55 protein-coding genes, 2 rRNA genes and 1 riboswitch (2 of these 58 cut by a window edge) are annotated in these 49,486 nt (G+C 39.7%); of the genes, 7 read left to right on the top strand and 50 right to left on the bottom strand.

Going from position 1 to position 49,486, the window contains the following annotated elements; all coding sequences use genetic code 11:
• The 14 genes from IGL80_RS01040 to pth all read right to left on the bottom strand — a co-directional run.
• Positions 1 to 938 (bottom strand): 23S ribosomal RNA (locus IGL80_RS01040); it reaches 1,975 nt to the left of the window's first position.
• Positions 939 to 1,164: 226 nt separating this feature from the next.
• Positions 1,165 to 2,725 (bottom strand): 16S ribosomal RNA (locus tag IGL80_RS01035).
• Together the 16S and 23S rRNA genes form the textbook arrangement of a ribosomal RNA operon.
• 652 nt (positions 2,726 to 3,377) lie before the next feature.
• The gene (gene lysS, locus IGL80_RS01030; protein WP_002359372.1) at positions 3,378 to 4,874 is read right to left on the bottom strand and encodes a lysine--tRNA ligase; all 1,497 of its coding nucleotides are present in this window, start codon (positions 4,872 to 4,874) and stop codon (positions 3,378 to 3,380) included.
• Positions 4,875 to 4,967: 93 nt separating this feature from the next.
• Positions 4,968 to 5,966, bottom strand: coding sequence for a tRNA dihydrouridine synthase DusB (dusB, locus tag IGL80_RS01025; protein WP_002356263.1), 999 nt, complete (start codon positions 5,964 to 5,966; stop codon positions 4,968 to 4,970).
• A gap of 11 nt (positions 5,967 to 5,977) precedes the next feature.
• A complete protein-coding gene (hslO, locus tag IGL80_RS01020) occupies positions 5,978 to 6,874 on the bottom strand; it encodes an Hsp33 family molecular chaperone HslO (protein ID WP_002359370.1) in 897 nt (298 codons plus the stop codon).
• Between the two features lie 161 nt (positions 6,875 to 7,035).
• A complete protein-coding gene (ftsH, locus tag IGL80_RS01015) occupies positions 7,036 to 9,192 on the bottom strand; it encodes an ATP-dependent zinc metalloprotease FtsH (RefSeq protein WP_002363441.1) in 2,157 nt (718 codons plus the stop codon).
• A gap of 93 nt (positions 9,193 to 9,285) precedes the next feature.
• Complete coding sequence (hpt, locus tag IGL80_RS01010; protein WP_002356260.1) at positions 9,286 to 9,831, bottom strand: hypoxanthine phosphoribosyltransferase; 546 nt, start codon at positions 9,829 to 9,831, stop codon at positions 9,286 to 9,288.
• An 18-nt stretch (positions 9,832 to 9,849) separates the two neighbouring features.
• On the bottom strand, positions 9,850 to 11,238 hold the full coding sequence (gene tilS / locus IGL80_RS01005; protein WP_002359368.1) for a tRNA lysidine(34) synthetase TilS: 1,389 nt from the start codon (positions 11,236 to 11,238) through the stop codon (positions 9,850 to 9,852).
• A gap of 85 nt (positions 11,239 to 11,323) precedes the next feature.
• The gene (locus IGL80_RS01000; RefSeq protein ID WP_002356258.1) at positions 11,324 to 11,803 is read right to left on the bottom strand and encodes a S1 domain-containing RNA-binding protein; all 480 of its coding nucleotides are present in this window, start codon (positions 11,801 to 11,803) and stop codon (positions 11,324 to 11,326) included.
• A gap of 44 nt (positions 11,804 to 11,847) precedes the next feature.
• The gene (locus IGL80_RS00995; protein ID WP_002356257.1) at positions 11,848 to 12,327 is read right to left on the bottom strand and encodes an FtsB family cell division protein; all 480 of its coding nucleotides are present in this window, start codon (positions 12,325 to 12,327) and stop codon (positions 11,848 to 11,850) included.
• A 254-nt stretch (positions 12,328 to 12,581) separates the two neighbouring features.
• Entirely contained in the window at positions 12,582 to 12,845 is a 264-nt protein-coding gene (locus tag IGL80_RS00990; protein ID WP_002356255.1) for an RNA-binding S4 domain-containing protein, read from the bottom strand.
• Between the two features lie 14 nt (positions 12,846 to 12,859).
• Positions 12,860 to 14,449: a putative polysaccharide biosynthesis protein gene (locus tag IGL80_RS00985; RefSeq protein WP_002359367.1), complete on the bottom strand. Its 1,590-nt coding sequence runs from the start codon at positions 14,447 to 14,449 to the stop codon at positions 12,860 to 12,862.
• Between the two features lie 15 nt (positions 14,450 to 14,464).
• Positions 14,465 to 18,004, bottom strand: coding sequence for a transcription-repair coupling factor (mfd, locus tag IGL80_RS00980; protein WP_002359366.1), 3,540 nt, complete (start codon positions 18,002 to 18,004; stop codon positions 14,465 to 14,467).
• A 19-nt stretch (positions 18,005 to 18,023) separates the two neighbouring features.
• Complete coding sequence (gene pth, locus IGL80_RS00975; RefSeq protein WP_002359364.1) at positions 18,024 to 18,590, bottom strand: aminoacyl-tRNA hydrolase; 567 nt, start codon at positions 18,588 to 18,590, stop codon at positions 18,024 to 18,026.
• 335 nt (positions 18,591 to 18,925) lie between these two features.
• On the opposite strand from pth, the gene IGL80_RS00970 reads away from it, so the two are divergent.
• Positions 18,926 to 19,909 carry an L-lactate dehydrogenase gene (locus tag IGL80_RS00970; RefSeq protein WP_002356251.1) on the top strand — a complete coding sequence of 328 codons (984 nt, stop codon included), beginning with the start codon at positions 18,926 to 18,928 and terminating at the stop codon, positions 19,907 to 19,909.
• 226 nt (positions 19,910 to 20,135) lie between these two features.
• Here the strand turns inward: IGL80_RS00970 and IGL80_RS00965 are convergent, their stop codons facing one another.
• The 5 genes from IGL80_RS00965 to IGL80_RS00945 form a co-directional block, all read right to left on the bottom strand.
• Complete coding sequence (locus IGL80_RS00965; RefSeq protein WP_002359363.1) at positions 20,136 to 21,626, bottom strand: aldehyde dehydrogenase family protein; 1,491 nt, start codon at positions 21,624 to 21,626, stop codon at positions 20,136 to 20,138.
• Between the two features lie 277 nt (positions 21,627 to 21,903).
• Positions 21,904 to 23,415, bottom strand: a complete 1,512-nt coding sequence (locus IGL80_RS00960; protein WP_002359362.1) for a glucosaminidase domain-containing protein — start codon at positions 23,413 to 23,415, stop codon at positions 21,904 to 21,906.
• 228 nt (positions 23,416 to 23,643) lie between these two features.
• The gene (locus IGL80_RS00955) at positions 23,644 to 24,156 is read right to left on the bottom strand and encodes a transcription repressor NadR (RefSeq protein ID WP_002356248.1); all 513 of its coding nucleotides are present in this window, start codon (positions 24,154 to 24,156) and stop codon (positions 23,644 to 23,646) included.
• Positions 24,157 to 24,166: 10 nt separating this feature from the next.
• Positions 24,167 to 25,012 (bottom strand): chorismate mutase, encoded by an 846-nt coding sequence (locus IGL80_RS00950; protein WP_002363448.1) that lies wholly within the window; start codon positions 25,010 to 25,012, stop codon positions 24,167 to 24,169.
• Between the two features lie 4 nt (positions 25,013 to 25,016).
• Positions 25,017 to 25,730 carry an NAD-dependent protein deacylase gene (locus tag IGL80_RS00945; RefSeq protein ID WP_002381369.1) on the bottom strand — a complete coding sequence of 238 codons (714 nt, stop codon included), beginning with the start codon at positions 25,728 to 25,730 and terminating at the stop codon, positions 25,017 to 25,019.
• A gap of 172 nt (positions 25,731 to 25,902) precedes the next feature.
• On the opposite strand from IGL80_RS00945, the gene IGL80_RS00940 reads away from it, so the two are divergent.
• From IGL80_RS00940 to IGL80_RS00930, 3 genes are all read left to right on the top strand, one after another.
• Positions 25,903 to 26,199, top strand: a complete 297-nt coding sequence (locus IGL80_RS00940) for a hypothetical protein (protein ID WP_002356244.1) — start codon at positions 25,903 to 25,905, stop codon at positions 26,197 to 26,199.
• 189 nt (positions 26,200 to 26,388) lie between these two features.
• Positions 26,389 to 26,563: riboswitch (Lysine riboswitch) on the top strand.
• Positions 26,564 to 26,757: 194 nt separating this feature from the next.
• A complete protein-coding gene (locus IGL80_RS00935; protein ID WP_002388748.1) occupies positions 26,758 to 28,341 on the top strand; it encodes an ABC transporter permease subunit in 1,584 nt (527 codons plus the stop codon).
• Between the two features lie 11 nt (positions 28,342 to 28,352).
• Positions 28,353 to 29,093, top strand: coding sequence for an amino acid ABC transporter ATP-binding protein (locus IGL80_RS00930; protein WP_002356242.1), 741 nt, complete (start codon positions 28,353 to 28,355; stop codon positions 29,091 to 29,093).
• Between the two features lie 44 nt (positions 29,094 to 29,137).
• On the opposite strand, the gene IGL80_RS00925 is transcribed toward IGL80_RS00930, so the two are convergent.
• On the bottom strand, positions 29,138 to 29,722 hold the full coding sequence (locus IGL80_RS00925) for a TIGR00730 family Rossman fold protein (RefSeq protein WP_002404411.1): 585 nt from the start codon (positions 29,720 to 29,722) through the stop codon (positions 29,138 to 29,140).
• A 173-nt stretch (positions 29,723 to 29,895) separates the two neighbouring features.
• Here IGL80_RS00925 and IGL80_RS00920 point away from each other — a divergent pair, with 173 nt between their 5' ends.
• From IGL80_RS00920 to IGL80_RS00910, 3 genes are all read left to right on the top strand, one after another.
• Positions 29,896 to 30,387: a GNAT family N-acetyltransferase gene (locus IGL80_RS00920; protein ID WP_002359358.1), complete on the top strand. Its 492-nt coding sequence runs from the start codon at positions 29,896 to 29,898 to the stop codon at positions 30,385 to 30,387.
• A gap of 90 nt (positions 30,388 to 30,477) precedes the next feature.
• On the top strand, positions 30,478 to 31,833 hold the full coding sequence (gene brnQ / locus IGL80_RS00915) for a branched-chain amino acid transport system II carrier protein (protein ID WP_002359357.1): 1,356 nt from the start codon (positions 30,478 to 30,480) through the stop codon (positions 31,831 to 31,833).
• A gap of 132 nt (positions 31,834 to 31,965) precedes the next feature.
• The gene (locus IGL80_RS00910) at positions 31,966 to 32,277 is read left to right on the top strand and encodes a heavy metal-binding domain-containing protein (RefSeq protein ID WP_002381365.1); all 312 of its coding nucleotides are present in this window, start codon (positions 31,966 to 31,968) and stop codon (positions 32,275 to 32,277) included.
• Between the two features lie 50 nt (positions 32,278 to 32,327).
• Here the strand turns inward: IGL80_RS00910 and truA are convergent, their stop codons facing one another.
• The 30 genes from truA to rplV all read right to left on the bottom strand — a co-directional run.
• Positions 32,328 to 33,077: a tRNA pseudouridine(38-40) synthase TruA gene (gene truA, locus IGL80_RS00905; RefSeq protein WP_002356237.1), complete on the bottom strand. Its 750-nt coding sequence runs from the start codon at positions 33,075 to 33,077 to the stop codon at positions 32,328 to 32,330.
• Between the two features lie 18 nt (positions 33,078 to 33,095).
• On the bottom strand, positions 33,096 to 33,893 hold the full coding sequence (locus IGL80_RS00900) for an energy-coupling factor transporter transmembrane component T family protein (protein ID WP_002373841.1): 798 nt from the start codon (positions 33,891 to 33,893) through the stop codon (positions 33,096 to 33,098).
• Positions 33,890 to 34,759, bottom strand: coding sequence for an energy-coupling factor ABC transporter ATP-binding protein (locus tag IGL80_RS00895; RefSeq protein ID WP_002381364.1), 870 nt, complete (start codon positions 34,757 to 34,759; stop codon positions 33,890 to 33,892). Before IGL80_RS00895 ends, IGL80_RS00900 begins: the two co-directional genes overlap by 4 nt.
• A complete protein-coding gene (locus IGL80_RS00890; RefSeq protein ID WP_002359354.1) occupies positions 34,735 to 35,574 on the bottom strand; it encodes an energy-coupling factor ABC transporter ATP-binding protein in 840 nt (279 codons plus the stop codon). The genes IGL80_RS00895 and IGL80_RS00890 overlap by 25 nt, the downstream gene beginning before the upstream one ends.
• 201 nt (positions 35,575 to 35,775) lie before the next feature.
• Entirely contained in the window at positions 35,776 to 36,951 is a 1,176-nt protein-coding gene (locus IGL80_RS00885) for a M20 family metallopeptidase (protein WP_002359353.1), read from the bottom strand.
• A gap of 15 nt (positions 36,952 to 36,966) precedes the next feature.
• Positions 36,967 to 38,166, bottom strand: coding sequence for a DUF819 family protein (locus tag IGL80_RS00880; RefSeq protein WP_002359351.1), 1,200 nt, complete (start codon positions 38,164 to 38,166; stop codon positions 36,967 to 36,969).
• A 16-nt stretch (positions 38,167 to 38,182) separates the two neighbouring features.
• A complete protein-coding gene (locus IGL80_RS00875; RefSeq protein ID WP_002387511.1) occupies positions 38,183 to 38,395 on the bottom strand; it encodes a hypothetical protein in 213 nt (70 codons plus the stop codon).
• A gap of 45 nt (positions 38,396 to 38,440) precedes the next feature.
• On the bottom strand, positions 38,441 to 38,824 hold the full coding sequence (gene rplQ / locus IGL80_RS00870; protein ID WP_002356228.1) for a 50S ribosomal protein L17: 384 nt from the start codon (positions 38,822 to 38,824) through the stop codon (positions 38,441 to 38,443).
• A 73-nt stretch (positions 38,825 to 38,897) separates the two neighbouring features.
• A complete protein-coding gene (locus IGL80_RS00865) occupies positions 38,898 to 39,836 on the bottom strand; it encodes a DNA-directed RNA polymerase subunit alpha (RefSeq protein WP_002356227.1) in 939 nt (312 codons plus the stop codon).
• Positions 39,837 to 39,916: 80 nt separating this feature from the next.
• Positions 39,917 to 40,306 (bottom strand): 30S ribosomal protein S11, encoded by a 390-nt coding sequence (rpsK, locus tag IGL80_RS00860; RefSeq protein WP_002356226.1) that lies wholly within the window; start codon positions 40,304 to 40,306, stop codon positions 39,917 to 39,919.
• A gap of 27 nt (positions 40,307 to 40,333) precedes the next feature.
• Positions 40,334 to 40,699 (bottom strand): 30S ribosomal protein S13, encoded by a 366-nt coding sequence (gene rpsM / locus IGL80_RS00855; protein WP_002356225.1) that lies wholly within the window; start codon positions 40,697 to 40,699, stop codon positions 40,334 to 40,336.
• 19 nt (positions 40,700 to 40,718) lie between these two features.
• The gene (gene rpmJ / locus IGL80_RS00850; protein ID WP_002288710.1) at positions 40,719 to 40,835 is read right to left on the bottom strand and encodes a 50S ribosomal protein L36; all 117 of its coding nucleotides are present in this window, start codon (positions 40,833 to 40,835) and stop codon (positions 40,719 to 40,721) included.
• Positions 40,836 to 40,867: 32 nt separating this feature from the next.
• Positions 40,868 to 41,086 (bottom strand): translation initiation factor IF-1, encoded by a 219-nt coding sequence (gene infA / locus IGL80_RS00845; protein WP_002356224.1) that lies wholly within the window; start codon positions 41,084 to 41,086, stop codon positions 40,868 to 40,870.
• A gap of 210 nt (positions 41,087 to 41,296) precedes the next feature.
• On the bottom strand, positions 41,297 to 41,947 hold the full coding sequence (locus tag IGL80_RS00840; RefSeq protein ID WP_002356223.1) for an adenylate kinase: 651 nt from the start codon (positions 41,945 to 41,947) through the stop codon (positions 41,297 to 41,299).
• Between the two features lie 86 nt (positions 41,948 to 42,033).
• A complete protein-coding gene (secY, locus tag IGL80_RS00835) occupies positions 42,034 to 43,332 on the bottom strand; it encodes a preprotein translocase subunit SecY (protein WP_002359350.1) in 1,299 nt (432 codons plus the stop codon).
• Positions 43,333 to 43,773: a 50S ribosomal protein L15 gene (gene rplO / locus IGL80_RS00830; RefSeq protein WP_002356221.1), complete on the bottom strand. Its 441-nt coding sequence runs from the start codon at positions 43,771 to 43,773 to the stop codon at positions 43,333 to 43,335.
• A 47-nt stretch (positions 43,774 to 43,820) separates the two neighbouring features.
• Positions 43,821 to 44,000, bottom strand: a complete 180-nt coding sequence (gene rpmD / locus IGL80_RS00825) for a 50S ribosomal protein L30 (protein ID WP_002356220.1) — start codon at positions 43,998 to 44,000, stop codon at positions 43,821 to 43,823.
• Between the two features lie 14 nt (positions 44,001 to 44,014).
• The gene (gene rpsE / locus IGL80_RS00820) at positions 44,015 to 44,515 is read right to left on the bottom strand and encodes a 30S ribosomal protein S5 (protein ID WP_002356219.1); all 501 of its coding nucleotides are present in this window, start codon (positions 44,513 to 44,515) and stop codon (positions 44,015 to 44,017) included.
• Positions 44,516 to 44,535: 20 nt separating this feature from the next.
• Positions 44,536 to 44,892 (bottom strand): 50S ribosomal protein L18, encoded by a 357-nt coding sequence (gene rplR, locus IGL80_RS00815; protein ID WP_002356218.1) that lies wholly within the window; start codon positions 44,890 to 44,892, stop codon positions 44,536 to 44,538.
• 160 nt (positions 44,893 to 45,052) lie between these two features.
• Positions 45,053 to 45,589: a 50S ribosomal protein L6 gene (rplF, locus tag IGL80_RS00810; RefSeq protein ID WP_002356217.1), complete on the bottom strand. Its 537-nt coding sequence runs from the start codon at positions 45,587 to 45,589 to the stop codon at positions 45,053 to 45,055.
• A 31-nt stretch (positions 45,590 to 45,620) separates the two neighbouring features.
• Complete coding sequence (gene rpsH / locus IGL80_RS00805; protein ID WP_002356215.1) at positions 45,621 to 46,019, bottom strand: 30S ribosomal protein S8; 399 nt, start codon at positions 46,017 to 46,019, stop codon at positions 45,621 to 45,623.
• Between the two features lie 35 nt (positions 46,020 to 46,054).
• The gene (locus IGL80_RS00800; protein WP_002356214.1) at positions 46,055 to 46,240 is read right to left on the bottom strand and encodes a type Z 30S ribosomal protein S14; all 186 of its coding nucleotides are present in this window, start codon (positions 46,238 to 46,240) and stop codon (positions 46,055 to 46,057) included.
• Between the two features lie 18 nt (positions 46,241 to 46,258).
• On the bottom strand, positions 46,259 to 46,798 hold the full coding sequence (gene rplE / locus IGL80_RS00795; RefSeq protein WP_002356213.1) for a 50S ribosomal protein L5: 540 nt from the start codon (positions 46,796 to 46,798) through the stop codon (positions 46,259 to 46,261).
• 25 nt (positions 46,799 to 46,823) lie between these two features.
• The gene (rplX, locus tag IGL80_RS00790) at positions 46,824 to 47,135 is read right to left on the bottom strand and encodes a 50S ribosomal protein L24 (protein WP_002356212.1); all 312 of its coding nucleotides are present in this window, start codon (positions 47,133 to 47,135) and stop codon (positions 46,824 to 46,826) included.
• A gap of 35 nt (positions 47,136 to 47,170) precedes the next feature.
• Positions 47,171 to 47,539, bottom strand: coding sequence for a 50S ribosomal protein L14 (gene rplN, locus IGL80_RS00785; protein WP_002356211.1), 369 nt, complete (start codon positions 47,537 to 47,539; stop codon positions 47,171 to 47,173).
• Between the two features lie 57 nt (positions 47,540 to 47,596).
• On the bottom strand, positions 47,597 to 47,863 hold the full coding sequence (gene rpsQ / locus IGL80_RS00780) for a 30S ribosomal protein S17 (protein ID WP_002359348.1): 267 nt from the start codon (positions 47,861 to 47,863) through the stop codon (positions 47,597 to 47,599).
• Positions 47,864 to 47,886: 23 nt separating this feature from the next.
• Positions 47,887 to 48,075 carry a 50S ribosomal protein L29 gene (gene rpmC / locus IGL80_RS00775; RefSeq protein ID WP_002383858.1) on the bottom strand — a complete coding sequence of 63 codons (189 nt, stop codon included), beginning with the start codon at positions 48,073 to 48,075 and terminating at the stop codon, positions 47,887 to 47,889.
• Entirely contained in the window at positions 48,065 to 48,499 is a 435-nt protein-coding gene (rplP, locus tag IGL80_RS00770) for a 50S ribosomal protein L16 (protein WP_002356208.1), read from the bottom strand. The genes rpmC and rplP overlap by 11 nt, the downstream gene beginning before the upstream one ends.
• A gap of 2 nt (positions 48,500 to 48,501) precedes the next feature.
• Positions 48,502 to 49,158, bottom strand: coding sequence for a 30S ribosomal protein S3 (rpsC, locus tag IGL80_RS00765; RefSeq protein WP_002356207.1), 657 nt, complete (start codon positions 49,156 to 49,158; stop codon positions 48,502 to 48,504).
• 66 nt (positions 49,159 to 49,224) lie between these two features.
• Positions 49,225 to 49,486, bottom strand: the 3' portion of a protein-coding gene (rplV, locus tag IGL80_RS00760) for a 50S ribosomal protein L22 (RefSeq protein WP_002356206.1). Its footprint extends 86 nt past the window's final position; 262 of the gene's 348 nt are visible here — the last part of the coding sequence; its start codon lies beyond the right edge, outside the window; it ends in the stop codon at positions 49,225 to 49,227.

Below are 49,486 nucleotides of genomic sequence, written 5' to 3'. Positions count from 1 at the left end.
GGTAACCCGAGATGGGCCCCTAGTCCAAACAGTGCTCTACCTCCATCATTCTCAATTCCGAGGCTAGCCCTAAAGCTATTTCGGAGAGAACCAGCTATCTCCAAGTTCGTTTGGAATTTCTCCGCTACCCACACCTCATCCCCGCACTTTTCAACGTACGTGGGTTCGGTCCTCCAGTGCGTTTTACCGCACCTTCAACCTGGACATGGGTAGATCACATGGTTTCGGGTCTACGACTACATACTCATTCGCCCTATTCAGACTCGCTTTCGCTGCGGCTCCGTCTCTTCGACTTAACCTCGCATGCAATCGTAACTCGCCGGTTCATTCTACAAAAGGCACGCCATCACTCATTAACGAGCTTTGACTTGTTGTAGGCACACGGTTTCAGGATCTATTTCACTCCCCTTCCGGGGTGCTTTTCACCTTTCCCTCACGGTACTGGTTCACTATCGGTCACTAGGGAGTATTTAGCCTTGCGGGATGGTCCCCGCGGATTCCGACGGAATTTCTCGTGTTCCGCCGTACTCAGGATCCTCCTAGGTGTTGTCAGCATTTCGTCTACGGGGCTTTCACCCTCTTTAGCGGAATTTTCCAAATCCTTCAACTATACTAACAGACTACCATATTGGAGTCCTACAACCCCAACAAGCAAGCTTGTTGGTTTGGGCTCTTCCCGTTTCGCTCGCCGCTACTCAGGGAATCGAATTTTCTTTCTCTTCCTGCAGGTACTAAGATGTTTCAGTTCTCTGCGTCTACCTCTAATCAGCTATGTATTCACTGAAAAGTAATATCCTATAAAAGATATTGGGTTCCCCCATTCGGAAATCTCTGGATCATAGCTTACTTACAGCTCCCCAAAGCATATCGGTGTTAGTCCCGTCCTTCATCGGCTCCTAGTGCCAAGGCATCCACCGTGCGCCCTTATTCACTTAACCTTATCAACCTTACGGTTGGGTCTTGATCACTTCTTCTAGCGATAGAAGGTTAATCAATAAATAAGCAATTGAACTTATTAAAAAACTCATTCAACGCGGTGTTCTCGGTTTGTTTTGATTCTTTTTACTTCAATATCCAGTTTTCAATGAACGAATGTTTTGAGAGTAGACCTCTCAAAACTGAACAAAGTAAAGACGAAATGTGTATTTCCGTAATATTCCTTAGAAAGGAGGTGATCCAGCCGCACCTTCCGATACGGCTACCTTGTTACGACTTCACCCCAATCATCTATCCCACCTTAGGCGGCTGGCTCCAAAAAGGTTACCTCACCGACTTCGGGTGTTACAAACTCTCGTGGTGTGACGGGCGGTGTGTACAAGGCCCGGGAACGTATTCACCGCGGCGTGCTGATCCGCGATTACTAGCGATTCCGGCTTCATGCAGGCGAGTTGCAGCCTGCAATCCGAACTGAGAGAAGCTTTAAGAGATTTGCATGACCTCGCGGTCTAGCGACTCGTTGTACTTCCCATTGTAGCACGTGTGTAGCCCAGGTCATAAGGGGCATGATGATTTGACGTCATCCCCACCTTCCTCCGGTTTGTCACCGGCAGTCTCGCTAGAGTGCCCAACTAAATGATGGCAACTAACAATAAGGGTTGCGCTCGTTGCGGGACTTAACCCAACATCTCACGACACGAGCTGACGACAACCATGCACCACCTGTCACTTTGTCCCCGAAGGGAAAGCTCTATCTCTAGAGTGGTCAAAGGATGTCAAGACCTGGTAAGGTTCTTCGCGTTGCTTCGAATTAAACCACATGCTCCACCGCTTGTGCGGGCCCCCGTCAATTCCTTTGAGTTTCAACCTTGCGGTCGTACTCCCCAGGCGGAGTGCTTAATGCGTTTGCTGCAGCACTGAAGGGCGGAAACCCTCCAACACTTAGCACTCATCGTTTACGGCGTGGACTACCAGGGTATCTAATCCTGTTTGCTCCCCACGCTTTCGAGCCTCAGCGTCAGTTACAGACCAGAGAGCCGCCTTCGCCACTGGTGTTCCTCCATATATCTACGCATTTCACCGCTACACATGGAATTCCACTCTCCTCTTCTGCACTCAAGTCTCCCAGTTTCCAATGACCCTCCCCGGTTGAGCCGGGGGCTTTCACATCAGACTTAAGAAACCGCCTGCGCTCGCTTTACGCCCAATAAATCCGGACAACGCTTGCCACCTACGTATTACCGCGGCTGCTGGCACGTAGTTAGCCGTGGCTTTCTGGTTAGATACCGTCAGGGGACGTTCAGTTACTAACGTCCTTGTTCTTCTCTAACAACAGAGTTTTACGATCCGAAAACCTTCTTCACTCACGCGGCGTTGCTCGGTCAGACTTTCGTCCATTGCCGAAGATTCCCTACTGCTGCCTCCCGTAGGAGTCTGGGCCGTGTCTCAGTCCCAGTGTGGCCGATCACCCTCTCAGGTCGGCTATGCATCGTGGCCTTGGTGAGCCGTTACCTCACCAACTAGCTAATGCACCGCGGGTCCATCCATCAGCGACACCCGAAAGCGCCTTTCACTCTTATGCCATGCGGCATAAACTGTTATGCGGTATTAGCACCTGTTTCCAAGTGTTATCCCCCTCTGATGGGTAGGTTACCCACGTGTTACTCACCCGTCCGCCACTCCTCTTTCCAATTGAGTGCAAGCACTCGGGAGGAAAGAAGCGTTCGACTTGCATGTATTAGGCACGCCGCCAGCGTTCGTCCTGAGCCAGGATCAAACTCTCATAATAAAAGTTAGAACAATCTTGCGATTGTTAAGCTCAATTTGTTTGCTAGCATATTGCTTGCTTGTTAAAAATGTTTGTTGTCTTGAATTGAATCAAGACGCCCTACACATTTGGTTCGTCTATTCTTTGTTCAGTTTTCAAAGGTCTACGTTACCTCGCAGCAACTTTTATATCATAACAAACTTTCGTTTGAATGTCAAGAACTTTTTTTAAAAAGTTTTTTAAGTTGTTTTGCTCGGTTGTTGTTGTCTGTTGTGACAACTTCTATATCTTATCATCTCGTTTGTTATTTGTCAACAACTTTTTTGTTGTTTTTTCAAACTTTTTTCGAGAGATTTGAAATCAAGAATTGTTATTTAATTATTGATTTCTGAATCGCTCAGCTGTGTGACTCGCCTTGCGACATGTAATAATATACCAAGATTTCAAGCATTGGTCAATCATTATTTTCACTTTTTTTAAACTTTTTTTCAATACCGATTATTCTTTCTTATCCGATTAGATAAAGTTCGTTTTTTTATCAGATTACCCATTCTTTTTATTACCCATCTTCGATTTTTTTAGAAAAAAAGAATTGGTTTCAATTGTTTTTCTATTCTTTTTTTATTTAATTTTTTGCGAATACAAAAAAAAGATGCCCTTAAGGCATCTTTTTTTATCTCATTGTTGGGAATAGCAAGACATCACGAATTGATTGTGCATCGGTTAATAACATAACTAGTCGATCAATCCCAATACCTAATCCTCCGGTTGGTGGCAAGCCATATTCTAAGGCTTCGATGAAATCTTCATCTACTCCGTGTGCTTCATCATTTCCTTGTTCCCGTTCTTTTTCTTGTTCTTCAAAACGTTCACGTTGGTCAATTGGATCATTTAATTCTGTAAATGCATTAGCAAACTCTTTTCCGATAATAAATAGTTCAAAGCGGTCAGTGAAACGACCATCTTCTGGATTTTTCTTCGCTAATGGTGAAACAGCGACTGGGTGACCATAAATAAATGTTGGTTGTTGCAACGTATCTTCTACAAATGTTTCGAAAAATTCATTAATGATATGACCGACTGTCATGGCATCTGTAATTTCAACATTATGTTCTTTAGCCAACGCACGGGCTTCTTCTATCGTCATCTCTTGCCAAAAATCTACGCCCGTTTGTTCTTTGACCGCATCTACCATGTGTAGACGTTTGAAAGGACTTCCTAAGTCAACCGCTTGACCATCGTACGTGATATCAGTAGTTCCTAAGACTTTTTCCGCAGCATTACGAATAATTCCCTCTGTTAAATCCATCACATCTTGATAATCAGTATAAGCGGTATAAGCTTCTAGCATTGTAAATTCTGGGTTATGAGTGGTATCGATTCCTTCATTACGGAAGACACGACCAATTTCATATACTTTTTCCATGCCACCGACAATTAAACGTTTTAAATGTAACTCTAGGGCAATGCGTAAGTATAAGTCCATATCTAATGCATTATGGTGTGTGATAAATGGACGAGCAGCAGCTCCTCCTGCTTCGTTATGCAAGACAGGCGTTTCTACTTCGACATAGCCATTGCCATCTAGATAACGACGGATTTCGCTAATAATTTGACTGCGTTTCATGAAACGATCAAAGCTTTCTTTGTTACTGATTAAATCCAAATAGCGTTGACGATAACGTTGTTCCACATTCGTTAATCCATGGTATTTATCTGGCAATGGACGCAAAGCTTTAGTTAATAACGTAATTGTTTGAGCTTTAACAGTAACTTCCCCCGTATTGGTTTTCATTACTTGACCTGTCACACCAAAGAAGTCGCCTAAGTCAGCATGTTTAAATAGTTCATAGGCTTCGTCTCCAACTTGGTCCTTCCGAACATAAATTTGAATTTGGCCTTCACGGTCTTGCAAATGGGCGAAACCAGCTTTTCCTTTACCACGTTTTGTCATCATACGTCCAGCAACGCTGACTTCTGTATTCATTTCACTAAGTTCTTCTTTTGTATGATTATCATATTGTTCATGAAGTTCTGCTGAATTATGAGTGCGATCGAAACGTTTACCGAAAGGATCAATCCCTTCTTCACGTAAAGCTTCCATTTTTTCGCGGCGCACGAGCATTTGATCATTTAAATCCTCTAAATGCGCTTGTTGTTCTTCTGCCACTGTTGTTCCTCCATTCTTGATTTTAACCTATCCTAATAATGCCACAGTAATTCGAAAAAAAGCAAGCCGAATTTTACTTTCGGCTTGAATTTTTTATTCTTCTATAGTAGTTACAGCAACTTTGGAAATCTTCTCTACAAAGGCATCAAGTAAATCGACAACTGCTTGTTGTGTTTCAACTTGGTTAATCGCAACTTTGACTTTGGCTGCTCGCGAGATTCCTTTTAGATAGTAAGAAGCATGTTGGCGAAACTCACGGACCGCAATTTTTTCGCCTTTTAAATCCACTAATCGTTGTAAATGAACTTTTGCAATATTGATTTTTTCAGCTGGTGAAGGCTCAGGCATCAATTCGCCCGTTTCCAAGTATTCTTTCGTCCGTTGAATCATCCAAGGATTGCCCAAAGCAGCTCGGCCAATCATCACACCATCCGCTCCAACATATTCTAACATGCGTTTAGCATCTTCAGGCGTTTTGACATCGCCATTTCCCATAAAAGGAATGGTTAAATGCTTTTTCACTTCCTTTAAAACGTCCCAGTTGGCTGTCCCTTCGTACATTTGGACACGTGTCCGACCATGCATAGCAATTGCCGAAGCGCCTGCTTGTTCGGCAGCCAAAGCGTTGTCTACAGCATATAGATGATCTTCATCCCAGCCTGTTCGCATTTTTACAGTGACAGGCAAAGAAACTGCCGAAGAGACTGCGTGAACCATCTCATGCACTTTATTCGGATCCAGCAACCATTTCGCACCAGCTTCAGCTTTAATTATTTTATTGACAGGGCAACCCATGTTAATATCAATAATCGCCGCTTGCGTATTTTCTTCCACAAACTTAGCAGCTTCCACTAATGTTTCTTTATCTCCACCAAAAATTTGTACACTTAAAGGATATTCCCGCTCATCAATATATAGCATTTCTAAGGTTTTTTTGTTTCTTAATTTAATTCCTTTGTCACTAATCATTTCACAAACGACTAATCCTGCGCCAAATTCTTTTACAGTCACACGAAAAGCGGCGTTACTAATACCCGCCATCGGAGCTACGACAACACGGTTGGGGATTTCAACGTCTCCAATTTTCCACATAGTCTTTCCTCCTACTTTTGTTTCGTATTGCGAATCGCTTCATCGCGAAGTTCAATTAATTCTTCTTCACTATAGTGATATTTATTGTTACAGAATTGACAAACTGCTTCTGCTCCATGATCTTCATCAATCATCGCATTTAATTCATCGATCCCAACAGCAATCAAAGCGGTCGCAAATTTTTCTTTGGAACAGTCACATTTAAATTGTACAGGCATTTTTTCTAAAATTTCTACTTCGTCTTCTCCCAATAAGCGATACAAGACTTGTTCAGGTGTTTCTCCATTTTCTAGTAATTGTGAAATTGGTGGCACTTCCGCTAGACGCTGTTCAATAAAATCAATGGTACTTTCATCGGCACCTGGCATTACTTGAATCATAAAACCACCGGCTGCTTTCACAGATTCATCCGTGTCCACCAATACACCTAAACCGATAGCTGAAGGAACTTGTTCAGAGACCGCCATAAAATATGTAAAGTCTTCACCGATTTCACCAGAAACAATAGGTGTTTGTCCAGAAAAGGTTTCTTTTAATCCTAAATCTTTAATGACTGTGAAAATTCCTTCGTTACCGACAGCACCACGTACATCAATTTTACCTGTTGCATTCAACTTTAAGCTGACATGTGGATTTTTAATGTAGCCTTTTGTTTCTCCACGGCCATTACTATCGACAATAATAGCGCCAGCTGGGCCATTTCCTTGTACTTTTACAGTTAATTTATCGTCACCTTTTAAAGTCGCTCCTAGTAAAAGGGCTCCAATCAATGTGCGCCCTAACGCTGCAGTAGAAGAACTCCATGTATCATGTCTTCTTTGCGCTTCGCTAACAGTTTCAGTGGCACTGATGGCATATGCTCGTATTGAACCTTTATAACAAAGGGCTTTTACTAAATAATCTTCCATTCTTTTTCCTCTTCTCTTGGTGCTTTTTTGTCCATTAGTCAGATAATACTAGGAATCAGGTGTTTTTTCAACCAAATAATCTTCCTTCTATAGAATATCTTAATATTATAGAAGGTGCAGTATTCGTCAACTCGACAAATACTGCACCTTCTACTAATTGGTTATTTATAACGATCTTCGTAGTTATTGCGATCATATTCAGAATTGGAATCTGAATCTTTTTTCTCTTCAGATTGGACTTCTTTTTCTGTTTGTTCGCTTTCTACTTTGACTTCTTCTGCTTCATCATGTAATTCTTTTTTCGCTTCTTCAAAGTCTTGTTTTTCTTCAACTTGTTTTTGCGCTTCTTTTTCTTCTAAAGCACGTTTTGCTTCTTCGAATGTTTGCGCTTCTTTTTCACTAGGATAGTCGCTGTCAGCACCTTCAGGCATTTTACCTGTTTCAAATAATGATTTGATTGCTTTTGCATCTAATGTTTCATATTCTAATAGTTTTTCAGCGATTAGTTTATGTTGTTCACGGTGCGCTTCGATAATTTCATGCGCTTTTGTATGAGCATCCATTAAGATACGGCGAACTTCCTGATCGATTTCAAACGCCACTTGTTCTGAGTAAGCTTTTGTTTGACCATAATCACGACCGACAAAGACTTGATGGTTTCCTTCATATTGAACAGGTCCTAATTTGTCACTCATTCCATATTCCGTTACCATGCTACGGGCAATCCCTGTTGCTTGTTCAAAGTCATTTGAAGCCCCTGTTGATTGAACGCCAAAGATAATTTCTTCTGCTGTACGTCCACCAAGTAAGCCAACGATTTGTTCAAACATATCTTCTTTAGTCATTAAGAATTGATCTTCTTTTGGTAAAGCAATCATATAACCGCCTGCGCGACCACGAGGGATAATTGTTACTTTGTGGACAACACGAGCACGGCTTAAGACTAAACCAACAATTGTGTGTCCTGCTTCATGGTAAGCCACCATTTCGCGTTCTTTTTTATTAATCACGCGATCTTTTTTAGCTGGACCAGCAATTACGCGGTCTTCGGCTTCATCCACATCAGAAGCATCAATTTTTTTCTTGTTACGACGAGCGGCAACTAAGGCTGCTTCGTTTAAGACATTTTCTAAATCAGCACCAGCAAAACCTGGTGTTTGTTGTGCAACAACTTTCAAATCAACGTCATCAGCTAACGGTTTGTTTTTCGCATGAACACGTAAAATCGCTTCACGACCTTTGACATCTGGACGTCCTACCAAGATTTGGCGGTCAAAACGACCTGGACGTAACAACGCTGGGTCTAACACGTCTGAACGGTTCGTTGCAGCAATTACGATAACTCCTTCATTGCCATCAAAACCATCCATCTCAACTAATAATTGGTTAAGGGTTTGTTCACGTTCGTCGTGTCCGCCACCCATACCAGCACCACGTTGACGACCAACTGCATCGATTTCATCGATAAAGATAATTGCAGGCGCGTTTTTCTTCGCTGTTTCAAATAAATCCCGGACACGGCTAGCACCGACCCCGACAAACATTTCAACGAAATCTGAACCTGAGATTGAGTAAAATGGCACACCTGCTTCACCTGCTACGGCTTTAGCAAGTAACGTTTTACCAGTCCCTGGAGGTCCCTCTAATAGTACGCCCGCAGGAATCCGTGCGCCTAATTCAGCGAAACGACGTGGATCTTTTAAGAATTCCACTACTTCAACTAATTCTTGTTTTTCTTCTTCCGCACCAGCTACATCTGAGAAGCGGACACGGTTAGCTTTTTTATCGGCTTCTTTGGCTTTTGATTTACCGAAGTTCATCACACGGCCACCGCCGCCACCGCCACCGCCTTGTTGGCTCATCATCATGTAGAAGAAGAAGAAAATAATCACTAATGGTAAGAAACTAAACAACAGTGACAACCAAGCTCCACTTGTTGATTGTTCTTTGACAACTAGCTTCACCTTGTTATTTTGTGCCGCATCTTGAATGCCAGCTAAGGTTGTATCACTAGGTAAAACGGTTGTTGTGAAGCCTTTTGACGACGCTTGCGTTGAGCCCCACAATGACAGACCACCTGTGTCTTTCACTTCTTGTTTTTCTTTATACTGACCTTCAATCCGGTAAACCCCATTGGTTGGTTGAATGGTCATGTCTTTGACTTTTCCGTCTTCCAATTGTTGTTGGAAGGTTGAGTAATCGATGTCTGGCGATTGTTGGTTGTTATTTCCAAAAATGAAATAGACAACCATGACCATGGCAAGTACTACTAAGACGTAGTATAAACCATTTTTCATGCCATTATTCTTTTTGTTCATGCCTGTCCTCCTTATGCTCATCATTACAATTCATGTTATTCTTTTATCAATCCTGACCTTTACATTGTAACACAATTAATTCCTTGATAGATATTAATTTGATTCGTAAACTTCAGGTTTTAAAACGCCAATATAAGGCAAGTTGCGGTACGTTTCTGCATAGTCTAATCCGTAACCGACCACAAACTCATTGGGCACATCAAACCCTACGTAGTCAGCTTTAATGTCTACTACACGGCCTTCTGGTTTATCTAATAAGGTAACAATTTTCACAGATGCAGCTTTACGGTATCTAAACAAATCTACTAAATACGCTAATGTACGACCACTATCGATGATATCTTCTACGATTAAAATATGTCTACCTTCGACATTTGTGTCCAAGTCTTTGACAATTTTTACTTCGCCTGAAGAAACTGTCGCGTTGCCGTAGCTAGATACATCCATAAAGTCCAATTCTAAATAAGTATTGATTTCACGAGTCAAATCAGCCATAAATGGTACTGCACCTTTTAAAATACCGACCACTAAAGGATTTTTCCCTTGATATTCTTCTGTCAGTTGCTTGCCAAGCTCTGCAGACTTCGCAAGAATTTCTTCTTTGGAGATTAGGACTTTCTCAATATCTTTTTCTATCATAGTGCGCTCCTTTCAGCATTACTCCTTTGTCTTAAAAAGGAGTCTGTAGTGTATTTTATCAGTTTCTAAAGGAATACTCAAATAGGAATTTGCAAATTTTGGTACCCAAATGATTTCCTCTTGCTCATCCGTAATGACCCAAGCACTCTCTCTCGCTTCATTTGGCACTTTTTGATCAATAAAAACTCTGCTTAATTTTTTCGTAAACCCTGGTTTTAATGTAATCCGATCACCACTTTGGCGATGACGAACGGTCAAAGGTGTGGCTGTGGTCAACGGGATTGCCAACAACTGACCCGTCCACTGATTAATCTCTTCAGGAAGAGGAAACGGTTTGTCTGTCGCAATTAATCCTAGCCACTCGGTTTCCGATAGATAAATCCCCGCACCAGGTACTAATAAATGTGTAACTTCTTCTCGCAGTGCAACCTGTTTTTGTTCTAAGCATAGCCAATCATAACTTTTAGCTAGTTGCCATTGCTGTTCTAACATAACCGAGCCTTGCGGTTGGCGTTCATCATTCAAAACTTTTAAAATTTGTGTCATCTGGCGTTGGTTTAACGAAACCCCTAATGGCACTAATGTTTTTTGGAAAAACGCGGTTAAAAAGAAGTGCTGGTACGCAGGCGTTTCTTTTAATAATCTCTTCAAAGGAATGCGCCATCCTTGTTTGGTCGGTTCTACGGCTTCAGATAATTGAGGCTCAATTTGTTCTTGAATAAATTCTTGGGCAAAACGTTGTTCATTACTAAAAGAAGCAATCTGATCTAAGAATTGCGGATTTTCCTGCTTTAATAGCGGCAAAACCTGATTACGGAGTCGATTTCTCAAATATTCATTGGTTTGGTTCGTTTCGTCCTCAAAATAAACGAATGCTTGGCGCTGTGCAAATTGATACAATTCTTCTTTTGGATAAATGAGTAACGGACGAATCAATTCCCCTGTCGCAAAAGGACGTCTCTCTTTAATGCCCGCGGAATGGGAAAAATTAGTTCCTCGAATCAGCTTCATTAAAATCGTTTCCGCTTGATCGTCTAGATGATGTGCCGTCATTAAGACCGCCGCACCTTCAATTTCCATGACTTCTTTAAAAAATTCATAACGAAATGTGCGCGCTTTTGCTTCTAAATTTCGTTGCTTTTCAGGGTCTTTCCAACGTGTTTCATAATACGTTAGCTCTCGCTGCTGACAATAGGTAGCGAGATATTGCGCTTCCTGTGCCGACGCTTCTCGCAATTGATGATTGACGTGTGCAACAACCAATTGTAATTGTTCTTTTTCTGCCACCTGTTCCATTAACGTCAAAAGGGCCATGGAGTCTACACCACCAGAAACGGCGACCACGATTGTTTGATGCGGTTGCCAAAATCCTTGTTCTTTTCCTCGTTTATAAAACTGCCAAAACATTGTTCGCCCTTCTTTCTTCCTTAGAATAAAAGAGGAACCGAGAAATAACCCATTCGTTATCCCCAGTCCCCCTATTTGTTTGTGCTTAGCCGCGACGTCCGCCACGTCCACCACGTTTGCCTTCAGTATTACGTTTTAATGAAGATAAACGGTCATCACTATCTTTCAAGAAAGAGCTCATCAATGAGTCAAAATCTTGTTTATTGTTATTGTTATTTGCTTGTGGTTTATTGAAAGGCTTTTTGCCCCCTGCGCGTGGATTACGGTCACGATTCTCATAATTGTTTTCACGACGTTGAAATTCACGTTTTGGTTGTTGCCCTTCTGCTGGCTCTTGTGCTTTACGGATCGATAAGCCAATTTTGCCGTCGTCACCAACTGAGGTTACTTTCACTGTTACTTCGTCACCTACTGTTAATACATCATGAATATCTTTAACGAATCCATTAGACACTTCACTGATGTGTACTAACCCAGTTTTTCCTTCTCCTAAATCAATAAATGCACCAAAGTTAGTAATCCCTGACACTTTTCCTGGCAATTTAGCTCCTACTTCGATTGACATAAAAAAATTGTTCCTCCTATTTTTTCCCTAATTATAATTGCAGTTTATTCAGCTGAAGACTTAGTTGTTTCAGTTGAAGACTGTGATTGACTATTTTTTTCTGAACTGCTCTTGCTTTCTTCCGCTCCAGAAGTCTGTGTTTTTTTCATTTGTTCTGGTGTGGGATAAATCTGTTCGCCTTCTTTTGAGAGAAGGAAACGGCTACGTGCTAATTTTGCCACATAATCATCATCTTTTAACAAAGCAACGTCTTTTTTTAGATCCTTGACCTTCTTATCAACTGCTACAGATTCAGCAATTGCATCTGCTCGTTCTTGTTTGAAAGCACCTAAGCGATGATAATCTTTCATCAATTGGATGCCAGAAAAGGCAAAAATAATGAAGGCCACGAGAAAAATCGCTGCCAAGCGTCTGCGTCTAAAAATCAATTGTTTCTGTTGTTTTTGGAATTCGACATACTGTTCTTTCGTGTAGTCATTTTCCAATGCCGCAACTTTCTTCGAGTTTTTTTCATTCTTTCCCATCGTCTCGCTCCACTCGCTTTGGATTGTCCGTTTTATTATACCAACATCTAAGAACCTTGTCTAATGTTAATTTCAGAGAAGTTAAAGAAAATCAAGCTTTTTTCTAAAATATTCTTTGCTTTTGAAATAACAGCGGTTGATTTATTAATTTTTTTCAAAAGCGGCGCGTCTGTTTCATTAAAACGCTGAAAGGATGAAGCGCTTGGAATATTCATCTTTTCAATGAACTTGCCAAGCGCTCCATCCTCACCTGCTTATTCTTCAGAGACACGTGTTTCTGATTTTATTTCATACATTTTTGTGGCATCTTCTTTTTTCGTAGAGTCATTTAGTTGCAGGACTTCTACTTCTAAAATTCTGTTCCCAAATTGAATTTTGACAAGGTCACCAATCTTCACAGTACTAGAAGATTTGGCTAAGACTCCGTTGATTTGAATCCGACCTTTATCAGCGACTTCTTTGGCAACTGTTCTTCTTTTAATAATGCGAGAAACTTTTAAAAATTTATCTAACCGCATCACATTCACCTCTTTTATTTTTTTTGTCTCATTCGTAAAATTTTTGCGCCATACGGTAAACTTAACCATTCACGTATCGTAAATAATTCTAACTTAATGATGGTGCTAATAAAAACTGTACCACCCACCGCAACACCTAAAACTGTAACGAAAAACGCTTGACTTCGGTGATGCACACCTTGGAACAAGATGGAGATAATTCCTTGATAGACCAGTAATGACAGCATCATGATTGCTAAACTAAGCAACAGTTTTTTCAAAAAGTTTCGTTCTCGAACAAAACAATTAATCGCTGCATCCGATTGTCGGACTAAAACGAATAGCGTCGCTAGTAACCCAAGAATAGTAGACCAACTAGCACCTAATGTTCCCCAACGAATGGTGAAAAAGCCCGTTGTCAGTAACTTCACTAATAAGCCCACACCAGCTGCCACTAAAGGACCTTTAAAACGATTGCGACTTTGTTCAATACTTTGGTAGGCCTGAATAATGGCCATAAAAGCGATGGATAAAACATACACCCCTAAAACATCATTGCCTTTATAATCTTTAAAAAGTGTAAAGTTCATGTACGGCAATAACATCATTAGACCAATCGAAGCCGCCGATGCCAAGGTTGTGGTAAGACGCAAAAAGATTTTTGCAACTTGTAAAAATTGTTGACGGTCTTTTTTCATAAAATATTTTGTCAAACCTGGTAAAAAGGTCGAGCTTAAAGCTAAAGCAATTACCAATCCTAATTGAACTAGTGGTTGTCCTCTATCATAAACCCCTTTGTCCACTTTCGCAGCTAAATCAGAGAGCCCGAAAAGCATGAGGGCATTTTTTACTTTAAAGGAATCAATTAATTGAAATAGAATCAGAAAAGCACTATATAAAGAGACCAAACCACCCTCAATCATTAAACGTTTAAATAGTCCTGTGGTTTGAGGCATAATCTTCCATTGATGCAAGTATTCCGTACTTCCACTAAGAATTTTTCGATTGTAGTACCATAAGACAAGTACCGCTAAGACACCGCCAGCCAACGCACCACTCATAGCCACCGTCCCCGTTTGGTAAATGGAGCCACCAAAGTAATGATAGGACAACGCAGCTACTAGAATAACCCCGACACGCACAAACTGTTCCATCACCTGTGAAATACCACTAGGCACCATCAACAAATGACCTTGAAAATTCCCACGATAGAAGGAAAGAATTGGAACGAGTAAAAAGGCAAAGGAAACAACTTCCATTAATGGTTGGAGTGCAGCATCCCCCATACTAATAGCAATTTCTTGACTACCAAAGAAAAAGAAGGCCCAACAAGCAATCGCTAACCATAACACATAGGGATATAGTTGGCGCAACACTTGTTTTTGACTCCGAATATCTGGTTGTTCAGCAACAATTTTGGAAATAAATTGCGGTAAGCCTGACAATGCTAATGTCATCGCAATCCCATAGATTGGATAAACTTGCTGATACACGTAAAATCCTTCATCCCCTACAAAGTTCTGAAAAGGAACGCGATAAAACGCACTCAACACTTTTGCAATGAAGGAAGCAATGGTTAACACAACGGCACCTTGCATCATTCGTTGCATTTCTTTTTGCGCCATCTTCTAGGCCTCCTTTTAAAGGGAATCCGTTTCTTGCGAATGTTTGTATTTTTCTTGTCGCAATGCGGTTGTAAAAGCAGCAATTTCTTGAATCCAAACAGCTTCTTTACAATCTTTCGGCAACTTCAAGGAAATAGTCATTTGTTCTTTCTCAACTGCTAGATTCGCTTTTAAGCTGGTTGCCGATAACGCTTCAAACAACTGCTCCACAGAGTATGTTTTTGTGCCAATTTTACTTAACACAAACTTGACTTTTTGATCGCGTTTACGAATACTTTCTAACAAGGCACGGTCGCCATCCATTTTGATACGGCCAGTGGTTAATAAATGCGCCACTTCGTCAGGATACTCTCCAAAGCGGTCTAACAAGTCCGCTTCTAATTCTTCGTACATATCCATATTTTCTAATTGACGAATCCGTTTATAAATTTCAATTTTTTGTCGTTCGTCTGTAATGTACGTTCCTGGAATATAAGCATCAATGCCCAAATCAATTTCAACAGACGTTTTTTGGTCTTGGATATTTTTCCCTTGTTTACGAGCAACTGCCTCAGATAACATCTGTGAGTACATATCAAACCCAACCGAATCAATGAAGCCATGTTGTTGGGCACCAAGAAGGTTTCCGGCCCCTCGAATGGAAAGGTCACGCATCGCAATTTTGAACCCAGAACCTAATTCCGTAAAGTCTTTAATTGCTTCTAAACGTTTCTCGCTAACTTCGTTTAGGATTTTTTGCTGTTCGTACATAAAATAAGCATAGGCCACTCGATTGCTACGTCCCACACGACCACGTAATTGATACAACGTAGATAAGCCCATGTAGTCCGCATTTTCTACAAACAAGGTATTAGCATTAGGAATATCTACTCCTGTTTCAATAATTGTTGTAGTGACTAATATATCATATTGTCCTTCAATAAAATCAAACAAAGTATTCTCCAGTTGTACTTCTGTCATTTGACCATGTGCATACGCAATTCGTGCATCTGGAACTAGTGCTTGTAACTCTTCAACTTTTCGTTCAATCGTATCTACTCGATTGTATAAATAAAAGACTTGACCATCTCGGGCCATTTCTCGCTCAATCGCTTCCCGAATCGCCCCAGGATTATTTTCCATGACATACGTTTGGATCGGATAACGATTCTCTGGTGGGGTTTCGATGACAGATAAATCACGGACACCTAACATCGACATATGAAGGGTCCTTGGGATTGGCGTTGCTGTTAACGTCAAGACATCCACTTGTGAACGCAATTGTTTTAGTCGTTCTTTATGTTTCACTCCAAACCGTTGTTCCTCATCAATAATCAACAAGCCTAAATCACTAAAATTAATATCTTGCGACAATAAACGATGGGTACCAATCACAATATCTACTTGGCCATGTTTAATTTTTTCAATTGTTTCATTTTGCTGTTTTTTCGTGCGGAAACGACTTAATAAACCAATTTCTACAGGAAAGCCCTCAAACCGCTCTTGAATCGTTTCGTAATGTTGTTGCGCTAAAATAGTTGTTGGCACTAAGAAGGCAACCTGTTTATTGTTGCTAACAGCTTTGAAGGCCGCTCGTAAAGCCACTTCTGTTTTACCAAACCCTACATCGCCAACTAACAAACGATCCATTGGTCGAGATTTTTCCATGTCGTGTTTAATTTCGGCAGCACTACGTAATTGATCATCTGTTTCAGAATACGGAAAAGCCTCTTCAAATTCTTTTTGATACGCATCATCTGGCGGAAAAGCATAGCCTTTTTCCGATTCTCTTGTCGCATAAAGTAAGATTAAATCATCCGCGATATCTTCAATTTTCGAAGCAACTTTTCGTTTGGTTTTTGTCCATTCACTGCCGCCTAGCTTGTTAATTTTCGGCGTTTTAGACTCGGAAGCAACGAACTTTTGAATCAAGTTCAATTGTGTTACTGGAATAAATAACTTGTCATCATTTTGGTACAAGATAGTCATGTAATCTTGATGGACCCCATCAACTTCTAAGGTTTCCATACCAATATATTTACCAATCCCGTGATTCGCATGAACGACATAATCGCCCGTTTTTAAGTCGCTATAACTTTTCAAACGTTCCGCATTAGAGATTGTTTGACGACGTGCCCGTTTTTTGGTCGTTGTATGAAAAATTTCTTTTTCCGTAATCGCCACGAGCTTGTTTTTAGGTAATTCAAACCCTGTTTGTAATGCCCCTTGGACAATTTGGACATGCCCATCTAACAACTGATCCCAATTGCTTACTACGCTAGGTATGTCAAAGTCCTGAAATAGCTCTTCGACTTTTTGAATCCGTTCTTTCGTAGGAACAAAAACAACAACCGTTTGGTTTTGCTTTTGCCAACGGTCCACTTCCGCTTTTAGCAACGGCATTTGACCGAAGAATTGTTGCATTGAACGATATTGGAAATTATGGACTTCTTGGAAACGAAGATTCCCCATTCCTTTTTGAAAAAGTGAAAAGAAGGTCGTATTTCGTGCAGTTTTTCGCAATTGATCATGAAAGTCTACGCCAAAAGTTTGTTCAGAAAACACGCGCATTTCTTCAATTTTCAGGGTTTGCCATTCCGCTTCCTCTCTAGCGATTTCTCGCTCCGTTTCCATCATACGAGAATAATCATCCACAAAAAGCAAACTATTTTCTGGTAAATAATCTAACAGCGTAGTTTTTTGTTGGTACAGAAAATCTGTATAATAGTGAGCATTTTCTGTAGGAATCCCTTGTTCCCAAGAAGACAGCAACTGACCAAAATATTCTTCTAAAAAATCGGTCTCCGTTTGATCTTTAGCTGTCGCTAAACGTTTTTCTAGAGCATCTTGTAACCTCGTCATGCCATGATTCATATCTGCCTTTGAGAATACTAAATCAGTCATTGGTGAAATCGTTACTTCTTCAAGATTTTCTAATGAGCGTTGAGTATCCGCTTCAAAATAACGGATTGAGTCAATTTCAACATCAAACAGTTCCACTCGAACAGGGTATTCGGCATTTAGCGGATAGACATCAACAATGCTTCCGCGAATACTAAATTCGCCAGGCTTTCCGACCATCGATTGGCGTTCATAGCCCATTAACACTAAGCGTTGCGCGAGGATTTCAGGTTCTACTTCTGTCCCGATTTCCCAATGAAGTTGCGCATTTTGCCACGTTTCTTTCGTTGGCAAATACTTTCGTAGTCCAGCTACTGGTACGACCACGATTCCTGCATTCGCTGTCATCAGGAAATTTAACGCACTCACTCGATCTGCGCGCGCTTCTGGTGAAGAAAAGGCCATTTCGGCGGATAACACTTCATCTACTGGAAATAGATGAACTTGTTCTGAAGGTAAAATATTTAAAAAATCATCTACTAATTGATTGGCATAGTATAGGTTTGGAACCGCAATAACAATTTTTTGATGCGTCTTTTGTAAAGCGCCTGCCATCAGTAATGTTTTAGCAGAGCCTGATAACCCAGTAATTAGTTGGCGCGTTCCTGTTGTCATTAGTTGACTGCGCCATGATTTAGCAATTTCTGTTTGGCTAATTCGTTCGATAATATTCAAACAAGGGCCCTCCTTTCTGCTATTTTCCATTAAATTGATTCATTGTTTCAACAAACGTATGTCCTTCACATGCATATAAAGCGGCATCGGCTGCTTTTTTTACAGCAAGTAACATCTCTTCGTGTGTTTCTTTGGGAAAAATACTTAGTACATGGTGGATAACTGTATCATTTTTTGAGGGCCGACCAATGCCAATTTTAATTCTAGGAAAGACATTTGTTCCTAAATGGGCAATCAGACTTTTTATCCCATTGTGGCCGCCAGCACTACCTTTTTGCCGTAAACGAATTTTACCGACCTCTAAGTCTAAGTCATCATAAATAACAATCAAGTCTTCCTCATCTACCCCAAAGTAGGTCAACAACGGACCAACAGAGCGACCTGATTCATTCATAAATGTTAATGGTTTCACTAACAATACTTTCTCAGTCCCTATAAAAAACTCTGCAATATCTGCTTCAAAATTACTATTATTAAACGAAACATTTTGCCGATACGCAATTTCATCTAGCGTAATAAAGCCAATGTTGTGTTTTGTTTCTTTGTATTTACTACCGGGATTTCCCAGTCCTACGATTACTTTCATCTTTCATTCTCCTTGGATTATAAGCTTGCCAACACAAAATGGCTGGGAAGCGTATGCGCTACCCAGTTTTATTCATTATACCATAGAAATAAAAAAACTCGCAGTCTTTGAAGATTAAGAAAGATGTAAAAAAATTTTTTAGAAATTTAAATATGCGTAAGATAGTGAAATTACGCACATGTAAGAGCTACCATTTTGAAACAGGTCTGAAAACTGTATCATTTTTACAATCAAAGTTCGTGACATTTTTTACAAACCATGTTACTATCACTTTAGCAACAGGAAATAAAAACTCGTTGCTCACGAAAAAGAATGTAGAGGAAGGAATGGTACACATGACTGCAGCCGCAGGGAATAAAGATCACCAAAAAGTAATTTTAGTCGGGGACGGTGCCGTAGGTTCTAGCTATGCCTTTGCTTTAGTAACTCAGAATATTGCTCAAGAAGTTGGGATTATTGATATTAATGTACCAAAAACTGAAGGAGACGCGTTGGACTTATCTCACGCATTAGCATTTACTTCTCCTAAAAAAATCTATGCTGCTACTTATGACGATTGCCATGATGCAGACTTAGTTGTCTTAACAGCTGGTGCGCCTCAAAAACCAGGCGAAACTCGTTTAGACTTAGTTCATAAAAACTTGAAAATTAATAAAGAAATCGTTACAACAATTGTTGATTCTGGTTTCAACGGTATCTTCTTAGTTGCCGCAAACCCAGTTGATATTTTGACTTATTCAACTTGGAAATTCTCTGGCTTCCCGAAAGAACGAGTAATCGGTTCAGGAACTTCACTAGATTCTGCTCGTTTCCGTCAAGCAATTGCCGAATTAGTTGATGTTGATGCACGAAATGTCCATGCCTACATCTTAGGGGAACACGGAGATACAGAATTCCCAGTTTGGTCACATGCGAATGTCGCTGGCTTACAAATTTACGAATGGGTGAAAAATAATCCTGACGTCGATGAAGAAGCAATGGTTAATTTATTCTTCAACGTACGCGACGCTGCTTACACAATCATCGAGAAAAAAGGAGCTACTTTCTATGGAATCGCGGTTGCACTAGCGCGTATCACTAAAGCTATCCTAAACGATGAAAACTCTGTGTTACCATTATCTGTTTATTTAGAAGGTGAATATGGTCAAAACGATATTTATATCGGTGCACCAGCGATCATCAACCGCCAAGGCGTTAAACAAGTCATTGAAATTCCATTAACAGATGCTGAGCAAGAAAAAATGGAAGCTTCTGCTTCTGCATTAAAAGAAGTTATTGAAACAGCTTTTGCTAAATTTGAAGCAGAAGAAGCAAAATAACTCCTTCTATAATAGTCGAAAATTAAAAACAACCAAGAGTGAACACTATTGTTACTCCGCTTTAAAGCCTGGTACAAAAATCCAAAGTGATTTTTGCACCAGGCTTTACTTTTAATCTGTTTTACTTTACTCATCACTCAACTTTTAAAAAAAATTATTGTTTTGTTTAGCTCGAAAAATAACAATAACCAAAAATAAGTTTGTTATCTAAAATTCACTACACTACTTAATACAGTCCATCTGCTTCTTCTTTTGTCACAATGTAAATATTTTTCATTTGCGTATAAGCATCTAGCATTGATTTATGCGTTTCTCGACCAATTCCTGATTTTTTATAACCGCCAAATGGCGCGCCCGCAGGCAATTGATTGTATGTGTTGACCCACATCCGACCTGTCCGTACACCACGAGCAACCCGTAATGCCACATTGATATCTTGAGAAAAGACCGCACCACCTAGACCATATTCAGAATCATTAGCTAAACGAATGACTTCTTCTTCCGTTTCAAATTTAATCACTGTTGCAACAGGACCAAAGATTTCTTCTTGGGCCACACACATTGTATTCGTACCATTCGCTAATAACGTAGGTGCTAAAAACGCCCCCTTGTCTAGCCCATTTTCTGTTAAACGTTGCCCACCAGTAATCAGCGTAGCTCCTTCCTTCACACCAATTTCGACATATTTTAAAATTTCTTCCAATTGATGCTCATTGATCTGAGCGCCCATTTCAACATCTTTTTCCCACGGGAAACCAACGTTCACTTGTTCAAACTTTTCCTTTAAAGCTTCTACAAATTGATCATAAATACCTGACTGAACGAACACACGAGACCCAGCACAACAAACTTGCCCTTGATTGAATAAAATCCCTAACTGCACGCCTTCTAATGCACGTTCCCAATTGGCATCTTCAAAAATAATGTTGGCTGATTTTCCGCCAAGTTCTAAAGTGGCTGGAATTAGGCGGTCGGCCGCCGCTTTAGCGACAGTGTACCCCACCTCTGTTGAGCCTGTAAAAGCTAGCTTATCAAACCCTGGATGTGCCAACATATAATTTCCTGAATCAGAACCACGACCGGTGATTAAATTCACTACTCCTTTCGGCAAGACTTGATCAAAAATCTTAAACAATTCCAACAGACTTAATGATGTGCTCGAGGACGGATGAATCACAACCGTATTACCTGCTGCCAACGCTGGCGCTAATTTCCAAACACCCATTAATAAGGGGAAATTCCACGGAATAATTTGACCCACAACACCAATGGGTTCTTTCACAACAATGGATAACGTATCCTTATCAAATTCTTTGACAGACCCTTCTTCTCCACGAATCACACTAGCAAAATACCGAAAATGGTCTGCACTGGCAGGGACATCAATCGATTGCGTTTCCCGAAGCGGTTTTCCATTATCTAAAGTCTCCACCATAGCCAAATGTTCTTGATTTTCTTCAATCAAATCAGCAATTTTCAATAAAAGATTGCTTCTTGTTACAACGTCAACATCTTTCCATGTCTGAAACGCTTCTTGGGCTGCTTCTACAGCTCGATCCACATCTGCATTTGTGGCATCTACAAATTCTGCTAATTTTTCACCATTACTAGGATTGTAACTAGCAATCATTTTGTTACCACTACCTGTTGTCCACTCTCCATTAATATACAATTGATAGCTACTGGCAACTACTTGATTTATTTCTTTTTTACTCATTTACCCACCTCTTTTTTTATTTTCGTATCCGCTTACAATTATAAGACATCTTTCACCTAAAAGTAAATGATTCTACCTAAAAAAAATATAGCTATCAGCGACTGTTGCTAACTCATCCCGACCTGAAGCCTCCTGGCAATATCTGAATGTATTAAACTTTATTGGAGAGACTTTTTGCCACAAAAAAAAGCTGAAACTGAAGAATTAAAATTGATTCTTCAGTTCCAACTTTGCTTTTTACAACTCATCCGTTCTTATTGACAAAGAGCTGATTTTTTTATTTATCTTTTGGAACGATATAGTTCATTAAATGTGTTTCATCAGCTGAGATTGTACGTGTCGAAACAACGTTTAATCCCTTCACGTTCATTTCAGAAATTAAGATGCTACCATCTTTAAAGACTTTTTCCACAAATGCGACATGACCATAAGTATTGTCTGCGCCTAAAACGCCAGCTGGGAAGGAAACCGCTGCGCCTGCTTTTGGTGTACGACTTACTTTGTACCCGCGTGCACGACCTGTTTCGCCCCAATCTTGACCATTCCCCATTGTTAAGTCCACACGTTTACCTAATTGCGTAATACGGTTGTAGACATATTGTGTACAGTTGCCCCAAGCATAACTATTAAAGGTGTCATAGTTTTTGCCATTATAGGCTGGGAAATTTGATTCCATTGGTTCAACGGTTGCTTTTTCTTTATCATAATAAGTTAAATCGTATGTTTTAATTAACGCATTTAATTTCTTATGGTAATCTTTGTCCGTTGCATATTTTCCTGTTAGGAAACGTGTCGCTTCTTTGTATGATTTGGCTTCCGTTTTCCAGACACCATGATAGAAATCTTTATTGGAATCTAAACCATTTTTCAATAATTTCGCATAATCTTCCATTGATTCTTTATACGTTGGATATTGACGGAATTTTGCTTCTACTGTGTATAGGTTACCGAAACCATTGTCTTCATAGGTAATAAAAGAAACAGATTGACCTTTGTAATCGCCTTTAATACCAAACAAATTGTAGTTTGGTTTCTGGCTTAATTTACTATTGCCGCTGCCACTTTCTAAAATTGCTTGAGCAATCATCACACTAGCATATAAGTTTTTGTCCTTGGCCACTTTCCGAGCAGATTCACCGATTTCTTGAATAAACTCTTCTGTCTTCTTCGTTTTGCTGACCGTAAACGTCTCATCGTCTTCCACTAACCCAACCGTTTCATTTGTAACTGGTGGGACTATTTCAGGCTGCGGTGTTGACGCTGCTGGTTGTTCTACTGGTTTTTCAGCTGGCGCTGTTGGTGTCACTGGTTTCGCCGGCTGTTTTGATTCAGAAGTACTCGTGCCAGGTTTTGGCTGTTCTTTAGAAGAACTTGGTGTAGTCGTCGGCGTGGTACTTGATTCAGTTGTACTTGTTGACGTAGAATCTGTGGTTGACTCTGTTGTACTCGTTGAGGTGGAGTCAGTAGTCGATTCTGTCGTACTTGTGGATGTTGAATCCGTTGTGGAATCTGTCGTTTCGGTTCCTGACGTTTCCGTGGACTCCGTGGTTGTAGATTCACTTGGTTCGGTTGAACTTTCTGTTTCAGTTGTTGATTCTTCTGTCGCTTCTGTTGTTTCACTAGTCGCTGTCGTTTCAGTGGCTTCAGCAGTTGTTGCTTCTGCGGTTGTTTCTGCAACAGAACTATTTTCAGCTACCAAGTTATTACCTTCTGCAAATGCACCTACTGGCATTGATGAACCTAAAAGTAATAAGGTAGAGAACAGGGCAAATTGTTTTTTCATACTCATTCTCCTTTTTTATTTTTCTCCATTTATTTTTATGTACCAACATATATAATTGACATAGTTATTGTTTAAATGGCTCCTTTTTTAATAGTATACTGTTTCATAAAAAATTTCTAGCAAAAAGTTAAAAAAATAGAAGAAAATTCACAAATTCTTCTATCTTTTTTTGGTAATTTTCTAAGAAAAAAAAGAAAGGGCTTGAACAAACATCAACGTCCTCTCTTTTTCTCGTTATCCTTCAAACAAAATACTTTTTTTTCGAAGTGCCTCTTTGATTTCTTGGAAAGTTTCTTCGTCTGCACAGCGAATAGTATGCAGATGGACGCCTCCTGTTAAAACTGATAGTAATGTAGCATGCTCTTTTTGATACTTGTCCATAAATTTATCAATATCTTTCTCTGATTGAATGCGCAAACTGCCGATTAATTCCCCATAAAGCGGATGTGCAATACTCACATCTACCACTTCTCCACCTTTGGCAACAATGACTGACAATTCTTCTCTCGTTTGTTCAGGTGTATGTTGACAAGCAATTTTCCGTTCAATTCCTTCTAAAGGTTGTTCCAACATATACCCTCGAGCTGTTGCGACAATTTCGACCCCTGTCGCCCGTAATAGAGCGACATCTCCTACAATAATTTGTCTGCTGACATCAAAAGCTTTTGCAAAACGAGTGGCACTAATTGGCTTTTCGGTCTCTCTTAATCTTTTAACAATCTCTCTTCTTCTGATTTCTCCATCCACGACCTTCGCCTCACTCTCCTAAATGTTTTTCTTGGAAACGTTTAGAGGCGTCCATAATTCCCTGGAAAGTCTCAGATAATGTTTCTTCATACTCGGCATTTTCAACATGATTCAGAATAGTTTCTAATACTTGTTGTTCTCTTTCAGAATCAAAAACCGCATGACCTGCTTTCTTTTTCACTGCAGCAATCTCTGCGACGACGTCCATCCGCTGTTCTAATAAACGGACCAGTTCCTTATCGATTTGGTTAATCTTTGCTCGTTGTTGTTCTAAAGAAGTTGTTGGGGCGTCATCTTCAGTCAATTCTTTAATTATCCGTGCTGGATTACCTGCGATCACACAGTTTTCTGGAAACGATTTGGTCACAACAGCACCTGCTGCCACCACTACATTATCGCCTAATGTTACGCCAGGAAGGACAATCGCTCCACCGCCAATCCAAACATTGTTGCCAATGATAATTCGTTTCCCTGATTCCATTCCGCTATTACGCTTGGCCGCTTGTAATGGATGCTCGGCTGTATAAAGTTGCACATTGGGTCCAAACATACAGTTATCGCCAATTTCGATTGGACAAACATCTAAAAAAACGTTATTAAAATTGGCATAGAAATTTTTTCCCACAGAAATGTTGTAGCCATAATCAAATTGAATCATCGGTTCGATGTACGTCCCGACACCCACTTTTCCAAACGTTTCTTCTATTAATTGACGACGAATATAAGTGTCTGGTTGTTGGTTAATTAACGCCATTTGTTCACGGGCTTTTTTGCGATCAGCCACTAATTCAGGATCTGAGGCAAAATATAGTGCACCTGCGATCATTTTTTCTTTTTCTGATTTAAATTCTTCCATTCCGTTACTCCTTTATCGTTAATTCTGCAAATATCGTTTCGGCTTTCGCTTCTAAAAAATAATAAGGTTGTTGTAAAAATAGCGGCGTTTGATTAATGGCTAAAATAGTTGCCGTTGGTTGTTTATAATGAATCAAATCGCAAAATGGATGCACTTGAAAACTCGTGCCGACAATCACGATTAAGTCGGCAGAAGCAACGGCCTGAATGGCTTTTTCAATTGCCTCTTCGGATAGTCCTTCTTCATACAAAGTAATAGCTGGACGGATTTGTCCATGACAATCAGCGTGCCGATCACTAAGCAAATAGTCTTGCCAAGGAACCGTTGCACCACAAGTTTGGCAATAACATTCATATAAATTACCATGAAAGTCCACCACTTCTTGGCTACCTGCTTTTCGATGAAGCCCATCAATATTTTGTGAAACAATTTTTCCCCGTTTCATTTGCTCTAATTGGGCCATTTTCTGGTGAATGATATTAGGTTGTGCGTCTGGATGATAGAGCGTTTTAACGAATTGATAAAACTTTTCTGGCTCTGTTTTTAAGCAAGTCCGGCTCAATAAGTATTCCGGTTGCTGGATTCCTTGATAGACACCTTTTAAGGAACGATAATCTGGCACACCTGAGGCTGTCGAGATACCCGCACCTGTTAAAAATGTGATTTTTTGTTGGGTTGCCAACCAATGAATTGCCTCGGCTTGCGTGATATCTTGCATATCGATTCAGCTCCTAATCTTCTATATTATAACGTATTTTAACATTAGCACCAAAAGTTTTTCCACTTTTTGAAAACTTCTTACCTATATATTGATTTATCTTGAAAGAGTTTGTGACAAATTTCTCAACTCGTGGTAAAATATGCATGAGTAAAAGTGAGGTGAAACAACAATGGTCGCATTTATTATTTATTGGGCTGCAATTATTGCCTGCATCGCTTGGGGCGTTTTAAGCATTTGGTTCTCTGTTTTTTATCTTTCTCGTAAAGAAAACGGAAATCTTTGGGCTTTTGCGTTCTTCAACGTTATCGCTATTATCGCCTTAGCAATTGTTTTATTAGTTTACAAAACTTGGGATTTCGGTATCTTAACTTACTCAAGTCTAATTTATACAATTTTAGCTTCTTTAGGTGTATTGACTGTTCTTCAAGCTATTTTAGGTCGTGAACCAAAAGCTGTCAAAGCTTAAGTAAAAAGCAACTGTTCCTTTAGGAATGGTTGCTTTTTTCGTATTAGTTTCTATTTCGTAGGGAAAATGTTACGCTAATTTCATGGTGTTTGTGTCCTCTTGATAAATTCCTTTGCTGGAACATATTGACTTTCTTCTGGATTTATCCTAAAATTAATAACTGAATTTAATAACTGAATAGTGCCTCAAAAAAGAGGTAGAGGTCGCGGTTTTTATTACGCTTGTGGAGTGAGAGGACACTGGGAAGCAAGTTTAGGATCAATCGCCGAAATGCATAACGGAGCCTCTTCTGTTGTGTGTTGGGACGTAAGTTAAGAGCTTGCGGACTGTCTTAGTAGTGATGCTAAGTTGTGCTATGTTTCGTTGAGGAATTTTTTTCGACATTACCTAGCAACCTTACATCTGTTTGGTTGTTTTTTTGTATTCAAAAATAGGTTGTGACAGAAGTATTCTCCTTTAAAAAGACAGAATCGCTTTTGCTCAGCTGATTATCAAAGCTTGTTGATTGAAAAAAGACAAAACGATCAATCAAACAAGAAATTTAAAGGAGAGAAAAAGATGAACAAAAAAGTTTTTTCATTCAGTCTACTACTTGTCACGCTATTTTCGTTACTTGGCATGACAACCAACGCTTCGGCGGAGGAAAATGGTGAATTTCGTGTCGGCATGGAAGCTGGCTACGCCCCTTTTAACTGGTCACAGAAAAATGACGCACATGGCGCAGTGCCTATTCAAGGCAACTCTTATGCAGGCGGCTATGATGTTCAAATTTCTAAAAAAATTGCCGATGGTTTAGGTCGTAAATTAGTAATCGTCCAAACCAAATGGGATGGCTTGGCGCCCGCCTTACAATCTGGAAAAATTGATGCCATTATCGCCGGAATGAGCCCAACCGCTGAACGAAAAAAAGAAATTGCTTTTACAAACCCTTATTATGAATCACAATTTGTCGTAATTGTAAAAAAAGATGGCAAATACGCTAATGCAAAAAACTTGAAAGATTTAGCTGATGCTAAAATCACAGCTCAACTAAATACATTCCACTACGGATTAATTGATCAAATTCCAAATGTCAATAAACAGCAAGCAATGGATAACTTTTCAGCTATGCGAACAGCACTTGCTTCTGGCATGATTGATGGGTATGTTAGTGAACGCCCCGAAGGCATAACAGCAACTAGTGTCAATAAAGAATTAAAAATGTTAGAATTTCCAAAAGAAAATGGCTTTGATGCTAGCGCTGAAGACTCACAAGTAGCAGTCGGCATGCGTAAAGGCGATCCAGACATTGAAAAAGTAAACAAAATTTTAGCAGGTATTTCTCAAGATGAACGGACAAAAATTATGGACCAAGCAATCAAGGATCAACCTGCAGCAACAGATAGTGATGAACAAAAAACAGGACTTATTAACGATTTCAAAAATATTTGGAATCAATATGGCGACATGTTTTTACGTGGTGCTGGTTTAACGCTATTTATCGCGTTAATTGGGACGGTCGTCGGAACAACCCTTGGTTTACTAATTGGTGTCTTCCGTACAATTCCAGATTCTGAAAACCCAGTCGCTCGTTTCTTCCAAAAATTAGGAAATTTAATTCTTTCTATTTATATTGAAGTTTTCCGTGGTACACCAATGATGGTTCAAGCAATGGTTATTTTCTATGGTTTAGCTCTAGCTTTTGGCATCTCTTTAGACCGAACAGTGGCCGCACTATTTATCGTTTCTGTAAATACTGGTGCCTATATGTCTGAAATTGTTCGCGGAGGTATTTTCGCAGTAGATAAAGGACAATTCGAGGCAGCACAAGCGATTGGGATGACCCATGGACAAACAATGCGTAAAGTCGTTATTCCCCAAGTATTACGTAATATTTTACCTGCAACAGGGAATGAATTTGTCATTAATATCAAAGATACGGCCGTGTTAAGTGTTATCGGTGTTGCAGATTTATTCTTCCAAGGGAATGCTGCTTCTGGCGCAAACTTCCAGTTCTTCCAAACCTTTACAATTGTCGGCATCATGTACTTGGTAATGACTTTTGTGATCACACGAATCTTACGTGTTGTGGAACGTAAAATGGATGGCCCTTCTGCTTACGTTAAAGTAGAAGAATTAACTGAAGAAGGAAAAGAAAGCTAGGAGGCAAACAGATGAGTGCAATTATTGAAATTGAACATTTACGAAAAAGCTTTGGCGAAAACGAAGTATTAAAAGATATCAATATGAACGTCAATAAAGGAGAAGTTGTCACCATTATCGGTTCTTCTGGTTCTGGTAAATCAACGTTATTACGTTGTATTAATTTGTTAGAAAAACCAACAGATGGTAAAATCATCTATAATGGTAAAAATGTTTTAGAACGTGGTTATAGTTTGCCCAAATATCGGACCCATTTAGGCATGGTTTTCCAATCATTCAATTTATTTAATAACATGAATGTCTTAGAAAACTGTACTTCTGGTCAGATGACTGTCCTAAAAAGAAACAAAGAAGAAGCCAAAAAAATTGCCTTAGAAAATTTAGAAAAAGTTGGCATGGCTCGTTTTATTGATGCCAAACCTGCTCAATTATCTGGTGGACAAAAGCAACGGGTAGCCATTGCTCGAGCATTATCAATGGATCCAGATGTTTTACTTTTCGATGAACCAACTTCTGCATTGGATCCTGAAATGGTTGGCGAAGTGCTAAAAACGATGAAAAATCTTGCCCATACAGGGCTAACAATGGTGATTGTAACACATGAAATGGAATTTGCGCGGGACGTATCCGATCGTGTTATTTTCATGGATAAAGGTGTCATTGCCGAAGAAGGGACCGCTGAAGATATTTTTGTCCATCCAAAAGAAGCTCGGACAAAAGAGTTCTTACATCGGATTTTAACGAAAAACTAGTAAAAAAGAGGCAGTCATTCTGATTAGAGTGACTGCCTCTTTTGTTATTTTTTGTATTGACGAATCATTGGCGGTTCATAGGAATCAATAAATGCACCAATTTCTTCTAAGGAATCTGAAATGAAAATTTTAGCTCGATCCGCCGCTGTTAAGAAATTAGTTTCTACCATTTTATCAAAAAAAGCAGCTAATAAATCATAGTAACCATTCACGTTGTATAAAATACAAGGGTTCATATGTTCACCGACTCGGCCCCAAGAGATCACCTCGCTAATTTCTTCTAGCGTGCCGGGACCACCGGGTAAAGCTAAATACACATCTGCCAATTCAATCATCTTTTTCTTACGCGCATGCATATCACTGACTGTATGCATCTTTGTAATGCCATTATGTGCAATCTCTCGTTCCATTAAAAAAGTGGGGATGACACCAATTACCTCTCCACCTTCTGCTAAAAGCGTGTCAGCCACCGTACCCATTAGACCAACATTGCCACCGCCATAAACTAGATCATAATGATTTTCTTTCATCCAAGCGGCTAACGCTACTGCAGCTTGCTGATAGATTGGCTCATTCCCCAGACTGGCGCCACAATATACTGCCATTTTTTTCACAAACATACCCTCCATTTAGATAGATTCTTTTTTACCATCTATCCTCTGGTAGCTATGGTAGCATATTTTGATTTTCTCGAAAAGGTGCAGCCATTTTTCTTTTCGTTTTAAAAGTATTTGAATTTTCAGACAATAAATGCTATAGTCTTTTTATATTTTAAAATTTCAGAAAAAGGAGCCCTATTATCTTGTCTACCTCACTCACTATTCGCTTAGTTGCCGAAGCCGATTGGCCCGCATTACATGCCTTGGATCAAATCATTTGGACAAAAAAGAATACCCCTGCCGAGATACAACCACTCTCGCTTGCGGCATATCAGGAAAAAATGAAGGATGAAACGATTTTCGTTGCCATCAGCGGACAACAACTTGCTGGATTTATTGAAGTCCATCCGCCCACTTCGTTAGCAGCTCATCAAAAGCAATGGCTACTAAGTATTGGCGTTTCGCCAGATTTCCAAGATCAAGGGATTGGTGGTTCTTTGTTGTCGTATATCAAAGATATGGCTGAGATAAGCGGGATTCATAAGCTGAGTTTGCGAGTAATGGCTACCAATCAAGAAGCCATTCGATTCTATGAAAAACATGGTTTTGTGCAGGAAGCACATTTTAAAGAAGAATTTTATATAAATGGACACTATTGTGATGATTATCAGTATGCTTATTTCATAGAAAAATAAGAAAACCAATGTTTTCTATAAAAACTGGTTGCTCTCTGTTTCTTCTTCTGTTATTTTAAATAATAAGACAATATTAAGGAGTGTGAATCTATGCAAAAAAAGTTAGTTTGGCGTGATTATCTATACGTTGGTTCAATGTTATTCGGTTTGTTTTTCGGTGCTGGAAATTTAATTTTCCCTGTACATATGGGACAAGAAGCGGGGGCTTCCGTCTTTTTAGCAAACTTGGGCTTCTTAGCCACTGGAATTGGCTTACCTTTTCTTGGTGTCATTGCTATGGGTGTTTCTAAAAGTTCAGGTGTTTTTGACTTAGCTTCTCGGATTAATCGTCGTTATGCTCTTATTTTTACCTTACTCTTATATTTAACGATTGGTCCTTTCTTTGCTTTACCAAGGTTAGCAACTACTTCTTTTGAGATTGGTCTTGCACCATTTGTTCCGAAAGACTTGCAATGGCTGGTTCTTGCTGGTTTTTCCGCATTATTTTTCTTAGCTGTTTGGCTCTTCTCTAGAAAGCCAAGTAAAATCTTAGATTATGTGGGTAAATTTTTAAATCCGTTATTTTTAGCATTGCTAGGAATTTTGATTGTTTTAGCCTTTGTAAAACCATTAGGTCATGTGGCCAGTGCCGCTGTTGGTGAAAATTATATTTCAAGTCCTTTCTTTAAAGGATTTACAGAAGGTTATAATACGCTGGATGCTTTAGCTTCATTAGCTTTTGGGATTGTTGTCGTTTCCACTTTACGAAATATGGGCGTCGAAAAACCAGGAGATATCGCTAAAGGAATGATTAAATCAGGTGCTTTCAGTGTTGTATTGATGGGGATTATCTATACCTTACTTGCTTATATGGGAACAATGAGTATCGGGGCTTTTCCAATCAGTGAAAACGGCGGGATTGCCTTAGCCCAAATTGCCAATTACTATTTAGGCCTACCAGGGAGTATTTTACTGGCTTTTATCGTAGTTCTTGCTTGTTTAAAAACCGGTATCGGCTTAAGCACAGCCTTTTCTGAGACTTTTGAAGAAATGTTTCCGAAAGTTTCCTATCAAAAATTCTTGGCAATTGTTGTTATTTTACCAGCTATTTTTGCAAATGTCGGCTTAACCAACATCATTCAATTTGCCGTTCCAGTCTTGATGTTCCTTTATCCATTGGCGATTACTTTAATGCTTTTGGTAATCATCAGTCCTATTTTCAAACATCGACGGGAAGTCTATCAAGCAACGACCTATATCACATTGATTGCTGCTGTTTTAGATGCATTAAATAGCGCGCCTGCCTTTATCAAAGATACGGCGTTTGTAACAACGCTTTTAGAAAAAGCCGGCCAATACTTACCATTGTTCACTATTGGTATGGGCTGGGTCGTTCCAGCAACGGTTGCTTTTCTAATTAGTTGGGCTTGGGTCATGATTTCTAAAAAAGATCCTATTCTTGATTAATTCTTACCAAAACGACACTAGAAAAAATGCGGAAGCGCATCTTTTCTAGTGTCGTTTTTATGTATATTCGTTGTACCAAACTCTTGACTATGGTAAATTGAAGTTACCAACAAGTACTGGAGGAAATTGCCCATGTTAGTTACAACAACCGAGAGAATTAGCGGTCAAGAATATGAAATTATTGGAGAAGTTTTCGGGTTAACCACACGTTCTAAAAATATGTTTAAAGATTTAGGTGCTGGACTAAAAAGCGTAGTTGGCGGTGAAATCAAAGGTTACACTGATATGCAACGAGAAGCACGCGACCAAGCAATCGAACGTTTAAAAGCAGAAGCCTCTAAATTAGGTGCAGATGCCGTTGTGATGATGCGTTTTGATTCTGGCACAATTGGCACAGACATGCAATCTGTCGTGGCTTACGGAACAGCTGTTAAATACATCTAAATTTTGCAACTAAAAAGACGCAGACCTTTTCTTGTAAGGTCTGCGTCTTTTTAGTTTTCATATTTCACTTCTGCTAAATACAATCCTTCTGGATGAGCAGTCGGACCTGCTAAATTTCGATCTTTGGCTGCGATAATTGCTGGAATCGCGGTTGGTTCCAGCCGCCCATTGCCGATTTTCAATAGCGTACCAACTAAAATCCGAATCATTTTGTACAAGAAACCATCGCCCCGAAAAGTGAATGTTAATTCATCCCCCGTTTCATTGACATGAACACTGGCTTCATGAATGGTTCGGACTTTATCTTCTACTGAACTTCCTGAGGCACAGAAAGAGGTAAAATCATGGGTACCTAATAAATCAGGCAAAGCTTGTTGGATTTTTTCGAGATCAATGGGATACGGAAAATAACTAGCATAAAAACGTCGAAATGGACTTCGCGGTTTGCCAATATCCACTTTAAATTGATAGGTTTTTTCGATCACGTGATAACGTGCATGAAAGTCTTCTGAAACACGTTCCACGCTGCGCACAGCAATGTCTTCTGGTGTTTGTGTGTCTAACGCAAAGCGCATTTTTTCCAACGGACGTTCCTGCGGATAATCAAAGTGAATCACTTGGCCCATTGCATGAACACCTGCATCTGTTCGTCCTGAACCAAAAACCGTCACGGAGTGTCCGTTATTCATGCGTGCTAACGTTTTTTCTATTTCTTCTTGAACGGTACGCTCATTAGGCTGCTTTTGAAAGCCATGAAAATGAGTGCCATCATAGGCAATGATTGCTTTATAGCGGGGCATAATTTTTCTTCACCTTTTCTAAGTTCTTAATACAAATAAGCCAATGGTTAACAAGACAAAGCCAAACATTACTATTGTATCTCGTAGGTGCCAATGAAGAATGCGGTATTTTGTCCGTCCTTCGCCACCTTGATAACCTCTTGCTTCCATGGCAGTCGCTAAGTCTTCCGCACGATTAAAACTACTTACGAAAAGCGGAATCAAAAGTGGAACAATAGCTTTCATTTTTTGAAGTAAGTTTCCTTCACCAAAATCAACACCACGGGCACGTTGGGCATTCATAATCTTTTCCGTTTCATCCATTAATGTTGGGACAAAACGTAAGGCAATTGATAACATCAATGAAACTTCATGAACTGGAAATTTCACCACACGAAGTGGGCGTAACAAATATTCAATCGCATCTGATAACTCTAATGGTGCCGTCGTTAAAGTTAATAACGTTGACATGAAAATAATTAAAACAAAACGACAGAAAATAAACAGCCCATTCGTCACACCAAACTGGGTAATGGAAATAATTCCCCACTGAAAGTACACTTCCCCCCCTTGTGTAAACAAGGTTTGAAGAGCCACAGTAAACAGAATTAGCCATAATAATGGCCGAACACCGCGGATAAAGAAGCGGGCGCTGATTTTTGATAATGAAATAGCAAAAGCAGTAAAGGCTGCTATTAAAACATAACTCTGCCAATTATTTGCTAAAAAGATAATTCCAATAAAATAAAAACTAGCTAATAATTTTGCGCGCGGATCTAAACGATGGATAAAAGAATCACCTGGAATATAGCGCCCAAAAATCAATTTATTCATCATTTTGCCTCACCTGCTTCCTGCATTTTTTTCAGAAGCTGATCGGCTAATTGATCGGCCGTTAATGGTAATTGCTCAAAAGAAAAGCCTTTTGCCACTAATTTTTCAGCAAATTCGGCTGCAGTTGGCACGCCTAATTGTTTTTCTTTCAACCATTGTGTCTCTTGAAACACTTCTTGTGGTGCTCCCGCTCGGACGATTTGTCCTTTTTCTAAAACAATCACATGATCTGCGTAATTAGCCACATCATCCATCAAATGTGTCACTAAAACGATGGTCATATTATGTTCCTTATGCAGACGACTAAACATCTCCATCATTTCTTTACGACCCTTAGGATCCAAACCAGCAGTCGGTTCGTCTAATACTAAAACTTCTGGTTCCATCGCTAGCACACCAGCAATTGCGACACGGCGCATTTGACCACCTGATAACTCAAACGGAGAATGTTGTAAGTATTTTTCATCTAAGCCGACTAAATCAAGCATTTTCTTAGCTAATTTTTTCGCTTCTTCGTCTGAAACACCAAAGTTTTTCGGTCCGAAAGCGATGTCTCGCTCCACTGTTTCTTCAAACAATTGTGCTTCTGGAAATTGAAAAACGATCCCAACTTTTTTACGAATTGGTTTTAAATTCTTATTATCAGTTTCTGGCGTAATTACACGCTCTCCAATTGTCACTTGGCCTTTAGTTGGTTTCACCAAAGCATTCAAATGTTGTAATAACGTTGATTTGCCACTGCCAGTATGTCCGACAATCGCTGTATAAGAGCCGTCTTGAATCGTTAAATTAATATCGAATAATGCCCGTTGCTCAAAAGGAGTATTGGGTTGGTAAGTAAAATCTACTTGTTTAAAACGGATGTCCATAACCAATCCACCATCCCTTCTTCTGTTAAATAATTCGTTGGCACAACAACGCCACGCTCTTTCAAAGCTACTTTTAATTTTTCAGGAAACGGTAAATCCAAGCCCATTTCAACAAGCGCTTCTCCTGCAGAAAAAATCTTTTCTGGTGTTCCCTCGTTTGTCAATTGTCCTTGGCGCATCACTAAAATACGATTCGCATTAGCCGCTTCATCAATATCGTGGGTAATAGAAATAACTGTTAAATTGCTTTCTTCTTTAATCTTTTGAATGGTAGCAATTACTTCTGCACGACCTTCTGGATCTAACATACTTGTCGCTTCGTCTAAAATAATAATATCTGGTCGCAAAGCAACCACACCAGCGATAGCTACTCGTTGTTTTTGGCCGCCAGATAGCCGAGCAGGTTCTCGCTTGGCAAAATCTAACATACGAACCCGTTCTAATGCATCGTGAACACGTTCGACCATTTCATCACGCGGAATACCTTGATTTTCTAAACCAAAAGCCACATCGTCTTCGACTGTTGAACCGACAAATTGGTTATCTGGATTTTGAAAAACCATTCCTACCATACGCCGGATATCCCAGACGTTTGCTTCATTTAATTCTTTGCCGCCAACTTTGATAGTCCCAGCAGCTGGCAGTAACAGCCCATTGATCGTTTTGGCTAACGTTGATTTACCAGAACCATTATGGCCAATAATAGCGACCCATTCGCCTTGTTGAATGGAAAAAGACACATCTTTTAAAGCGGGAGAAGCATCTTCTGGTTGATAATTAAATTGGATATTATTTAGTTCAATGATTGGTTGCATCGCGTACTCCCTCAATCTATTTATTCTTTCTAACACTACCAAAAAAGTAGCGTTTTTTCAATCATCTGTTCTGATTCTTCACACTATTTTTTATTATACCAAAAGAACGGTCATTATGGGAGCTCTTATCTGTCTTGACAGGTCTATTTTTCATAAAAATAACTTCTTGTTCTCATAAAACAAGAAGTTACTGATTTTCTTTTAAAAATGTGTCTTCAAATATTCAAACGCATATTGGGCATATAACTCAGCACCCATTGCCATCGCATCTTCATCAATATTAAAACGACCATGGTGATGTGCCCATTCCGTATCTTTCTCTGGATTACCACTTCCCACTAAGGCAAAACAACCAGAAGCATGTTCAGTATAATAACTGAAGTCTTCACCACCGGTTGTCGGCTCTTCTTGTCTTAAGGCCGCTTCACCAAAATTTTCCTTAATTAGTGTTTGGGCAAACAAGGCATCCTGCTCATCATTAATCACTGGCAACGTTCCATATTGATAATCTAACGAAGCCGTCCCACCGTAAATAGCGGCTGTTTGTTCCGCATAGCGTTGCAGCGCCTGTTCTACTCGATTACGCGTTGCTACACTAAAGCAACGAACCGTTCCTTCTAAACGTGCATTCTCAGCAATCACATTAAAACGGGTCCCCACATCCATCCGTCCAATCGTGACAACTACTGGATCTAAAGGATCTGTCTCCCGAGAAACAATCGTTTGCAGATTCATCACAAAAGAAGAAGCTATGACTGCCGCATCAATACAAGCGTTTGGCATGGCACCATGGCCACCACGTCCTTTAAAATCAACAGAAAAAATATCTGCGGATGCGAAACTTGAGCCCACTCGACACGAAGCGGTTCCTACAGGCATTTGTGACCAGATATGTAAGCCAAATACATCATCAACACCGGTCATTGCGCCTTGCGCAACCATTGCTTTAGCACCTTGCGCATTTTCTTCAGATGGTTGAAAAATTAACCTTACTGTTCCCTGAAGTTCTTCCTGGATTTCTTTTAATACTTTAGCCGCTGTTACTAACATCGCGGTATGGGAATCATGCCCACATGCATGCATCTTGCCAGCTTCTAAAGATTTATAAGCTAAATCTTCATTTAATTCCTGTACAGGTAAGGCATCCATATCAGCCCGCAGCGCAACCACTCGGCCTGGTTTGCCGCCCACAATTTCAGCAATTAAACCCGTCGGTTCTGTTTTGCGATAAGTAATTCCTAATTGATCAAGAACTGCCGCGACTTTTTCTGTCGTTCGAAATTCTTCAAATTGTAATTCTGGATGTTGGTGTAAATCCCGTCGAAAAGCAATCATTTCTTGTGCATGCTGCTTGACTAGTGCTTTGATTTTTTTCATACTTACGCCCCGTTTCTACAAACTTAATAAAATACTTGAAAAAATACCCGCTAAAATAACCGAAACAATAGTGACTGTTACGAAACCTGCCACTAACATCGGTGGCATTAAATGGCTCGTTAAAGCCGCCTGTTCTTGTTCATCTTCTGTCAATGATTGAATCACTTCATTCGTAATAATATAATCGGCTGGAAAGCCATATAAAGCTGTCAATGAAACTGCGAATGCCATCTCTTTACTCACACCTAATACACGACCAACAATTGCTGAAAAGATGTACATCCCGATAACACCAATCACAATAATCCCAATCATTGGTAAAAATAAATCCATCAACATTTCAGGTGTGGCTTGTTTTAAGCCATCAAAGACAAAAAGCATTAACCCTAAAATCGCAAAACCAAAGCTATTTGCTTTCTGTAATGGTTGCTTTTCTAAAAAGCCTAAAGACGTTGCAACCACACCAAAACATAAACACAGCACAAAAGGACTAATCGTCACAAACGGTGCCGTCCACACAGAAACATAATAAGCGAGTGTGGCAACTAAGGCTAAACGTAAAATTCGTGAATAATCTGTATGATATCGTTTGGGTACTTTTTCAAATAGTTTAGGCACATCTGGTTCTGCTCCTGTTTCTTGCCCCTCTTGTTCATGAACCGGCTGCCATGTCCCTGCTCGATATTCTTGAAGCTTCCGCTTTCCTTCTTTTTTTAGAACAATTGAAGTTAAGGGATAACCTGCAAACCCTTGAATGACATAAATTAAAATTGCCAAAACTGAAAGTGAGGCTAAACCAGCTGATTGAGCCGCTTCTGACATTACTAATGAAGAAACTAAACCTCCTACTAACGGCGGGATTGCAACTAAAACTGTTTTTAAGTCAAAAACAAAAGTCCCTACAGCTAATAACAAGGCAATAATGCCCAGAATACCTGACAAAGCAATCACAATCGTTTTCCATTGATTAACCAATTCTTTAACAGAGAGCAGAGTGCCCATATTAGTAATCAACAGATACATTAATAAAGTGGCAACCACTGTAGGAATCCCTGCCACTTCCACAATATTTTGTGGAAAAATAGTCCAATAACCAAGAATAAATAAAACACCACAAACAAAAACAGATGGAATCCAAGCTTTTGTTTTGATAGAAACTACATCACCAATGTATAAAATAACCATCAGCAACGAAAAAGCAAACATTTGCGACATATAATTCCCCCTTCTACTAACTCAGATGCTTAATTATCTGAAAATTCCAATTAATAATCAGTATAACAAACCGGAAAAGCTTCTGCAATGCTTTTAAGAAACAAAAAAGCTTTGAGAAAACAGCGTTTTCCCAAAGCAAAAAAAAATCACCTTTATATGATGAGTGCTCCCCTGCTAAAGCCATCTTTAGCAGGGAAAGCAGAGCTAGACTCGGAGTCGCCTCCAACATCATAACACTCTAAAAGAAACATCTATAAAGTGATCGGTTTATTAATTATTTAACAAATTCGATAACTACCATTGGTGCTGCATCGCCGCGTCTTGGTTCTGTCTTCAAGATACGAGTGTAACCACCTTGGCGTTCCGCGAAACGAGGTCCTAAATCGTTAAATAGCTTTTGTAAAGCTGATTCAACAACGATAGACTCATCTTCTTCACGAACACTAGCAACTTCATTACGAACGAAAGTAGCTGCTTGACGACGTGCATGAAGATCTCCACGTTTACCTAAAGTAATCATTTTTTCTACAGTTGAACGTACTTCTTTCGCACGAGCTTCAGTAGTTACGATGCGTTCGTTGATGATTAAATCAGTTGTAATATCACGTAGCATAGCTTTACGTTGGCTTGATGTGCGTCCTAATTTACGGTAACTCACGTTGGGTTCCCTCCTTCGTTTCTGTTCTCACGAGCCACTGCTGTTAAGCAGGACTGGAAACTTCGTAAAAGTCTTAATCGTCCTTACGTAATCCTAATCCTAGATCATGCAATTTAAGTTTTACTTCTTCAAGAGATTTACGACCTAAATTACGTACTTTGATCATTTCTGGTTCAGATTTGTTTGTAAGTTCTTGTACAGTATTAATGCCTGCACGTTTTAAACAGTTATATGAACGAACTGATAAATCAAGTTCTTCAATCGTCATTTCTAGCATTTTCTCTTTTTGAGTTTCTTCTTTTTCCACCATGATTTCAGCGTTTTTCGCTTCGTCAGTAAGGTTTACAAAGATATCTAAATGCTCAGTCATGATTTTCGCAGCTAAACTTAGTGCTTCTTGAGGAATGATTGAACCATCTGTCCATATTTCCATTGTTAATTTGTCGAAATCATCACGACGACCAACACGTGTATTTTCTACTTGGTAGTTAACACGACGAACGGGTGTGTAGATGGAATCAACTGGAAGTACACCGATTGGCATATCTTCTTTTTTGTTTTCGTCTGCTTGAACATAGCCACGACCAGGTTTCACTGTTAAGCGAGCATGGAAAGTAGCTCCTTCAGCAACACTACAGATAACTAAATCTTTATTTAGGATCTCAACATCACTGTCCACGATAATATCGCCGGCAGTCACGGTAGCGGGTCCTGTAATATCGATCTCAAGGGTTTTCTCTTCTTCAGCATATAATTTCAATGCTAAGCCTTTAATATTCAAAATAATTTGTGTTACGTCTTCTCGTACACCTGGAATGGTTGAGAATTCGTGTAAAACACCATCGATTTGAATATTCGTAATTGCAGCTCCTGGTAAAGAAGACAATAAAATACGACGTAGAGAGTTACCTAAAGTAGTTCCGTAACCGCGTTCTAATGGTTCAACGACGAACTTACCATAATCTCTATTTTCATCAATTTTTTCGATTCTTGGTTTTTCAAATTCAATCATTCTTATCTATACCCCTTTCAAAACGAAAAGTGTCTTGTTCAATGACGTTCCTAATTCAAACTCAGAATGAGTGGCGCTCATTAAACACGACGGCGTTTTGGAGGGCGGCATCCATTATGAGGAACTGGAGTCACGTCACGAATTGCAGTCACTTCTAAACCTGTTGCTTGTAATGAACGAATTGCTGCTTCACGTCCAGAACCAGGTCCTTTAACTGTTACGTCTACAGTTTTAAGTCCATGTTCCATTGCCACTTTAGTTGCGGCTTCTGCAGCCATTTGAGCGGCAAAAGGAGTTGATTTTTTGCTTCCTTTAAAGCCTAATGATCCTGCTGATGACCATGCTAATGCATTACCATGTGTATCAGTAATCATTACGATTGTATTGTTGAATGTAGAATGGATATGTGCTACACCTGATTCTATATTCTTTTTGACACGGCGTTTACGACTAACTTTTTTTGCTGCCATGAAGTTCTAACCTCCTTCACTTAGGAATTATTTTTTCTTGCCTGCTACTGTTTTAGTAGGGCCTTTACGAGTACGTGCATTATTTTTCGTGTTTTGTCCACGAGTTGGTAATCCACGACGGTGACGGATTCCACGGTATGAACCGATTTCCATCAAGCGTTTGATGTTTAAGTTCACTTCACGACGAAGATCCCCTTCAACTTTTAACTTATCAATTTCCGCACGAATCGCATCTGTTTGTTCGTTTGTTAAATCACGTACACGAACATCTTCAGATACGCCAACGTTTGCTAAAACTTTTTTAGCTGTAGTGTTACCAATACCATAAATGTAAGTAAGAGAAACTACTACACGTTTGTCACGAGGGATGTCTACTCCTGCAATACGAGCCATTATTCGTTACACCTCCTAATTATCCTTGACGTTGTTTATGTTTTGGATTTGCTGGGCAAATAACCATAACACGTCCTTTACGGCGAATTACTTTACAATGTTCACACATTGGTTTTACTGATGGTCTTACTTTCATGATAATACCTCCTGTGGTTTTACGGAGTACAATTATTTAAAGCGATAAGTAATACGGCCACGCGTTAAATCATACGGTGATAATTCAACTGTTACTTTGTCACCAGGTAAGATACGGATGTAGTGCATACGGATTTTACCTGAAACAGTAGCAAGAACTTGGTGTCCATTTTCTAGTTCGACTTTAAACATTGCATTCGGCAAAGTTTCGACGACTGTACCTTCGACTTCAATCATATCTTCTTTTGCCACGCACAGTACCTCCTTGTACTTGTTTCGCGTTTTCACACGATAAAACGGCGGAAACTCCAGCTCCCACCTAGAAATTCTCAACTAACTTCGTTATTCATTTTGATGTCACAAAACTGTAGAATTCGGACTGATATATTCTACCATATTTAGTTATGTTTTGGCAAGAGAAACTGAATACAACAACAGGGTTAAACTGCGGGCAATTGGAAATTAGTTTTCGTCAATGATTTTTTTCACATCAGAAAAAACAGTATCGATTTCGCGATTGCCATCGATTGTATGCATCAAGCCTTGTTCTTTATAGAAAGCTAAGATTGGTGCGCTACTTTCAATGTTGACTGCCAAACGATTTTTAACCGTTTCGGGCTTATCATCTTCTCTTTGGTAGAATTCATGTCCGCCACAGCGATCACAAGTGCCTTCAACTTTTGGCGGGTTGAATAATTTATGATACGTTGCGCCACATGTGCGACAGATGAATCGTCCAGCTAAACGCTCGATTAATACATCTTCTTCTACATGGATGTCAATGACAGCATCAATTTTTTTGTTTAATTCTTTAAGCATTGTATCTAATGCTTTTGCTTGATCCAGTGTACGTGGGAAACCATCTAATAGGAATCCTTTGTCTGTGTCTGGTTCAGCAAGGCGTTCTTTAACAATTCCGTTTGTTACTTCGTCAGGAACCAGTTCACCTTTATCGATATAAGATTTCGCTTCTAGGCCCAAGGCAGTTTCATTTTTCATTGCTGCACGGAACATATCTCCAGTAGAAATATGTGGAATGCCATACGTATCAATGATTTTTTCTGCTTGGGTGCCTTTACCTGCTCCAGGTAATCCCATTAAAATGAGGTTCATATATTCTCCTCCTAATTTTAAAGACCGGCTTATGAAGCTAGCCATATGTGAGAATGGTGCTGAGGTAAAACCTCAACACTCGATTCTTACTTATTGATAAAGCCGACATATTGACGTTTCATCATTAATCCTTCTAATTGTTTCGTTGTTTCTAATGCAACCCCGATAACGATTAGTAAACTTGTTCCACCTAAACCGATTGATTGAGGTAAGTTCCAAACCATTTGCGCAATGATTGGAAGTAAAGCAACAAGTCCTAGGAAAATTGAGCCGACAACACTTAATCTCATTAACACGCCAGATACATATTCTTCTGTACCTTTACCTGGTCGCACGCTTGGAATGTAGCTTCCTTGTTTTTGTAAGTTTTCCGCTAATTTCTCAGGGTTTACTTGAACAAATGCATAGAAGAACGTAAACGCAACGATTAGGACAGTATAGATGATTGCCCCTGGAACTGTGTTATAACTGAAGATTTTTGTCATAATGTCATACCAATTTTCACCAGCGAATTTTGATGAGAAAGCTTGTAAAATGGCATTTGGTGTTGCAATTAACGAGCTGGCAAAGATAACTGGAATAACCCCAGCAGCATTTACTTTTAACGGTAAATAACTACTTGTTGGTGCACCAGAAACACGTTTTGTATATTGGATTGGAATCTTACGCTCTGCTTGTTGGAAGAACGTTACGACTGTAACAATCACCAAAATAGCAATAACTAAGATTGCAATGAAAATAACAGATTGCCAAATACGAGAAGACTCGATATTGACGAAGTAATCTTCATAGATTTCTTTGACTGCTCCTGGCAAACGAGAAATAATCCCGGCAAAGATAATCATTGAAACACCATTTCCGATTCCTTTTTCTGTAATTTGTTCACCCATCCAAGTCACAAACATCGTCCCAGCAGTTAAAATAACTGCAATCATCACAAAGGTACCTAAGGTTGGATTGTTTACAATCCCAGTTTGACTTAAGCTATTAAAACCAGCAGTGATCCCCATTGACTGAGCCACACCCAAGACAATCGTTAGATATCTTGTTGCTTGATTTAATTTCTTACGCCCAACTTCCCCTTGTTTTGACCATTCTACAAATCTAGGTACAATATCCATTTGCAATAGTTGAATAATAATAGAGGCTGTAATGTATGGCGAAACCCCCATCGAGAAGATAGAGAAGTTTTGCATGGCACTACCACTCACCATATTCAACATATTCAAAAAGGGTAAGCTACTTAAATCAGACAATCCCTTTGCATTCACCCCGGGCACAGTAATGTGCGCACCTAGGCGAAATACAAACAAGATTAAAACTGTAAATAAGATTTTTGATCTAATGTCTTTGACTTTAAAGGCGTTCTTTAATAGCTTGAACAATTAGATCACCTCGATTGAACCACCAGCAGCTTCGATAGCTTCTTGTGCTGATTTCGAGAATTTAGCTGCTTTCACAGTTAATTTTTTCGTTAACTCACCATCTGCAAGAACTTTGATTCCCGCTTTTTCGTTTTTAACGATTCCTGCTTCTTTTAGGACAACAGGAGTTACTTCTGTTCCATCTTCAAAACGGTTTAAAGTATCTAAGTTCACAACAGCGTAATCTTTACGATTAATGTTTGTAAACCCACGTTTTGGTAAACGACGGAATAATGGAGTTTGACCCCCTTCAAATCCTAAACGAACACCACCGCCTGAACGGGCTTTTTGCCCTTTTTGTCCACGGCCAGCTGTTTTACCATTACCAGATGAAGTACCACGTCCAACACGGTTACGTACTTGGCGTGAGCCCTCAGCAGGTTTTAATTCATGAAGTTTCATAGGTTTGGCACCTCCTTAAGCAATCTTCTATTACAAATCTATAAATCTTAAACTTCTTCTACGTCCACTAAATGTGAAATAGTGTTAACCATACCTTTGATTGCTTCATTGGCAGGTTTTGTAACAGTACTATTCACTTTACCTAAACCTAACGCTTTAACTGTAGCACGTTGGTTTTGAGGACGTCCGATAACACTGCGTTTTAAAGTAATTTTTAATTCAGCCATTATTTTTGTCCTCCTTAACCGATAATTTCTTCTACAGATTTACCGCGAAGTGCTGCCACTTCTTCGGCACGTTTTAATTGTTTTAGACCTTCAACAGTTGCGCGAACAACGTTAATAGGTGTGTTTGAACCTAGTGATTTAGATGTAATATCTGCTACACCAGCTAATTCCAATACGGCACGAACTGGTCCACCAGCAGCTACCCCAGAACCTTCTACTGCAGGTTTCATAAGGATACGGCCGCCACCGAATACGCCAATTACTTCGTGCGGGATAGTAGAACCAACCATAGGCACTTCAACTAAGTTTTTCTTCGCGTCTTCGATTGCTTTACGGATAGCTTCAGGTACTTCTTGTGCTTTACCAGTACCGAAACCAACGTGTCCGTTTTTGTCACCGACAACAACTAAAGCTGCGAAACGTAAACGACGTCCACCTTTAACAACTTTTGTTACACGGTTGATCGCTACAACGCGGTCTTCTAATTCCAAATGTTTTGGATCAATATAAACCATGAATGGTGTTCCTCCTTCTCCTAAAATTCTAGTCCATTTTCACGAGCAGCTTCAGCTAAAGCTTGCACGCGGCCATGGTAAAGGTATCCACCACGGTCGAAGACTACTTTTTTGATGCCTTTTTCAGCGGCACGTTCAGCAACTAGTTTACCAACAGCTGCAGCTGTTTCTGTTTTTGTTCCACCTGAAATTTCTTTATCCAAGGCAGAGGCACTTGCTAGCGTCACACCCGCTACGTCATCAATGACTTGCGCGTAGATGTTTTTGTTAGAACGGAAAATGTTCAAGCGTGGGCACTCAGCAGTACCAGAGATTTTGTTACGTACACGACGATGTCTCTTTTGACGTGTTTTGTTTTTATCTGGTTTTGTAATCACAATTTTCACCTCTTTGATTTAATGTTTACTACTAATATTTCAAGCAGTCAGCAGATTACGGAAAAGAGAAGCTGGCAGACAAGACAAAAGCATTTTATTGGAAAAATCCCATAAAATGACAGTTGCTTGTTGTTGACTTCTGTTTTCTACACAGCTGTTATTATTTACCAGTTTTACCTTCTTTACGGCGTACAAATTCACCAACATAGCGAATCCCTTTGCCTTTATAAGGTTCTGGAGGACGAACGCCACGGATGTTAGCAGCTAATTCACCAACAACTTCTTTGTTGATGCCTTTAACGATAACTTGTGTGTTCGCAGGTACTTCAAATGTTACGCCTTCTGGTGCTGTCATTTCGACAGGATGAGAATAACCAACGTTTAAAGTTAATTTGTTGCCTTGTACTTGGGCACGGTATCCGACCCCGATAAGTTCAAGTGCTTTTTGGAAACCTTCAGAAACACCAACAACCATGTTGTTGAAGTTTGCACGAGTTGTTCCGTGGATTGTTTTCATTTCTTTTGAATCGTTTGGACGAGTGAATGTCACTTCGTTTCCTTCGATGTTCATTTTGATATCAGAAGAAAATTCGCGTGTTAATTCACCTTTAGGTCCTTTAACTGTAATGTTGTTTCCGTCTTGCTTGATTTCAACACCAGCAGGAAGAACAACAACTTTATTACCAATACGGCTCACTTAGAGACACCTCCTTGTGTATTTTTTAGAATTACCATACGTAGGCGATTACTTCGCCGCCGATATTTTTCGCTCTAGCTTCTTTGTCAGTAATTACACCCTCTGATGTAGAGATGATTGCAATTCCTAGACCGTTTAATACTTTTGGTACTTCGTCAGCTTTTACGTATGCACGTAAACCTGGTTTAGAAATACGTTTTAAGTTTGTGATAACACGCTCTTCGTTTTTACCATATTTTAGGAAAACACGGATTACGCCTTGTTTGTCATCTTCGATGTATTCTACGTCGCGGATAAATCCTTCACGTTTCAGGATTTCTGCGATATCACGTTTGATTTTTGAAGCAGGTACTTCTAAAGTTTCATGTTTAACCATGTTCGCATTACGAATGCGAGTTAGAAAATCTGCAATTGGATCTGTCATGACCATTGAACTATTTACCTCCTTTATGCGAGTTTACTTGTTTACCAGCTAGCTTTCTTCACGCCGGGAATTTGACCTTTATAGGCAAGTTCGCGGAAGCAAATACGGCAAAGATGAAATTTACGATAAACTGAATGTGGACGTCCACAACGTTCACAACGAGTATAAGCTTGTGTTGAATGTTTAGCAGGACGTTTGTTTTTAGCAATCATTGATTTTTTAGCCACGTAGTTCGCCTCCTTATATTATTTTTGGAATGGCATACCTAATTGTGCCAACAATTCGCGAGACTCTTCGTCAGTGTTCGCTGTTGTAACAATTACGATGTCCATACCGCGTACTTTATCTACTAAATCATAATCAACTTCTGGGAAGATTAATTGTTCTTTAATACCTAAAGTATAGTTACCACGACCATCGAAAGCTTTTTTGCTGACACCGTGGAAGTCACGTACACGAGGTAAAGAAACTGTTACTAATTTATCTAAAAATTCGTACATTCTTTCGCCGCGTAGCGTTACTTTCGCACCGATTGGCATTCCTTCACGTAAACGGAATCCAGCGATAGATTTTTTAGCTTTTGTGATAAGTGGTTTTTGACCAGTGATTAATGCTAATTCTTCAACAGCTTTGTCTAAGTTTTTAGCATTTGATACTGCATCACCCACACCCATGTTGATAACGATTTTATCAACTTTAGGTGTTTGCATAACTGAGCTGTAATTAAATTTTTCCACCAATGATGGTGTTACTTCTTTAATATATTTTTCTTTCAGGCGGTTCATTCAGTAAGCCCTCCTTCCGCAATTTTTATTTATCTAAAACTTCACCTGTTTTTTTAGAAACGCGGACTTTTTTGCCGTCGACTTCTTTAAACGCAACTTTAGTAGCTTCTCCGTTTGAAGGATCAATCACCATTACATTAGAAACATGAATTGGCGCTTCCACTTCAAGGATTCCACCTTGTGGGGCTGCTTGGTTTGGTTTTTGGTGTTTTTTAACGACGTTGACACCTTCAACGATAACTTTATCTTGTTTAGGAAACGCTGCTAAGACAACGCCTTCTTTGTTTTTATCTTTACCAGTGATAACTTTTACTTTATCGCCTTTTTTAACAAACATTACTGTTTCGCACCTCCTTTAACGTGGGCTCGAGATTATAATACTTCTGGTGCTAGAGAAACGATCTTCATGAAGTTGTTTTCACGTAATTCACGTGCAACTGGTCCGAAGATACGTGTTCCGCGTGGGCTTTTATCGTCACGGATAATTACCGCAGCATTTTCATCAAATTTGATGTAAGAACCGTCAGCACGACGAGCGCCAGATTTTGTACGAACGATAACGGCTTTAACTACTTCACCTTTTTTAACAACCCCACCTGGCGTTGCTTGTTTGACAGTAGCAACAATAACGTCACCGATGTTAGCAGTTTTACGACCAGATCCGCCTAGGACTTTGATCGTTAAAATTTCACGTGCGCCAGAATTGTCAGCGACTCTTAAACGACTTTCTTGTTGGATCACGATGTGTATCCCCCTTTCAGATTTTGTGCTTCAATCTATTAGGAAATTCTCGTTTTATTAGATAATAACTGCTTCTTCGACTACCTCTAGTAAACGGAAACGTTTTGTAGCTGATAATGGACGAGTTTCCATGATTTTTACGATGTCTCCAACTTTCGCTGTGTTGTTTTCATCATGCGCTTTATATTTTTTAGAATATTTCATACGTTTGCCATAGATAGGGTGGTTTTTCTTTGTTTCAACGACAACTGTGATTGTTTTATCCATTTTGTCTGATACCACGCGACCTTGGTAAACTTTACGTTGATTTCTTTCTTCAGTCATACGCGTTTGGCCTCCTTCCACTATTAGTTAGCTTGTTCACGCAATACTGTTTTGATGCGTGCAATCGATTGACGTACTTCTTTAATACGTGCAGTGTTTTCTAATTGACCTGTTGCTAATTGGAATCTTAAGTTGAACAATTCTTCTTTTAATTGTTTTTCTTTATCTAGCATTTCGGCAGTGGTTAATTCTCTGATTTCTTTAACCTTCATTCGATTCACCACCCATTTCCTCACGTTTTACGATCTTAGTTTTTACCGGCAATTTGTGAGATGCAAGACGAAGAGCTTCACGAGCTACTTCTTCAGGAACGCCTGCGATTTCAAACATGATTTTACCACGTTTAACTGGTGATACCCAGCCTTCTGGTGCCCCTTTACCTTTACCCATACGTACGCCGATAGCTTTACTTGTGTAAGACTTGTGAGGGAAAATTTTAATCCATACTTTCCCGCCACGTTTCATGTAACGAGTCATTGCAATACGGGCTGCTTCGATTTGACGGTTAGTAATCCAGTGAGATTCAGTTGCTTGTAAACCCCATTCACCAAATGCTACTTCTTTTCCGCCTTTAGCTTCACCGCGCATTTTTCCGCGGAATTCACGACGGTGTTTTACACGTTTAGGTACTAACATGATTATTTCCCTCCTTTCTCAGTGTTTTTTTTCGTTGGAAGAATTTCTCCACGATAGATCCACACTTTAACTCCTAGTTTTCCGTAAGTAGTGTCCGCTTCTTCCCATGCGTAATCAATGTCCGCACGTAATGTGTGAAGTGGTACAGTTCCTTCAGAGTATCCTTCTGAACGAGCGATATCCGCACCGTTTAGACGACCTGATACTTGAGTTTTGATTCCTTTAGCACCAGCACGCATTGCGCGTTGGATAGCTTGTTTTTGAGCACGACGGAAAGCAACACGGTTTTCTAATTGACGTGCAATTCCTTCGCCTACTAATTTTGCATCTAAATCTGGTTTTTTGATTTCAACGATGTTGATGTGAACTCGTTTGCCAGTTAATTTGTTTAATTCTTTTCTTAGGTTTTCGACTTCAGATCCGCCTTTACCGATAACCATACCTGGTTTAGCTGTGTGAATTGAAATGTTAACACGGTTTGCAGCGCGTTCGATTTCAATTGTAGATACAGCAGCATCAGCAAGTTTTGTTGCGATAAATTTACGGATTCTTAAATCTTCGTGTAAGAATTCAGCATACTCTTTTTCAGCATACCATTTCGCATCCCAGTCGCGGATGATGCCTACACGCATTCCAATTGGATGTACTTTTTGACCCACTGATTGTCCCTCCTCTTAAATGTTTAAGCTCTGTTTTCATAAAGAAAACAGCCTATTTCATGAGACTTATTTCTCTGTTACAACTACTGTGATGTGACTAGTACGTTTGTTGATTGGTGAAGCTGAACCTTTTGCACGAGGACGGAAACGTTTCATTGTTGGTCCTTCGTTAACAAATGCTTCAGATACGACTAAGCTTTCAACGTCTAAGTCAAAGTTGTTTTCTGCGTTAGCAACTGCTGACATTAAAACTTTTTCAATGATTCCAGCAGACTTGTTCGGTGTGAATTTCAAGATTGAAATTGCATCCGCAACGCTTTTCCCTCTG

The sequence above is a fragment of the Enterococcus sp. DIV2467a genome (assembly GCF_050532945.1).
Classification (GTDB): Bacteria; Bacillota; Bacilli; order Lactobacillales; family Enterococcaceae; genus Enterococcus; species Enterococcus faecalis.
Note: the sequence above shows the minus strand (reverse complement) of the source record. Positions and strands in the feature narration are given on the sequence as shown.

Coding starts and splice junctions, on each gene's coding strand:
- IGL80_RS00880 (WP_002359351.1), bottom strand. CDS start 38,166: ATGTCGCAAATGTTTGCTTTTTCGTTGCTGATGGTTATTTTATACATT.
- IGL80_RS00885 (WP_002359353.1), bottom strand. CDS start 36,951: ATGAAAAAAATCAAAGCACTAGTCAAGCAGCATGCACAAGAAATGATT.
- rplX (WP_002356212.1), bottom strand. CDS start 47,135: ATGTTTGTTAAAAAAGGCGATAAAGTAAAAGTTATCACTGGTAAAGAT.
- IGL80_RS00990 (WP_002356255.1), bottom strand. CDS start 12,845: ATGCGGTTAGATAAATTTTTAAAAGTTTCTCGCATTATTAAAAGAAGA.
- truA (WP_002356237.1), bottom strand. CDS start 33,077: ATGCCCCGCTATAAAGCAATCATTGCCTATGATGGCACTCATTTTCAT.
- hpt (WP_002356260.1), bottom strand. CDS start 9,831: ATGATAGAAAAAGATATTGAGAAAGTCCTAATCTCCAAAGAAGAAATT.
- rplO (WP_002356221.1), bottom strand. CDS start 43,773: ATGAAACTTCATGAATTAAAACCTGCTGAGGGCTCACGCCAAGTACGT.
- IGL80_RS00945 (WP_002381369.1), bottom strand. CDS start 25,730: ATGCAAGATATCACGCAAGCCGAGGCAATTCATTGGTTGGCAACCCAA.
- rpsH (WP_002356215.1), bottom strand. CDS start 46,019: ATGGTCATGACAGATCCAATTGCAGATTTTCTAACTCGCATTCGTAAT.
- IGL80_RS00950 (WP_002363448.1), bottom strand. CDS start 25,012: ATGGAAGAATTTAAATCAGAAAAAGAAAAAATGATCGCAGGTGCACTA.
- IGL80_RS00985 (WP_002359367.1), bottom strand. CDS start 14,449: ATGGCGCAAAAAGAAATGCAACGAATGATGCAAGGTGCCGTTGTGTTA.
- hslO (WP_002359370.1), bottom strand. CDS start 6,874: ATGGAAGATTATTTAGTAAAAGCCCTTTGTTATAAAGGTTCAATACGA.
- IGL80_RS00840 (WP_002356223.1), bottom strand. CDS start 41,947: ATGAACCTCATTTTAATGGGATTACCTGGAGCAGGTAAAGGCACCCAA.
- IGL80_RS00910 (WP_002381365.1), top strand. CDS start 31,966: ATGTTAGTTACAACAACCGAGAGAATTAGCGGTCAAGAATATGAAATT.
- rpsM (WP_002356225.1), bottom strand. CDS start 40,699: ATGGCTCGTATTGCAGGAGTAGACATCCCTCGTGACAAACGTGTAGTA.
- rpmC (WP_002383858.1), bottom strand. CDS start 48,075: ATGAAGGTTAAAGAAATCAGAGAATTAACCACTGCCGAAATGCTAGAT.
- IGL80_RS00940 (WP_002356244.1), top strand. CDS start 25,903: ATGGTCGCATTTATTATTTATTGGGCTGCAATTATTGCCTGCATCGCT.
- IGL80_RS00935 (WP_002388748.1), top strand. CDS start 26,758: ATGAACAAAAAAGTTTTTTCATTCAGTCTACTACTTGTCACGCTATTT.
- ftsH (WP_002363441.1), bottom strand. CDS start 9,192: ATGAACAAAAAGAATAATGGCATGAAAAATGGTTTATACTACGTCTTA.
- rpsE (WP_002356219.1), bottom strand. CDS start 44,515: ATGGTTTATATTGATCCAAAACATTTGGAATTAGAAGACCGCGTTGTA.
- brnQ (WP_002359357.1), top strand. CDS start 30,478: ATGCAAAAAAAGTTAGTTTGGCGTGATTATCTATACGTTGGTTCAATG.
- rpsQ (WP_002359348.1), bottom strand. CDS start 47,863: ATGACTGAAGAAAGAAATCAACGTAAAGTTTACCAAGGTCGCGTGGTA.
- rplP (WP_002356208.1), bottom strand. CDS start 48,499: ATGTTAGTACCTAAACGTGTAAAACACCGTCGTGAATTCCGCGGAAAA.
- IGL80_RS00965 (WP_002359363.1), bottom strand. CDS start 21,626: ATGAGTAAAAAAGAAATAAATCAAGTAGTTGCCAGTAGCTATCAATTG.
- IGL80_RS00865 (WP_002356227.1), bottom strand. CDS start 39,836: ATGATTGAATTTGAAAAACCAAGAATCGAAAAAATTGATGAAAATAGA.
- IGL80_RS00930 (WP_002356242.1), top strand. CDS start 28,353: ATGAGTGCAATTATTGAAATTGAACATTTACGAAAAAGCTTTGGCGAA.
- IGL80_RS00890 (WP_002359354.1), bottom strand. CDS start 35,574: ATGCAACCAATCATTGAACTAAATAATATCCAATTTAATTATCAACCA.
- IGL80_RS00960 (WP_002359362.1), bottom strand. CDS start 23,415: ATGAGTATGAAAAAACAATTTGCCCTGTTCTCTACCTTATTACTTTTA.
- IGL80_RS00895 (WP_002381364.1), bottom strand. CDS start 34,759: ATGGACATCCGTTTTAAACAAGTAGATTTTACTTACCAACCCAATACT.
- IGL80_RS00995 (WP_002356257.1), bottom strand. CDS start 12,327: ATGGGAAAGAATGAAAAAAACTCGAAGAAAGTTGCGGCATTGGAAAAT.
- IGL80_RS00970 (WP_002356251.1), top strand. CDS start 18,926: ATGACTGCAGCCGCAGGGAATAAAGATCACCAAAAAGTAATTTTAGTC.
- tilS (WP_002359368.1), bottom strand. CDS start 11,238: ATGTTTTGGCAGTTTTATAAACGAGGAAAAGAACAAGGATTTTGGCAA.
- rpsK (WP_002356226.1), bottom strand. CDS start 40,306: ATGGCAGCAAAAAAAGTTAGTCGTAAACGCCGTGTCAAAAAGAATATA.
- rpmJ (WP_002288710.1), bottom strand. CDS start 40,835: ATGAAAGTAAGACCATCAGTAAAACCAATGTGTGAACATTGTAAAGTA.
- IGL80_RS00925 (WP_002404411.1), bottom strand. CDS start 29,722: ATGGAGGGTATGTTTGTGAAAAAAATGGCAGTATATTGTGGCGCCAGT.
- pth (WP_002359364.1), bottom strand. CDS start 18,590: ATGAAAGTAATCGTAGGACTGGGAAATCCCGGTAGTAAATACAAAGAA.
- IGL80_RS01000 (WP_002356258.1), bottom strand. CDS start 11,803: ATGTCAATCGAAGTAGGAGCTAAATTGCCAGGAAAAGTGTCAGGGATT.
- IGL80_RS00900 (WP_002373841.1), bottom strand. CDS start 33,893: ATGATGAATAAATTGATTTTTGGGCGCTATATTCCAGGTGATTCTTTT.
- rpmD (WP_002356220.1), bottom strand. CDS start 44,000: ATGGCTGAATTAAAAATTACTTTAAAACGCAGTGTTATCGGACGTCCT.
- rplE (WP_002356213.1), bottom strand. CDS start 46,798: ATGAACCGCCTGAAAGAAAAATATATTAAAGAAGTAACACCATCATTG.
- dusB (WP_002356263.1), bottom strand. CDS start 5,966: ATGTGGAAAATTGGAGACGTTGAAATCCCCAACCGTGTTGTCGTAGCT.
- IGL80_RS00875 (WP_002387511.1), bottom strand. CDS start 38,395: ATGTTGGAGGCGACTCCGAGTCTAGCTCTGCTTTCCCTGCTAAAGATG.